Below are 54,802 nucleotides of genomic sequence, written 5' to 3'. Positions count from 1 at the left end.
ACGCACCGCTGGCAAGTGCCCTGCGTGCCTGTGTGTTGCATGTGTTCCCGGATGCGGCAGTGGGTGTGCTTGCGCTGGACGTGGCGCCCGAGTCTTCCACGCAGGCTACGCAGGCCCAGGCCCAGGCGTTGCTGGCACAACTGAACACGCCACAAACGCTGGTGCTGACAGACGTGTTTGGTGCAACGCCGTGCAACGTTGCGCAAAAGGTGGTGGACGGCATCAGCGCCCGGCTGGTCGCAGGCGTCAATCTGCCCATGCTGTTGCGCACCATCAATTACCGGCACGAAGCGCTGGATATCCTGGTCGCCCGCGCGCAAGCCGGTGGCACCCAGGGCATCATGCAAGTGGCCGTCACCGCACCCCAGAATCAGGCAAGAAATCCCCATGATCAATCGCAACACGACCATAGTCAATAAGCTGGGCCTGCACGCCCGCGCCTCCGCCAAACTCACCAAGATGGCGGGCAGCTTCCCGTGTGAAGTCTGGATGGCGCGTGGCGACCGCAAGGTCAACGCCAAGAGCATCATGGGCGTGATGATGCTGGCCGCAGGCATTGGCTCAGAAGTCAGCCTGGAGACGTCTGGTGATCGCGAAGAAGAGGCGATGGAGGCGCTCCTGGCTTTGATTGCGGACCGCTTCGGAGAGGGCGAGTGACCTTTGCGATCCAGGGTCTGACGGTATCGCGCGGCGTTGCCATCGGGCGCGCGGTGCTGGTGGCGTCCAGCCGTGTGGATGTGGCGCACTACTTCATTGCTGCAGACCAGGTCGACGCCGAGATTGACCGGGTACGCATCGGGCGCGATGCGGTGGTCGACGAGATCCACCGGCTGCAAGAAACCATCACGCACATGGGCCCCAAGGAAGCGCCGCACGAGTTGGGCGCGCTCCTGGATGTGCACCTGATGCTGCTGCAGGACGCAGAGCTGGTCGGTGGCGTCAAACGCTGGATCACCGAGCGCCTGTACAACGCCGAGTGGGCGCTGACCACCCAACTAGAAATCATCGCGCGCCAGTTCGACGAAATGGAAGACGAATACCTGCGCGAGCGCAAGGCCGATCTGGAACAGATTGCAGAGCGCATCCTGCGGGCGATGAAGGGCAGTGCCTCGCCCCTCACCGTGCACCCGCATGGCCCGCGCAAAGCGTCACAGCAGGACTTGCTGCTGGACGATACGGTGGACGTGCCACTGGTGCTGATCGCGCACGATCTGTCACCCGCCGACATGCTGCAGTTCAAGCAAAGCGTGTTCGCCGGTTTCATTACGGATGTCGGCGGCAAGACTTCGCACACCGCGATCGTTGCGCGCAGCATGGACATCCCGGCTGTGGTCGGCGCGCGCACATCGAGCCAGTTGGTGCGCCAGGACGACTGGATCATCATCGACGGCGATGCTGGTGTGGTCATCGTCGACCCTTCTCCCATCATCCTGGCCGAGTACGGTTTCAAACAGCGCCAGGGCGAGCTGGAGCGCGGCCGCTTGCAGCGTCTGTTGCACACCCCCGCGGTCACGATGGACGGCGAGAAGGTGCAGTTGCTGGCCAACATCGAAATGCCGGACGATGCGGCGTTGGCACTCAAGGCCGGCGCTTTGGGCGTGGGCCTGTTTCGCAGCGAGTTCCTGTTCATGGGTCGCCAGGGCCAGTTGCCTGATGAAGAAGAGCAGTACCAGGCCTACAAAAAAGCCGTCGAAGGCATGCGCGGCCTGCCGGTCACGATTCGCACGGTGGACGTGGGCGCCGACAAACCGCTGGACAGCTCGCTACGCGACGATGCACACCTGAACCCGGCACTGGGCCTGCGTGCGATCCGCTGGTGCCTGGCCGATCCGGCGATGTTTTTGACGCAGCTGCGCGCCATCCTGCGCGCTGCCGCCCACGGGCAAGTGCACCTGCTGGTGCCGATGCTGGCGCATGCGCGCGAGATCCGCCAGACGCTGGCGCACATCGACCATGCCCGTGCCACGCTCGACAACCGCGGCATTCCTTATGGCGCGGTCAAGCTGGGCGCCATGATTGAAATTCCGGCAGCGGCACTGAGCCTGCCGCTGTTTTTGAAGTACTTTGATTTCCTGTCGATTGGCACCAACGATCTGATCCAGTACACGCTGGCGATCGACCGTGCCGATGAATCGGTCGCGCATTTGTATGACCCGCTGCATCCGGCTGTGTTGCGGTTGGTGGCCGACACGATTGCGCAAGGGCGGGCGCAGGGCAAAGATGTTGCCGTGTGTGGCGAGATGGCGGGCGATGTGACGCTGACGCGTTTGCTGTTGGGTCTGGGTCTGCGCAGTTTTTCCATGCATCCGGCGCAAATTCTGGCCGTCAAGCAGGAGGTCTTGCGCGCCGATACGACCAAGCTGGCGGCCTGGGCACAGCGCGTACGCGATGCCGAAGACCCGGCATTGGCGATGACGTCGCCTTAGTTTTTCCGGGCGCTACTAAAAGAGTAGCTGCTCACGCACATCCCATGCGCCCTAGGGGCCTATTTGGCACCTATTTACCAGCGCGAGACCCAAGTACCGCTGCGCCCACAATCATCGCCGCGGCAATTGCTACCGACAGACTGGGCGACTCGGATCGCACCCACAGCAGCGCCAGCGTGGACAGCAGCGGCGTCAGAAATGACAGCACACCAATCTGCCGCGCGTCGCCGCGCTTGAGCGCTGCGTCCCACAGATAGAACGCCGTACCCAGCGGGCCCAGACCCATTGCCAGAATCAGCATCCAATCCGTTCCGATCAAATGCACGGGCGCTTCCAGCAGCGCATGGCACAGCAGCGACAGCATGCCCGACACCAAGCCAAACAAGCCAATGGCTGCGGTAGGAAAGGGCGTTACGCGCTGGGTCAACAGCGAGTAGCTGGCCCATACGAAAGCCGAAGCCAGCGCAGGCAAGTAGCCCCAGGCAAAGCCACTTTGCAGATCGCGTCCGCCGAGAATCGCCAGTGCGGCGCCAGCAAAGCCGAGCAGCGCCGCCGCAATGTGCAGGCCACGCAAGCGCATGCCGGGCAAGAACAGTGGAGCCATCAACACAATGCCCAAGGGCCACAGGTAGTTCACCAGATTGGCCTGTACGGGCGGCGCGTGGCGCAGTGCAATGAACAGCAGGAAGTGAAAGCCAAACAGGCCGTAGACGCCGAGGGCCAGGGTTGCGGGTGGTACCCGCCATGCGGAGAGTTTGAAGCCCGACAGCGGCAAGCCAATCAGGCTGCCCACCAGCAGACCCAGCCCGGTCAGCAAAAACGGTGGCACATGTTGCAGCGATACGCCTAGCGGCGCCAAAGTGGCCCATAGCGCAATCGCGCCCAGTGCGAGAATGGATGCAGACTTCATTCGCACGATAGTACGTGCCTTTTTAACGACGGATTCCCGTGACAGATACCCCAGAAAAAATTCAGGAACCCCGCAGATGGGTCAGCGACGGTTGGACCGCGCAGGTCATCAAAAACGACGATGACGACGGTTGGGCCGTCGCGATGACCAGAGACGGCCAGGCCGAACCCGCATTGGTTGGCCCCTGGACCATGGGCCGCGACAAGAAGAACCCCAAACCGCTGGATGGCAATGCGTTCAGCACGCTGGTCAAAACTGCGTCTGAGTTCGTGCGCCGTAGTGAGCAGCAACTGCATGCATCGCTGCACCAGAGCATTGCTGTGACGGCAGGCAACGTCCGCATCACGGTGTATCTGGACATCGAGCCCGATGAAGACAACCCTTCAGCGGTACTCAGCGCCCGGGACGAAGGTGATGACTTGTTGGCGGAAGTGCGCGTAACGCCATCGTTCAAGCTGAACCGCAACAGCGCTGTGGCCTGGGCGGAGGGCGGGTTTCGCAAACCCGTCTGAACGGCTGCGTCAGTGCGCGACCTTCTTGGTGTCAACCGGCGTTTCGGTGTGCATCACGCACTGCCAGTTAGCGCCCTTCTGAATCCAAGTCGATGTGTCGTTCATCTCCTGCGTGACGGCCTTGCCATTTCCGCGTGGCGAGATTTTCTGTTTGACGTGGTACGTCAGGATCGCCGTCGTATCGTCGGGGAACACGACCTCCATGTCGCTCAGCGAAAAGGCGGTCACGGTGCTCGAGCCTTGCTCAGCCATCTTGCGATAACCCGCGTGGTCAAACTTCATGGCGCCGTGGGCGCTGACCATCAATGCGGGTTCATGCAGTAATTCAAGGGCCGTATCAGTATCCTGATCAACCATGGATTGCCAGAACTTTGTCTCCAGATCGACAAGTGTTTTGCTGGAAGTTTGCATGCTGCGCTCCTTTCGAGGTAAGAAGGCTATCGTGCGTGCGGTAGGGCATGGTTGCCATAGGCGCAGGCTGGCTTTGTCCGTAGGACGGCGCCTACGGGCTCAGGCCTTGGCTTTTTTCACAGGCTTGGTCTTGCCAGCGCTGTTGAGCGCAACCGCTTCGCGAATCAGCGCCTTGAAGGCTGTCGCATCCACGTCATCGCCTTCAAAGATGTCCAGCGCCCGGCGTGCGTTCCCGTCCAGGCTGGAGTTGAAGAGACTGGTTGGGTCTTTCAGCGAAGCACCCTTGATGAAGGTGAGCTTGATCTTGTCTTTGTAAGATTCGCCGGTGCAAATGATGCCGTCGTGCTCCCAGACCGGTGTGCCCATCCATTTCCAGGTTTCGACGACGTCCGCGTCTGCCTGCTGGATCAGTTTGCGCATCCTTGCAAGGGTGTCGCCGCGCCAGCCTCCGAGCGTGGCAATTTTTTCCGAGATGAGTTCCGATGCGGGCAAGCTTTCGCCTGCGTCTGACTTCTTCATGCTCTCCTCCTGGGTGGCTCAGAGCCCCATTGCGTGCCCGGCTTGCTGATCAGCGTGGTACGAACTACGCACCATCGCACCGACCGCGGCGTGCTTGAATCCCATTTTGTACGCCTCAGCCTCAAACATCTTGAAGGTGTCGGGGTGCACATAGCGGCGCACCGGCAGGTGGGATGTCGACGGCGAAAGGTACTGGCCAATCGTCAGCATCTCGATGTTGTGGGCGCGCATGTCGCGCATCACTTCCAGAATTTCTTCGTCGGTTTCACCCAGACCCACCATCAGGCCGCTCTTGGTCGGCACATCGGGGAACAACGCCTTGAACTTCTTCAGCAGGTTCAACGAGAACTGGTAGTCCGATCCCGGGCGCGCTTCCTTGTAGAGGCGCGGGATGGTTTCCAGGTTGTGGTTCATCACGTCCGGCGGCGCGGCTTTCAGGATTTCGAGTGCGCGGTCGTCGCGACCGCGGAAGTCGGGCACCAGCACTTCAATCTGCGTGCGCGGCGAGAGTTCGCGCGTCTTGCGTATGCATTCGACAAAGTGGCCGGCGCCGCCGTCGCGCAGGTCGTCGCGGTCCACGCTGGTAATAACCACGTAGTTGAGCTTGAGCTGGGCGATGGTCTTGGCCAGGTTGTCGGGCTCGTTCACATCCAGCGGGTCGGGGCGGCCATGGCCGACATCGCAAAACGGGCAGCGGCGCGTGCACTTGTCGCCCATGATCATGAAGGTGGCAGTGCCCTTGCCAAAGCATTCACCGATGTTGGGGCAACTGGCTTCCTCGCACACCGTCACCAGTTTGTTGGCGCGCAATACGTCCTTGATTTCATAGAAGCGGGTAGTGGGGCTGCCGGCCTTGACGCGGATCCACTCAGGCTTTTTCAGAATCTCGCCCTGCACCACTTTGACCGGAATGCGCGACAGCTTGGCCGCGGCCTTTTGCTTGTCAGTGGCCTTGTAGTCGTCCAGCGACTGCACTTCACGCACGGTGGCGTTGGTGGCGGATTGAACGGTGGTGTCTTCGTGGCTCATGGGGCGTGCGCCGTCAGGGCGCGAGGTAGGTTGCGAGCTTGTGGCCCAACACGTCAGCCGCTTCTTGCCAGCCAACATTTACACCGATTGTAGAAAGGTCCACGGTTTGCAGCCCGGTATAGCCGCAAGGGTTGATACGCGAGAAGGGTTCCAGGTCCATCGCGACGTTGAGCGCGACGCCGTGGTAAGTGCAGTTGCGGCTGACCTTGATGCCCAACGCAGCAATCTTGCCCAGGCCCGTGAAGTCGGGGGTGTTGGCGCCAGTCGCACCTTTTTGGGGCCTCTGCGCGAGCGGCGTGTGGCCGGCCGGGTCGTCCAGTCTTATATAGATACCCGGCGCGCCTGCTACGCGGTGGCCTGTGATGCCAAAGTGAAAAAGCGTCTTGATGACGGCTTCTTCAATCCGGTAGACGTATTCCTTGACGAAATAGCCGGCGCGCTTCAGGTCGATCAGCGGGTAGGCCACCACCTGTCCGGGGCCGTGGTACGTCACCTGGCCACCGCGGTTGGTCTGCACCACGGGAATGTCGCCAGGCAGGAAGATGTGCTCGGGTTTGCCGGCCAGGCCTTGGGTATAGACCGGCGGATGCTCACAAATCCATAGCTGGTCACGCAAATCCTGTGCGCCTTGCGGACCTCTTTGGCTGGTAAATTCCTGCATCGCGGCGTAGGTGGGCAGGTAGTCCACGCAGCCGAGATGCCGAATTTCCGGGGTTTCCAAACTAGAGCACCACCTTGACCATCGGGTGGGTGCTGAGCGTGCGATACAGCTCGTCGAGCTGCTCGCGGCTGGTGGCGGTGATGGTGATGGTCACGCCCAGATAGTTGCCGCCCTTGCTTTCGCGCAGCTCGATGGTGGACGCATCGAAAGCTGGATCAAATGCCAGCGCTATCTGGGTGATCGCGTGCACCAGGCCGTCGACCTTTTGCCCCATCACTTTGATCGGGAATTGCGATGGATACTGGATCAGGGACTCTTGCGGTGGAATTTCCGGCATCGCGGGCGGTGTGGGTAAATCTGGCATGCCCAAATTATCGCAGTTGCGCCCGATTGGCACTGTCAAGGTGCAAATTTTGCCCGAAGGGGCTTGGGCCGGGGTGGGTTTCTACGTATAATCGTGGGCTGTGCTTTGTAACCGGCCTGTAAACTGGGTGTAATCAGATATGTCCATACTTGCGCCCATTGCAGAGCCGGAAGACGACGCATCGAAAGAATCTTCGGATTTTGTTCCTTTGACGGCCGAGCAGGCGCAAGCGCTGCGAGAGCAAAACCCCTCCGTATCCCCTTGGTGGGTGGTTGCGGGTCAGATTCTGGTCGGGGTTCTGGTAACTCTGGCAGCCTGGGGGATTACGGGCAAGTCGACAGTCGCCTGGTCTACAGGATTCGGCGCCTTGGCGGTGGTTATTCCGGGAGCATTGTTTGCCCGTGGAGTGACGGGGCGGTTTGCCTCGGCCAACGCAGGCAGCGCGGTAATGAGCTTCTTTGTATGGGAGCTGGTCAAGATTGTGGTGACGGTGGCCGTGATGTTCACGGCCTACCGCGTAGTAGAAAACCTGAGCTGGCCGGCAATGCTGGTGGGCCTGGTGGTAACGATGAAGGTGTATTGGGTGGCGTTGCGCTTTGGTCGCAAATCGCTCCCGGTGCAAAACGTAACGCTTAACGGCAAAAGTAACTGATACGAGTAACTGATGGCTGCTGAAGAACACGCTGTACAACAAGGCCCCAACGCCGGCGAATACATTGCGCACCATTTGACGCATTGGCAAAACCGCCCCGCCACGGGCGTGGTCGATTTTGGTGTGATCCATTACGACTCGCTGCTGTGGTCCATCCTGTTGGGTGTTCTGGGTTGCTTCGTTCTGTGGCGTGCTGCCAAAAATGCCACTTCTGGCGTTCCTGGCCGTTTCCAGGCAGCGGTTGAATTCCTGGTCGAGTTTGTTGACACCCAGGCCAAGGGCATCGTGCACAACGCCGAAAGCCGCAAGCTGGTCGCGCCTTTTGCGCTGACCGTGTTTGTCTGGATTTTCCTGCTGAACTCCATGGACTTCTTGCCGGTTGACCTGATCCCCGTGATCTGGCAATTCGTGTCCGGTGACCACCACGCTTATCAGCGTGTCGTGCCTACGGCTGATCTGTCCATCACGCTGGGTCTGTCGATCTCGGTGCTGCTGGTCTGTATTTTCTACAACATCAAGATCAAGGGCCTGGGCGGCTGGGCGCATGAGTTGGTGACTGCTCCCTTTGGCGCGCACCCCGTGCTGTGGCCCTTCAATTTCATTTTCCAGATGATTGAGTTCGTCGCCAAGACCGTGTCCCACGGCATGCGGTTGTTCGGCAATATGTACGCAGGCGAACTGCTGTTCATGCTGATTGCCCTGATGGGTAGCGCACTGGCTGCGTCGGCCAGCGGCATCATGCTGCCAATCGCCCATATTTTGGCCGGTACCGTCTGGTCCATTTTCCACATTCTGATCGTGGGTCTGCAAGCCTTCGTGTTCATGATGTTGACGCTGGTGTATGTGGGACAAGCCCACGAACACCACTAAAAGTTTGTCGGTAGTTTTTCTTTTTCTTGTTTGTTAACTTAAATCCATAGGAGCTCTAAATGGAACACGTGCTTGGTTTTGTCGCTTTGGCAGCTGGTTTGATCATTGGTCTGGGTGCTATCGGCGCCTGTATCGGTATCGGCATCATGGGTAGCAAGTACCTCGAAGCTGCTGCTCGCCAGCCTGAACTGATGAACGAATTGCAAGGCAAGATGTTCGTTTTGGCCGGTCTGATCGACGCGTCCTTCCTGATCGGCGTTGGTATCGCAATGATGTTTGCGTTCGCCAACCCCTTCGTGCTGAAGTAAGCACTCAAACCCTCAACTGACTGAAAGGGCGTTGCTGTGAGTATCACGTCAACCCTGTTCGTTCAAATCCTCGTATTTGCGATTCTGGTGTGGTTCACGATGAAATTCGTGTGGCCTCCCATTGCCGCTGCGCTGGACGAACGGGCATCCAAAATCGCCGACGGCCTCGCTGCCGCCGACAAGGCCAAAGCGGAACTCTCCAACGCCAACAAGCGTGTAGAAGACGAGCTGGCCAAGTCGCGCAACGAAACAGCCGCACGCCTGGCAGATGCCGAGCGCCGCGCCCAAGCCATCGTTGAAGAAGCCAAGGCCAAAGCCACCGAAGAGGGCAACAAGATCGTTGCTGCCGCCAAGGTGGAAGCCGAACAGCAAACCGTCAAGGCCCGCGAATCCCTGCGTGAGCAGGTCGCCGCACTGGCCGTCAAGGGCGCTGAGCAGATTCTCCGCAAGGAAGTCAACGCCAGCGTTCATGCCGACCTGTTGGGTCGCTTGAAGACCGAGCTGTAAGAGGACGTCATGGCTGAACTCGCTACGATTGCGCGCCCTTACGCCGAAGCCCTGTTCAAGGCATCTGCCAAGGACTTGGCTGCTACCGCGGTTTGGGTGGATGAGCTGGCAGCGATTGCCGGCAATGCCCAGCTGCAGCAGTTTGCGGGCAACCCCAACGTGTCTTCCGCACAGGTGTTTGACCTCTTCTCTGGTGTGGCCAAGTCCACGCTGTCGGAGCAGGCCAAGAACTTCCTGCGCACCGTGATCGACAACGGCCGTCTGAGCGCGTTGCCCGAAATCGCTGCGCAGTTCCGGGCATTGAAAAATTCCCAGAGCGGCTCCAGCGACGCAGTGATTTATAGCGCCTTCGCGATGGACGCAGCTGCGGTTGCCGATGTGGCAGCCACGCTGGAAAAACGCTTTGGTCGCAAGCTCAATGCAACGGTTGAAATTGACGAAACGCTGATTGGCGGCATTCGTGTGGTGGTAGGCGACGAAGTTCTTGACACCTCCGTCAAGGCCCGTCTGGAACAAATGAAAGTGGCTCTCTCCGCATGAGGCGTTTGCCTTGTGTCGTGAAGCCCAACTAAAGAAAGAAGGAAAGAGTCATGCAACTCAATCCCGCAGAAATTTCTGAACTGATCAAGAGCCGTATTGAAGGCCTGACCGCAAGCAGCGACGTCCGTAATCAGGGCACCGTTGTTTCGGTGACCGACGGTATTTGCCGCATCCACGGTTTGTCCGACGTGATGGCCGGCGAAATGCTGGAATTCCCCGCAGGTTCCGACGGTCTGCCCACCTACGGTCTGGCACTGAACCTCGAGCGTGACTCGGTTGGTTCCGTGATCTTGGGTGAGTACGAGCACATCTCCGAAGGCGACACGGTCAAGTGCACCGGCCGCATTCTGGAAGTGCCCGTAGGCCCCGAGCTCAAAGGCCGCGTGGTCAATGCACTGGGCCAGCCTATCGACGGCAAGGGTCCTATCAACGCCAAGATGACCGACGTGATCGAAAAGGTCGCTCCAGGCGTTATCGCCCGCGAATCCGTTAGCCAGCCTATGCAGACCGGCCTGAAGTCCATCGACTCCATGGTTCCCGTCGGCCGCGGCCAGCGCGAACTGATCATTGGTGACCGTCAGACCGGCAAGACTGCCGTGGCTATCGACGCGATCATCAACCAGAAGGGTCAGAACATGACCTGCGTGTACGTAGCGATCGGTCAGAAGGCTTCTTCTGTCAAGAACGTGGTGCGCGCGCTGGAACAAGCCGGCGCGATGGAGTACACCATCGTGGTGGCGGCTACCGCTTCTGAATCGGCTGCGATGCAGTACGTGTCTGCGTACTCCGGTTGCACCATGGGCGAATACTTCCGCGACCGCGGCGAAGACGCGCTGATCGTGTATGACGATCTGTCCAAGCAAGCCGTTGCCTACCGCCAAGTGTCGCTGCTGTTGCGCCGCCCACCAGGCCGTGAAGCCTACCCTGGCGACGTGTTCTATCTCCACAGCCGCTTGCTGGAACGCGCCGCGCGCGTGAACGCCAAGTACGTGGAAGACTTCACCAAGGGCGCCGTGAAGGGCAAGACCGGTTCTTTAACCGCTCTGCCAATCATCGAAACCCAAGCCGGTGACGTGTCCGCTTTCGTGCCAACCAACGTGATCTCGATCACCGACGGCCAGATCTTCCTGGAAACCTCGTTGTTCAACGCCGGTATCCGTCCTGCGATCAACGCCGGTATCTCGGTGTCCCGCGTCGGCGGTGCAGCGCAGACGAAGCTGGTGAAGAACCTGTCTGGCGGTATCCGTACCGACTTGGCGCAGTACCGTGAATTGGCTGCGTTCGCGCAGTTCGCATCCGATCTGGACGAAGCGACCCGCAAGCAGCTGGACCGCGGTGCCCGTGTGACCGAGTTGCTGAAGCAAGCCCAGTACAGCCCGCTGACCATCAGCCTGATGGGTGCCACCCTGTTCGCAGTGAACAAGGGCTTCATGGACGACATCGAAGTCAAGAAGGTTCTGGCCTTCGAGCACGGCCTGCACGCTTACCTCAAAGACAAGCACGCAGCCCTGCTGGCCAAGCTGGAAGCCGACAAGGCCATGGACAAGGATGCTGAAGCCGAATTGAATGCCGCTATCACGGCTTTCAAGAAGACTTTCGCTTAAATCCCTCTGACCAGACCAGGAGTCCTCGATGGCAGCAGGTAAGGAAATACGCGGCAAGATCAAATCGGTGGAAAACACCAAGAAGATCACCAAGGCCATGGAAATGGTGGCCGCCTCCAAAATGCGCAAGGCGCAGGAACGGATGCGCGCTGCCCGGCCATATAGCGAAAAAATTCGCAATATCGCCGCCAACCTTGGCAAAGCCAATCCCGAGTACACGCATGCTTTCATGCAGACCAACGACGCCAAGTCGGCTGGTTTCATCGTCGTCACCACAGACAAGGGTCTGTGCGGCGGCATGAATACCAACGTGCTGCGCGGTGTCACCGGCAAGTTGCGTGATCTGCAAACGGCAGGCGTTTCGGCGCAAGCTGTGGCGATTGGCAACAAGGGCCTGGGCTTCCTGAATCGCGTCGGCGCCAAGGTCGTATCGCATGCAACCCAGTTGGGCGATACGCCGCATCTGGACAAGCTGATTGGCCCCGTCAAGGTGCTGCTCGATGCCTACGTCAAGGGTGAAGTGAACGCGGTGTACCTGTGCTACACCAAGTTCATCAACACGATGAAGCAAGAGCCCGTGATTCAGCAACTGCTGCCCCTGTCGGCCGCAGTGATGGAAGCCGAAGCGCAAGCCAGTGGCACCAACCACGCGTGGGACTACATCTATGAGCCCGATGCACAGACGGTGATTGATGAGTTGCTGACCCGTTACGTGGAAGCGCTGGTGTACCAGGCGGTTGCAGAAAACATGGCGTCCGAGCAATCGGCCCGCATGGTGGCCATGAAGGCCGCAACCGACAACGCCGGTAGCGTGATTGGCGAACTGAAGCTGGTCTACAACAAGACCCGCCAGGCAGCGATCACCAAAGAGTTGTCCGAAATCGTGGCGGGTGCGGCGGCGGTTTAACCGCGCGGGCATTGGTCAAGTACATAGTTTTAGATTTTATTTTTGGAGCGAAAAATGGCTCAAGCTAACTCCCAAGTTCAGGGAAAAATTGTTCAGTGTATTGGCGCGGTGGTGGACGTCGAGTTCCCCCGTGACAAGATGCCCGGCATCTATGACGCGCTGAAGATGGAGGGTTCGACCCTGACATTGGAAGTTCAGCAGCAACTGGGTGACGGCATCGTCCGTACCATCGCTTTGGGTTCTTCCGACGGCCTGCGCCGCGGCATGATGGTGTTCAATACCGACAAGCCGATCATGGTGCCCGTGGGTCAAGCGACTCTGGGACGCATCATGGACGTGCTCGGCGCGCCCATCGACGAGCGTGGTCCTGTGGACGCAGCGATGCACATGTCTATTCACCGCAAGCCTCCTACATACGACGAATTGAGCCCATCGCAAGAACTGCTGGAAACCGGCATCAAGGTGATTGACCTGGTTTGCCCGTTCGCCAAGGGCGGTAAGGTCGGTCTGTTCGGTGGTGCCGGTGTGGGCAAGACCGTGAACATGATGGAACTGATCAACAACATCGCCAAGGCGCACAGCGGCGTGTCCGTGTTCGCTGGTGTGGGTGAGCGTACCCGTGAAGGTAACGACTTCTACCACGAGATGGCCGACTCCGGCGTTGTGAATCTGGAAGACCTGCCCAAGTCCAAAGTGGCGATGGTGTACGGCCAGATGAACGAACCCCCAGGAAACCGTCTGCGCGTTGCGTTGACCGGTCTGACCATTGCGGAATCTTTCCGTGACGAAGGCAAGGACGTTCTGTTCTTCGTGGACAACATCTACCGCTACACACTGGCCGGTACCGAAGTGTCCGCGCTGCTGGGCCGTATGCCTTCCGCCGTGGGCTACCAGCCTACGCTGGCCGAAGAAATGGGCCGTCTGCAAGAGCGTATTACCTCCACCAAGGTTGGCTCCATCACATCCATCCAGGCCGTTTACGTTCCTGCGGATGATTACACCGATCCATCGCCTGCAACTACTTTTGCCCACTTGGATTCCACTGTGGCTCTGTCGCGTGACATCGCTTCTCTGGGTATCTACCCCGCTGTGGATCCGCTGGACTCCACCAGCCGCCAGCTGGACCCCAAAGTGGTTGGCGAAGAGCACTACAACACGGCTCGCGCCGTGCAAGGTATGTTGCAGCGCTACAAGGAACTGCGCGACATTATTGCGATTCTGGGTATGGACGAGCTGGCACCTGATGACAAGCTGGTCGTGGCCCGCGCACGCAAGATTCAGCGCTTCTTCTCGCAACCGTTCCACGTTGCTGAAGTGTTTACCGGTTCGCCCGGCAAGTACGTCACACTGGCTGAAACCATCCGTGGTTTCAAGATGATTGTGGCTGGCGAGTGCGATCACTTGCCGGAACAAGCGTTCTACATGGTCGGCACCATCGACGAAGCCTTCGAAAAAGCCAAAAAGGTTGCCTAAATGAACACCATCCACGTTGATGTGGTCAGTGCAGAAGAGTCCATCTTCTCCGGTGAAGCGCGCTTTGTTGCACTTCCTGGTGAAGCGGGCGAGTTGGGAATCTATCCCCGCCACACTCCCCTGATCACGCGCATCAAGCCTGGCTCGGTGCGCATTGAAAAGGCTGATGGCAGCGAGGAATTCGTGTTCGTCGCCGGTGGCATTCTGGAAGTCCAACCCCACGGCGTGACCGTGCTGTCCGACACCGCGATCCGCGGCAAAGACCTGGACGAAGAGAAAGCCAACGAAGCCAAGCAGGCTGCGGAAGAAGCTTTGAAGAACGCCAAGAGCGAACTCGACATTGCGAAGATCCAATCCGAAATCGCCATCATGGCGGCCGAGATTGCTGCGGCACGCAAGTTCCTGCACAAGAAGTAAACACCTCGGTGTTTGCCCAGATAAAGCCGCCCTTGAGGCGGCTTTATTGTTTCTGCCGATACTTGTGGCGTAAAGCGAAAGGGATGAATGGATATCCTGCATGCGTTGCGCGGCCACCGACAAGCGCCCTCTGGCAAGGCAGCACAATCGGTGATGTTGATGGCCGGTGCCACCGGTAGCCTAGGCAATGCGGTATTGCAGCGCCTCGCCGGAAGCGCGCGCCATCCGCTGGTGCGGGTGTTGGCCAAAGAAACCATCAAGCCTGCGCTTGCCAGCGTGGAAATTTCCATGTGCACCAGCGAAACCATAACGAACTGGCCGCTGTGCCACGCTTACACTGGCGTCGTGATGTTCGACCCACCGCGTCTGCACTACCAGCGCGAGCGAGCGCTGTGGACGCCCACACCAGCGCATTTGCCGGAGCTGGCGGCATGGATGCGGCGCTGCGGTGTGCAGACACTGGCGGTGGTGCTGCCGCACGATCAGGGCCGCTTGCCGCTGGCCTTGCAGCAGGGTTTGGCAAATCTGGATGAACAGGCTGTTGCCGCATTGGGCTTTGAGCGCTTGCTGATCGTACGCTCGGCCGTCAAGCCGGCGCCGCAGAAGGCATCGAGTTTGCTGCAGCGGATTGCCAATGGGGTGTTGTCGTCGCTGACGTATTTAGTCCCCAATTCGCAGATGCCCGTGCGGGCCAGCAAGGTCGCCGAACTGGTCGATGTGGCACTGCGCCACTTGCCGCCGGGCATCCATATCGCTTCGCCAGAACTGGTCTGGCGTTGCAGTCAGACGCCAGTGCTGCCACTTGTGAAGGAGTGGCTAAGCGCGAAGTAGCCAAGTTAGCGCAAAATCACCCCATGCCACGCCACAAAGCCACGATGCAAGCCACCCTGGGCGGAACGCCCGACGAAATCGAGACTGCGTTTTACGAAGCCTTGCAAGCCGGAGACATTGAGAAGCTGATGGCATGCTGGGCGGATGAGGATGACATTGTGTGCATCCACCCCGGTGGACCGCGGCTGGTGGGAGCGGGGGCGATCCGCGCAGCGTTTGACGGGATGTTCTCGCACGGCGGCGCTATCAACGCGAAGCCAGAACACATCCGCCGTGTCGACTCACTGGCCAGCGCGGTGCATAGCGTTCTGGAACGCGTCGAGATTTTGTCACCCGAAGGCCCGGTCCAAGCCACTGTGCTCGCGACCAACGTGTACCACAAGACCGCGCAAGGTTGGCGCATGGTGGTGCACCACACCAGCCCGGGCACGCTGGGCGAGGTCGATGCCCAGCAACACGCACCGCAAACATTACATTGACAAATGACCCTGAAACGCGCACCGATTGTGCGTAAGCAGCTATGAATTATGTAGCGCCTCGCTGGCTGCCTGGCGGCAACCTTCAAACCATTTGGCCCGCGCTATATGCCAAGCGCGTGTTTGGTCCGCACCCGCAGTACCTGCGTGAACGCTGGGCTACGCCCGACAACGACTTCATCGATGTCGACTGGCTGCAAGACAAAGCCGACACCGAAACGCAGGGTCCTTTGCTGGTGTTATTTCACGGCCTGGAAGGCACCTCACGTAGCCATTACTCGGAAGCGTTTGCTGACTACGCGCAGACGCACGGCATGCGCTACGCAGTTCCGCACTTTCGTGGATGCAGCGGCGAGATCAACCTGGCACCGCGCGCCTACCACTCGGGTGACTTTGAAGAGATCGGTTGGGTCCTGCAGCGCTTCCGCGTCCAACATACTGGCCCCATCATTGCCGTCGGCGTATCGCTGGGCGGCAATGCTCTGCTGCGCTGGGCCGAAGAAATGGGTGATGAAGCGAGCAAGACAGTGCATAGCGTCGCGGCCGTGTGCTCGCCCATAGACCTCGCGGCAGGTGGTTATGCGATTGGCCGAGGTTTCAATCGGCTGGTATACACGCGCATGTTCCTCAACACCATGAAGCCCAAAGCGCTGCGCAAGCTGGAGCAACACCCTGGCCTGTTCGACCGTGAAGCACTGGTGGGCGCTCGCGACCTCTATGAATTTGACAATGTATTTACTGCGCCACTGCACGGCTTCAAGAGCACGGAAGACTATTGGGCGCGCGCTTCGGCCAAGCCGCATTTGCACCGCATCCGCGTGCCTGCGCTGGTGGTGAACGCGCGTAACGACCCATTCGTACCGGCATGGTGTCTGCCCTCGCAAACCGAGGTGGGCAAGCACGTCACGCTGTGGCAACCCGCCCATGGCGGGCATGTAGGCTTCCCCCAAGGCCCGATTCCTGGCCACGTGCGGACCATGCCGGACGTCGTCGGCGGCTGGTTGGCGCAGCATCTGCCCAAGGAAACAGCACATGGATGACATCGTCCGCCAGGCGATGGCCAAGTGGCCCAATGTGCCGCACTGCTACGGCTGGCTGGGCTTGGACGCGCGTGGCAATTGGTACATGCGCGATGACCCGTCGCAGGCCGCGGGCAGATTCTCCAGCGGCAACAAGGGCGCTAAAGGCAGTCTGCTGCAGCACGAAAAGCTGATCGACTTTATCCAGCGCAATTACGGCGTGGATGAGGGTGGGCAATGGTTCTTCCAGAACGGGCCGCAGCGGGTCTATGTGGAGCTGGAGGCCACGCCCTGGGTCTGGCGCGTCGATGCCAACTTCGCCATCCACAGCCACTCTGGGCTGCCTGCAGACTATCGTGCCGCCTATCTGGACGAGCACGGCTGGCTGTACCTGGAAACCAGCCTGGGCTTTGGGCTGGTGCATACGCAGGACATGGGTTACGCCGCCAATGCGATCGAGCAGTCGCTGTGGGTTCCAGACGCCGTTATGCGTGCCGACCTGACGGGGCGCTTTCATTACCTGACCAGTCCAGAGCAGCAACAAAAAAAGCCGACGGTGTAGTCGGCTTTTTTGTAGAGGGGCTGGCCGCCCCGCCTATGACTTACTTGGCTGCTTCGGCCTTCTTGGGCTCGTCGAACTTGCCGCCGCCTGCATTGGCCATGTAGACCACGGCGCGTGCAATTTCAAAGTCGTCAAAATCGCCGCCCGCTTGGGCGCCCATCGCACCCTTGCCATGCAAAGCGGAATTCAGCAGTGAACTAAAACCGGTCTTGATGCGCGAGCCCCAGGCGCCAGCGTCACCAAACTTGGGTGCGCCAGCCGCGCCAGAGGTATGGCAGGCGGTGCATTGGGCGTCAAACACTTGTTTGCCGGACTTCATTTCACGGTTGGCGTCGCGGATCTCGACCATGCCGACCTTTTGGATGCGTTCGGCCGTGGCCTGTTCCACATTCACTGCGCCAGCGGCAGGCTTGTTTTGCGTGGTGACGAAATACACCAGACCAATGATCGCGAAAATCGGAATCACAAAGGAGAAAAATACCGCCAGCAGCAGTTGCTTGGGGTTTTTGATGGGGCCGGTGTGGTCCTCATCGTGAACGTTGGCGGCAGAGTGATCGCTCATGGTGTCCTCAAATGGTTCGGGCGTGGAATCAGCGGGCAATTATAGCGGGCCCCCTTGGGAAACCACCTACAATGCAGCCTTCGGTTTGCGGCTGTAGCTCAGTGGATAGAGTATTGGCCTCCGAAGCCAAGGGTCGTGGGTTCGATCCCCGCCAGCCGCACCACCTCCCCCTCTACCGTGTCCGACGACTACCAAATGGAAATTCCGCCATCCTTCATGGCGCTGTTCACGGACCCCGGGCGGTCCAAACCCAATGCACCGCGTGAGCATGTGGCCGCCCGCTATGAGCTGTGTGAAGACCTGGCAAATATGTTGACGCAAACCGCGCAGGACATGCAGTTTTCACTGGGAATCGATGAATCCGACGTGCTGCAGCGCTGTCATCTGGGGCTGACCGGTGAAACCTCCGTGGTTGACGCCAAGGAAGCCCAGTGGGTGGTTTGCCGCTTGGCCGAACTGCTGAATTGGCGCTTACCCGCCTTCGCTTCCATTCCCTTTCAGGCTCAAGGCTAGTTCGTACAGCGCGTTGCGCGGCTCGCCGGTGATTTCTGCTGCCAGTTTGACGGCTGTTTTTAGCGGCAACTCTGCCATCAGCAGTTTGAGAATACGCGTATCGCCGCCCGCAGCTGCTGCAACGGGCATGGGATGCAACACCAACGCAAATTCGCCGCGCAGACGGTTCGCATCTGCGGCAAGCCACGCGGTCAAACCCTCGCAGCTCACTGTGACCACGTCTTCAAACTGCTTCGTCAATTCGCGCCCCACGGTCACCTTGCGCTCGCCCAGAACAGCCAGCGCTTGCGCCATAGCTTCAATGCGGTGGGGGGCCTCCAGCAGCACGATGGCGCGGGCCTCCTCGGCCAGAGCTTGTACAGCTACCGTGCGCTCGCCGCTCTTGTTGGGGAGAAAACCGGCGAACACGAAGCCGTGGCCTGCTTCACCGGTCACACCAGCCACTGAGATCGCGCTGGTCACGCTGCTGGAGCCGGGCAGGGGGATTGCGCGCAAGCCCTGTGCATGCACCGCGGCCACCAATCTTGCTCCGGGGTCGCTAACGCCAGGCGTGCCTGCGTCGCTGACATAGGCCACACGCAAGCCTTCGCGCAGCAGCGCGACGACGCCTTGCGCGGCTTCCTCTTCGTTGTGCTGGTGCAGGGCCAGCAACTGCGCACCGCTTTTGTCGATGCCATAAGCGCGCAGCAAGGACTGTGTGTGACGCGTGTCTTCGCAGGCGACGCGATCTGCGATCTGCAACACATGCAAGGCCCGTAAGCTGATATCGGCAAGGTTGCCAATCGGCGTGGCGACCACATACAGCGCGCCCTGCGGATAATGCTGGTCAGCAGCGGCCGCATGGGCGGCTGCCAAGGCAGAGGTAAAAGACGCGCTCACAATGGGTTTCCTTCCTTCCAGATCAGCTTTCAAGCCAATAGCTAAGCCCACGACCAAGGCGCTGGGAGACGCCGCCGAGGACCAGGCCTTGCACTTTTTGCAGGGCGAAGGCCTGAAGCTGGTGCAGCGCAATTATCGGACCCCCGGACGTGGCGGTGGCGAGATCGATTTGATCATGCAAACCCGTGACGGCACTTGCGTTTTTGTCGAAGTGCGGCGCCGGACTTCACAAAGCCATGGTGGCGCTGCCGCCAGCGTCGTCGGCGTGAAGCAGCGGCGTATCATTTTTGCGGCGCGCCATTACCTGCTGCGATTGCGGACGCAGCCTCCGTGCCGCTTCGACGTGGTGCTGGTGGAGCCGGAAGGGCTGCAATGGTTGCAGGCCGCGTTTGACGCGTCCTGATGGCTGCGCCGATACACCGCAAGCGGAGTGTGCCCTTTGTGGGCTGTGGCACGTAACGCGGCGGAGCGTGGGGGTATCATCCGGCCCATGCTGGAACAACGGATTCAACAACACTTCATCGACAGCGCCGATCTGAAGTACCAGTCTGCGCAGGTGCTGAGCAAGCCCATCGGGGACGCTGCGGAAGCACTGCTGGCCTGTGTCACCAGTGGTGGCAAGGTGCTGGCCTGTGGCAACGGCGGTTCGGCTGCCGACGCGCAGCACTTTGCGGCCGAGTTCATTGGTCGCTTTGAGCGGGAACGCCCCGAGCTGGCGGCGATTGCGCTGACCACTGACACCTCCATCATCACCGCCATCGCCAACGACTACGATTTCAACGTGATCTTCTCGCGCCAGGTGCGCGGTCTGGGTTCGCCCGGCGATGTGCTGTTGGCGATTTCGACCAGCGGCAATTCAGCGAATGTGATTGCAGCGATCGAAGCTGCGCACGAGCGCGAAATGGTCGTCATTGGCCTGACCGGCAAAGGCGGTGGCAAGATGGCGCAACTGTTGCGCGATACGGATGTGCATATTTGTGTGCCACATGACCGCACGGCCCGTATCCAGGAAGTTCATCTTTTAACCCTGCATTGCTTGTGCGATGCAGTCGATGCCCAGTTGTTGGGCGACCAGGAAACCAACCCATGAAAATCAAATTCTCTTACGGCGTCAACCTATTGCTGCTTGCAACCTCACTCGCTGGCCTTGGTGGCTGCGTTCCGCTGATGATGGGCGGCGTTGTGATGACGGGCATGGTGGCGTCGGATCGCCGCACTTCTGGCACTGTGGTGGAGGACGAGGGCATTGAAATCAAGGCGGCCATACGTATCCGCGAAAACCTGGGCGACCGCGTGCACGTTAACGTGACCAGCTACAACCGCCAGGTGCTGTTGACTGGTGAGGCGTCCAGCGCGGCGGATCGCCAGTTGGTCGAGCAGGTGGTGGCCAACGTGGACAACGTGCGTAATATCGTCAACGAGCTGGCCATTCTGGGCAACTCCACGCTGACGCAGCGCTCCTCCGACTCCATCGTGACGGGCCGCGTCAAGGCGGCGCTACTGGATGCCAAAGACTTGTTTGCCAACTCGTTCAAAATCGTCACGGAGCGTGGCACTACCTACGTCATGGGCCGCGTGACACAGCGCGAAGCCAACCGTGCGACCGAAGTGATCACCGCACAGTCTGGCGTGCAGCGCCTGGTGCGCGTGCTGGAAGTCATCAGTGAAGACGAGTTGGCGCGTTTGGTGCCTCCGACCAAAGCGAAATAACGCAACACCACCAAGAAAAAGGCCCTGCGGGGCCTTTTTTTCGACTTGCGTTCGTGGCCGTGTGTCTGTCATCACACTTTCACATCAAGTCACCAAGATCCGGCTTCTGCCTTTTCGCAGCGACACGTCTGCGGATCCATGAACCCTTTTCTTCGGAGCACTGTGCCCATGAACGCCCCCCGCGAATTTTCCCGCCGCAATCTTTTGAAACTGATGGGTGGCGCCCCCTTGCTGCCTTTGGCTGGCAGCAGCCTGTTTTTGGCGGCCTGCGGCGGCTCCGCAGCCGCTGCAACCTTCAGCAGCGTGACCTTCAAGTCCATGGCCGCACCCACGCTGGCCAATGCAGCCGCCATGGCCACCACGTCTGTCGCGTCGACGATGACAGTCAACTTCAGCGACCTCACCACGCAGGACTACAAGCTGGCGTACCAGCCGTTCTTCATTACCGGCGACCTGGTGCCGGACGGCAATGGCGGCAAGATTCTGGCGGGCGGCTATGTGGACATCAACCGCCAACCCATCATCGATGCCACGGTGCCCGGCAAAGAGCGCCAGTACTACTCGGACTCTCCAGACGGCACGTCCTTGCTGACAGTGCCGAATGCGAAAGTCACCGGCGTCAAGGGCAACACGGTGTTTGCCGTGGTGCAGTTCGAATACACCACTGCGTCGCAAAATGGTGTCAGCGCCTACGGAACCCTGCCGTCGCCCATTGCCGTGCTGAGCCTGGACCAGGACCCAGCCACGGGCAAGCTGTCGCTGGTGAAGTACCACAACGTGGACACTACCTCGGTCAACGGTCTGTGGATTACCTGCGGCGCAAGCCTTTCGCCCTGGGGCACGCACCTGTCCAGCGAAGAGTACGAGCCCAACGCATTCACTGCCGGGGGCGAAGCGCAGTTCAAGGCCTTCAGCAAAAACCTGTACGGCAACGAAGCCACGGCCAACCCCTACAACTACGGCCATTTGCCGGAAGTCACCGTAAACGCGGACGGCACGGCCTCCATCAAGAAGCACTACTGTCTGGGCCGCATTTCGCATGAGTTGGTGCAGGTCATGCCTGACAACCGCACCGTTTTCATGGGGGACGACGCAACCAACAGCGGTTACTTCGTTTTCGTGGCCGACAAGGAGAAAGACCTGTCCGCCGGCAGCCTGTATGTGGCCAAGGTCGGCACCGGTTTCAGCCTGGACCCCGCCGCTTCGGCCGCCGCTCTGACCTGGATCAAACTGGGTTCGGCAACCAGCGCAGAAATCGAGAACCTGGCCAAGACGCTGAAGGCCACCGACATCATGAACGTCAAGACCAGCGACCCGCTGGATGCGACCTACACCAAAGTCAACGCCAACGGCCGCACCGAGTGGATCAAGCTGGTGCCGGGCATGGAAAAGGCAGCGGCCTTCCTGGAAACGCACCGTTACGCCACGCTGGTGGGCGCATCGATGGGCTTTACCAAAATGGAGGGCACGACCGCCAACGCCAAGGACAAGATTGCCTACTCCGCCTTGCAGAATTGCCAGAGTTCCATGGTCGCAGGCAACGCGCTCAATACCATCGGCAACGGCGTCTCTATCCCCAAACAACTGCTGGCCGGTGCCGTGATGGCGCTGAACCTCACGGGCGGTGTCAAAGACGACAAAGGCGCGGCCATCAACAGTGAATGGATGCCGGTGGACACCAAGGCATTGCTGGTGGGCGAAGATATTGCCTCCGACACCTTGGGCAACACCGCCAACCCGGACAAGATTGCCAACCCCGACAACCTGAAGTTCTCGGAAAAAATGCGCACGCTGTTCATCGGCGAAGACAGTGGGCAGCACGTCAACAACTTCCTGTGGGCGTACAACATTGATACCAAGCAACTCTCGCGCATCATGTCCATTCCGTCAGGCGGTGAATCCACCGGGCTGCATGCAGTGGATGAGATCAATGGCTGGACCTACATCATGAGCAACTTCCAGCATGCAGGTGAATGGCTGGCGATCCACAGCAAGGTGCAGGCGACGCTGGACCCGCTGGTGAAGGCCAACTACAAGGACAAGTTTGGTGCCGCTGTGGGCTACCTCACGGGCGAGGCAACCCAACTGAAACTGGGCAAGGCGGCTTAAAGAGACAGCTCCTGGCAGGATGCCCGGGAGCGTCTAGTCAGTTGGGGACAGCGCTGAAGATCTGTCCCGCAAAGCTATTACCTTAGCCGTTTGATCAGGCTGGAGGTGTCCCAGCGCTGACCGCCCATTTGCTGCACGTCGGCGTAGAACTGATCGACCAGCGCGGTCACCGGCAAGCGCGCGCCATTGCGCTTGGCTTCGTCCAGCACTAGGCCCAGGTCCTTGCGCATCCAGTCGACGGCAAAGCCAAAGTCAAACTTGTCGGCCACCATGGTTTTGCCACGGTTATCAAGCTGCCAACTCTGCGCCGCGCCCTTGCCGATCACGTCCAGCACCTGGTTCATGTCCAAGCCCGCCTTCTGGCCAAAGGCGATGGCTTCCGAGAGGCCCTGTACCAGGCCAGCAATGCAGATCTGGTTGACCATCTTCGCAAGTTGGCCCGCGCCGCTGTCGCCCAACAACGTGAACGCACGGGAGAACGCCATCGCCACGGGTTTGGTCGTTTCAAACGCGGCGGCGTCACCACCACACATCACGGTCAGCATGCCGTTTTGCGCGCCGGCCTGGCCGCCGGAGACAGGGGCGTCAATGAAGTGCAAACCTTTGGCCTTGGCCGCCGCATGCAGTTCGCGCGCCACGCTGGCCGATGCGGTGGTGTGGTCTACGAATACGGCGCCGGGCTTCATGGCCTGAAAGGCGCCGTCGGGCCCGATGGTGACGGCGCGCAAATCATCGTCGTTGCCAACACAGCTAAAGACGATATCAGCAGATGCGACAGCGAGCGCGGGTGTGGCTGCATGGGCATGCGCACCTTTGGTGCTGGGGAACGCCTGAAACTCAGCAACCCATTGGGCCGCTTTGCTGGCGGTGCGGTTGTAGACCGTGACCTGGTGCCCGGCTTGCGCCAGGTGGCCAGCCATCGGGCCGCCCATCACGCCTAGCCCCAAGAATGCGACAGATACAGGAGAAGCGGGTTCGTAGGTTTTGGGGTTGGTGGTGGGCATGGGAACTCAATCAGTTGGGGGCAGAACACGCGCTCAAGCGAGTGGTCCGGTGCGTTTTGCCAGTTGGGGTCAGTGCACATCGCTTCGCGATAGTCTGACCCCAAGGTCTCAGACTATCGCGAAACTTTCGGTACCGGCGGAGAGGTCGGTGGACTTGCCGCGCGCGCTGTTGAGCTTGATCTGCAGGCGCAGGTCGTTCAGCGAGTCGGCGTTGCGCAGCGCGTCTTCGTAGGTGATCGCGTTGGCTTCATACAAATCAAACAACGCCTGGTCGAAGGTCTGCATGCCGGCCTGGCGGCTCTTCTTCATGATTTCCTTCACTTCGGAGACTTCTCCCTTGAAGATCAGGTCGGAAATCAGCGGTGAATTGATCATGATCTCGACTGCGGCGACGCGGCCTTTGCCGTCCTGCTTGGGGATCAGTCGCTGCGAGACCAGCGCCTTCAGGTTCAGCGACAAGTCCATTAGCAGTTGCTGGCGACGCTCTTCGGGGAAGAAGTTGATGATGCGGTCCAGCGCCTGGTTGGCGCTGTTGGCGTGCAAGGTGGCCAGGCACAAGTGGCCGGTTTCGGCAAAGGCTACCGCGTGTTCCATGGTTTCGCGGTCGCGGATTTCGCCCATCAAGATCACATCGGGCGCTTGGCGCAAGGTGTTCTTCAGCGCGGCTTCCCAGCTGTCAGTGTCCAGCCCGACTTCACGCTGCGTGACCACACAGTTCTTGTGCATGTGCACGAACTCCACCGGGTCTTCAATCGTGATGATGTGGCCCCAGGAGTTCTCGTTGCGGTGGTCCACCATCGCAGCCAGCGTGGTCGACTTACCGGAGCCGGTAGCGCCCACCATGATGGTCAACCCGCGCTTGGACAGCACGATTTCCTTCAGGATCTGCGGCACGCCCAAGCCGTCAATCGTCGGCAGGATTTGCGGAATCACCCGCAGCACCATGCCGACCTTGCCCTGCTGGATGAACGCGTTGACCCGAAAGCGCCCGACGCCCGTAGGCGCAATTGCAAAGTTGCTTTCCTTGGTGCGCTCAAATTCGGCGATCTGCTTGTCGTTCATGATGGAACGCGCCAGCGCCATCGTGTGCGCGGCGTTCAGCGGTTGCGGCGACACCTTGGTGACCTTGCCGTCGACCTTGATGGCCGGGGGGAAGTCGCCCGTGATGAACAAGTCGCTGCCATTGCGGCTGACCATCAGCTTCAACAGGTCGTTAATAAACTTGGTGGCTTGATCGCGCTCCATGAGAGCACCTACCTTTCTGAATACGAGTAGTCGGTAATGAGGGCAATTTGCCGCCGGGCCGCCCCAAGGCAAATTAGCCCCTTTGGGGGGCAGCGACCCGTGGAACGGCGGAGCGTGGGGGCCATATTAGCCAGGGAAGTTTTCGGGGATTTTTGCTTTGCCGCGCGCTTCTGCGGGGCTGATCAGGTTGCGCTTGACCAGGTCGGTCAAATTCTGGTCCAGCGTCTGCATACCCACGCTGTTGCCGGTCTGGATCGACGAATACATCTGCGCGACCTTGGCCTCGCGGATCAAATTGCGGATCGCCGGGGTGCCCAGCATGATCTCGTGCGCGGCGATACGGCCCTGGCCATCCTTGGTCTTGCACAGTGTTTGCGAAATCACGGCCTGCAGCGATTCGGACAACATCGCGCGCACCATTTCCTTTTCATCAGCCGGGAACACGTCAATGATCCGGTCAATCGTCTTGGCGGCGCTGGAGGTGTGCAGCGTTCCGAACACCAAGTGGCCGGTTTCTGCCGCGGTCATCGCCAGGCGGATGGTTTCCAGATCGCGCATTTCGCCCACCAGGATCGCGTCCGGATCTTCGCGCAACGCAGACTTCAGCGCGGCGGCAAACGACAGCGTGTGCGGGCCGACTTCACGCTGGTTGATCAGGCACTTCTTGGATTCGTGGACAAACTCGATCGGGTCTTCCACCGTCAGGATGTGGCCGAATTCGGTTTCGTTCAAAAAGTTGACCATCGCAGCCAGCGTGGTGGATTTTCCGGAGCCCGTGGGGCCAGTCACCAGCACCATGCCGCGGGGTTTGAGTGCTAGGTCGCCAAAAATCTTCGGTGCGTTGAGCTGCTCCAGAGACAAGATTTTGGAAGGAATGGTCCGGAACACGGCGCCGGCGCCGCGGTTGTGGTTGAAGGCGTTGACGCGGAAACGCGCCAGACCGTCAATCTCGAACGAGTAATCGATTTCCAGGAACTCTTCGTAGTGCTTGCGCTGCGTGTCGTTCATGATGTCGTACACCATGCCGTGGACCTGCTTGTGGTCCAGCGCCTCGACGTTGATGCGGCGCACATCGCCGTGGACCCGGATCATCGGCGGCAGGCCGGCGGAGAGATGCAAGTCGGACGCCTTGTTCTTGACGCTGAAAGCAAGCAATTGGGTGATATCCACGAATTCCCCTTCTTGATCAGTTGGGGACAGAGCTGAAGGTCTGTCCCGCAATGCATTGGTTTTGGTACGCTAGGCTGATTATGACCATGATTGCCGACAATCTCCAGCATGTCCGCACACGGATGTTGCAGGCGTGTCAGCAGGCCGGACGCAGCCCCGAAGCGGTGCATCTGCTGGCTGTCTCCAAGACCTTCGGTGCCGACTCCGTGCGCGAGGCCCATGCGGCGGGCCAAACGGACTTTGGCGAGAACTACATTCAGGAAGCGGTGGAGAAAATCACCGCGCTGCGGCCCTTGCCGCTGGTTTGGCACTGCATTGGCCCGATCCAGAGCAACAAGACCCGGCTCGTGGCCGAGCACTTTGACTGGGTGCACACGGTGGACCGCTTGAAAATTGCCCAGCGTCTGAGTGAGCAGCGGCCTTCAGGTTTGGCGCGGTTGCAGGTCTGCATACAGGTCAACATCGACGGTGGTGAAACCAAGTCGGGCGTGGTGCCTGATGACGCGTTGGCGTTGGCGAAAGAAGTCGCTGCATTGCCCCGGCTGCGCCTGCGTGGGCTGATGTGTATTCCCGAACCCGCTACGAATTTTGCAGCTGCTTGCGCAGTGTTGGCGGGCGCCAGAGCCCTGTTCGAGCAGTTAAACCAAGAGGGGCTGGGGCTGGATACGCTGTCTATGGGCATGAGCAGCGATCTGGAAGCCGCCATTCAAAGCGGCAGCACCATGGTGCGCGTGGGCAGCGCTATTTTTGGAAAAAGAACTTAGGCCCCACGCTCCGCCAATGCCCCCGAGGGGCTAACCCGCCTTTGGGGGCCGGCTGCGGGTTACTGCTTTGGCAGTGCAATCGGTTTGATATTGCCGCAGTCGTTGCCCAGCCACTTGCCGCGGCTGTGCATGTCCATCTTTTCGGGCTTGCCCTTGACGGTGGTGGTCACTGTCATCTTCTGCGTATAGGCCTCGCGTCCCTGGAAGCTGATCTCGCCCTCGCCGCTGCTGGCGGGTTTGGTGCAGATGAAGGAGTACTTGATCGTGTTGCCCATGCGGGGCGAGGTGGTGTGGCTGCATTCGCCGCGCTGGCCGCTGAAGTCGTTGCGCCCCACCATTTCCTGGGACATGCAAATCTTGGCCGTGACGCTGGTGCCACCGCCAGCGCCCATCTGCACACCCTGCTTGGCCATCATGTCCTGCATCATCTTGCGCTGCTCGGGCGACATTTTGGCCATTTCCTTTTCCATCTTCTGCATCGATGCCGCGATCTTGTCAGCCTGGCCGCCCTCCATCTGGCTGGTGATTTCCCACAGGCCTGCTTGCAGGTTTTGTGCATGGAGAGCAGCACTGCAGATAAGCAGACACAGACCTAGAAGATGACGCAGCGACGACAGTGGTTTTGGCATGGACGATTCCTAAAAACGCCATTGTGGCTAAAGCGGACAGTTTTGGGAATGGGGAAGAACCAGGGGGCCATGGCGCGCACCGAGGGGACGGCAGCACGAATTGGCAAATAGGAGTACATTTTTGCGACCCAACCCCTCGATCACCAGCTCAAGGACACGCCCATGCCAAGCTTGAACATCAACGGAAAAGACACTGCAGTCGACGCCGATCCCTCCACCCCCATCCTCTGGGCCTTGCGCGATACGCTGGGCATGACCGGCACCAAGTTCGGTTGCGGCGCCGCCTTGTGCGGCGCCTGCACTGTGCATCTGGATGGCGCGGCCATCCGCTCCTGCGTTACCCCGATTTCGGCCGCGGCCGGCAAAAAGATCACCACCATCGAAGCCGTTGGCAACGACAAGGTCGGCCTGGCGGTGCAGGCCGCCTGGGTTGCGCACGACGTGGCGCAATGCGGCTACTGCCAAAGCGGCCAGGTCATGAGCGCCACCGCGTTGCTCAAGACCAACAAGAAACCTACCGACGCCGATATTGACGCGGCGATGGCCGGCAACATCTGCCGCTGTGGCACCTACGCCCGCGTACGCAGCGCGATCCACGCCGCCGCCCAGACCCTAGCTTAAACAAAGAGGTACCCATCATGCATTTCAATCCAGCATTCGGTAGCCTCGCAGACCAACTGCCAAAAGGGCTCGTAGCCCGCATGGAGAATGCGCAAGCAGCTCCTGAATCAATAGCGGGCAGCGCGCTGCCGCGCCGCACCTTCCTGAAGCTCAGCGTCGCCTCCGGCTTTGCGCTCGGTGCCTACCCGCTGATCGCGGGCGCGCAAGGTGCGCCGGCCGCAGCCGATGGCCTCAAGCCCTTTCAGCAACCCGGCGCCTTCCTCGCCATCGACAAGGACGGCATCACCACCGTCACCATCAACCGGCTCGAATTCGGCCAAGGCGTGCTGACCGCGCTGCCGATGGCGCTGGCCGAAGAGCTGGACGCCGACTGGAGCAAGGTGCGCGGTGTACACGGCGATGCGGACCCCGCCTATATCGATCCCGCCTATGGCATCCACCTGACCGGCGGCTCCGGCTCCATCGCCCGCTCCTACATGCAATACCGCGAACTCGGCGCCCGCTCCCGCGCGATGCTGGTGTCTGCCGCCGCTGCGCAATGGGGTGTAGACGCATCGACCCTGCGCACAGAAAACGGCAAAGTCATCGGCCCCGGCGGCAAGACGCTGGGCTACGGTGAGCTGGCCGAAGCGGCGATGAAGATGCCCGTGCCACAAAAGGTCACGCTCAAGGAGCCGAAAGATTTCAAGATCATCGGCAAGGCCACCGGGCGTATAGATGCCAAGGCCAAATCCACCGGCATGCAAAGCTTTGGTATCGACATGAAGCTGCCGGGTATGCTGACCGCCGTGCTGGCGCATCCGCCAGTGTTTGGCGCGAAGTTGAAATCGGTGGACGACAGCGCCGCCAAAGCCATCCCCGGCGTCAAGGCCGTGCTGCGCATGCCGACCGACCGTGGTGGCGAAGGCGTCGCGGTGGTCGCCGTTGGCTACTGGGCCGCGAAACAAGGCCGCGATGCGCTCAAGCTGGAATGGGACACCTCGGGCGTTGAGAAAGTCGACAGTGTCAAACAACTTGCCACCTACAAGGCGCTGGCGAAGAAAACGGGCGCGGTGAAGTTCAACGCCGATATGACCCCGCTGGCCAAGGCGCCAAAGAAGATCACCGCCGAGTTCACCTTCCCCTACCTGGCCCACGCGCCAATGGAGCCGCTGAACTGCACCGTGCAAATCACCGGTCAGGGCGCGGACGCCAAAGCCAACCTGTGGCTAGGCACGCAAATGCCCGGCTTTGACGCGATGGCCGCCAGCAAGGTGCTGGGCGTCGCGCCGCAAAACGTTAAGATCAATGTGCAGATGGCAGGTGGTGGTTTTGGCCGTCGCGCCGTGCCCACGGCGGACTATGTGGTCGAGGCCTGCACGATTGCGAAACTGGCAAATGCCGCTGGCATCACCGCACCCGTGCGCGTGTTGTGGAGCCGCGAAGATGACATCAAGGGCGGCTACTACCGGCCCGCGCATGTGCACCGCGCCGAGATCGGTTTTGATGCAAAGGGCAAAGTGCTGGCGTGGGACCACGTGGTCGTCGGCCAGAGCATTGCCGCGGGCACACCGTTCGAAGGGATGATGCTCAAAGATGGCATCGACGGCACCATCACCGAGGGCATGCGCGATCCGTACGAAGTGCCCATGCGTTTGTCTGTGCATCACCCGAAGGACAACGTGCCAGTGCTGTGGTGGCGCAGCGTGGGCTCCACGCACACCGCCTATGTGATGGAAACGCTGGTCGATGAAATCGCCCGCGCGACCAAGCAAGACCCGGTCGCGTACCGCCTGGAACTGATGGGTGACAAGCACCCGCGCCACAAGGCCGCGCTGATGCTGGCGGTCGAGCAATCCGGCTATGGCAAGCGCAAGCTGCCCAAAGGCCAGGCCTGGGGCGTAGCGGTGCACGAGTCGTTCAACACCATCGTCGCCTATGTAGCCGAAGCCTCCGTCACCAAGGGCGTGCCCAAGTTGCATGCAGTGACTGCAGCCGTGCATTGCAACCTGGCGGTCAACCCCAAGACCATTGAGGCGCAAGTGCAAGGCGCGGCGCTGATGGGCCTGGGCACTTGCCTGCCCGGCGCGGCCATCACCTTCAAGGACGGCGTGGTCGAGCAAAGCAATTTTGGGGATTACGTCGTGGCCCGCATCACCGATATGCCCAAGATCACCGTGCATGTCGTGCCCAGTGCAGACCCACCCACCGGCATGGGCGAACCCGGCCTGCCACCGTTGGCGCCAGCGTTTGCGAATGCGGTCGCGAAGATCACCGGCAAGACGCCGCGAGGGTTGCCGTTGAAATTGGCCTGACCCCTGGAAGGCTGGACCTGCGCGCCTTTGTCGGCGCGCGGGTTACCTTGTTTGCTGCGGACGCCTTGCAGGTTTCGGGAGAAACCGCATGGTGCAACATCGCACAGACCTCTTTGGAATTTCCCTACCTAATAGACCAACGACGCAGACGCAAAGTTAAAAAACTAGCCGTATGCACCAGGGGGAAATGGTCCTCAGCTGTGCTGGGGACAATCGTTGGATTGGAGTGGCAGGATGATTGAAGACAACCCATACTTCAAAGTCGTGGATGCCGAATTCCCCAGAATCGGCCAGAAAATCAAGTTGTTCTGGGGGCACCCGGAATTTGTCACGCTGATGCAAGATCTTCAGCATGACTTGGGCGATCGGCCGCGTGCGGGCTTTCCACCGGAAATTCTGTTTGCGCTGCATGAGCTGGAAACAGACCATGACCTGATCTATCCGCATCTGGCGGGCAAGAACTCCGGCATCTGGGGCGTATAGCCCCGCCTTCAAATTTGTAAGAAATCGGGCCGCAGGGCGCGTGGTGAAGGCGTGAGAAGCTATTAAATTTGTAGCATCTCGGACTTGGCCAAGATGCCCACTCGCGCCCTCTGCGCCAACGTGCGCGAACGCACGGATGAATTCCTCGCGTCCAAATAACCTCACAGCCCTAGTTGCCACCACACGCGCGGCATCACCGTGACCGGGAAAAGCATGGACAGATTGCAAGCAACACAGACACATCGGCGCGGGCAGATTTTGGTGAGCCGGATCGGCAAGTGCCAATGCGGTTACCCGATCTTCTTTCGCAACCACCTGTGCCTGCATTGCGGCCGAGCACTGGGGTATGACCCGGAGAAGGCGGCGATTTTTTCTCTGGACGCGGCCGACAACGACGGCGAATGGCGCAAGGCCGGGGCGTCTGCCGGGGGCGCGGTGTACCGCCGCTGTGCCAACTTTTCTGAGGCGCCGCAATGCAACTGGTTGCTGTCGGAAGCGGATAGCGAGAGCAATGCGCTGTGCCGCTGCTGCCGACTCAACCGCATGATCCCGGACCTCAGTTATGTCTCGAACGTGGAGCGCTGGCACAAGGTGGAACAGGCCAAACGCAGGCTGGTCTCTTCGCTGATCGCGCTGGGGCTGCCGGTGGCTTCGCGCATCACCGAAGACACACAGTCTGGCTTGGCGTTCGATATGTTGGCGGATGTAGAGCCGGTGCCCGTGACCACCGGTCACCACAACGGCATCATCACGATCAACCTGAGCGAAGCGGATGACGTGGCACGCGAGGCAATGCGCTCCGAACTGCATGAGCCGTACCGCACGGTGCTCGGGCATGTGCGGCATGAGTCGGGCCACTATTACTGGAGCCGCCTGTTGGAGAACAGCGCCTGGCATGAGCCGTTTCGTGCGCTGTTTGGCGACGAGCGGCAGGACTATGTGTCTGCCCTGCAAAGCTATTACATCAATGGTCCCGACCCTGCATGGGCCGACAACTGCGTCAGCGCCTATGCCAGCGCGCATCCGTGGGAAGACTGGGCTGAAACCTGGGCGCATTACCTGCACATGCTGGACACGATGGATACGGCGATGGGCTCTGGCATCAGCAGCAAACGCAGCGGGCTGCTGAAGGACCCGTTCGACGCAGATGTGCTGTACGCCCTGGAAGGCGAAACAGAAGCAGACGAGGAATTTCTGGCATTCTTTAACGCGTGGGCGGGGCTGACCAGCGTGCTCAACGAGTTTTCTCTGGGCATGGGCCAGCCGGACTTTTATCCGTTCGTGCTGAGCAAGCGCTCCATCACGAAGCTGCACTTTGTGCACCGGTTTCTGAAGGCCACCGATCTGTCCGCAGCCGCCTACATAAATTTACAAACCTGTGTGTGAAGGCGCACGGACGCATCTAGCCCCACGCGGCATTCTGAAGGCTCAACTTTCACAGGAGCGCATTTATGTCAAACACCACTACCTCTCGCACTTCATTCCGCCACGGCGTCGCTTTGGCCGTAGCCGCTTTCATGGCCTTTGGTGCCGTCGCAAATGCGTCTGCCGAAGACACCAAGGATAAGTTGGAGAAAACCGAGAAGAAGGTCGAGAAGGCCGTTTCCGACAGCTGGATCACTACCAAGGTGAAATCCGAAATCCTGGCCAACAGCGTGTCCAAAGCCTTCAAGGTGCAAGTCACGACCAAGAGCGGCGTGGTTCACCTGAAGGGCGAACTGCCTACGCAAGACTCGATTGACCTGGTGAAAATGATTGCCGAAAAGGTCAAGGGCGTGAACAGCGTTGACGTCTCTGGCCTGACCAAGGTCAGCTAAATTCGCCAGCCCGAGAAACACGCTTTAGCCCAGCTTGAGCTGCTGCGTGTTCTTGACTTCTTCCATTACCGGGTAGGTGCGCGTTTCGCGCACGCCCGGTAATTGCCATAGCACGGTGCCCGCAAAGTCGCGGTACGCCGCCATATCGGCCATGCGGGTTTTAAGCAGGTAGTCAAAGCCACCGGCCACCATGTGGCACTCCATGATTTCGCCGCGCACCTGCACGGCCGCCTTGAACGCCTCAAACACATTGGGCGTCGTACGGTCCAGCAGCACTTCCACAAACACCATCATTCCTGCGCCCAGCTTCAATGGGTTCAACCGCGCCTCGTAACCGACGATGTAGCCGTCTTTGGTGAGTCTCTGCACCCTTGCCAAGACTGCCGTGGGTGACAGGGCTACGGCTTCGGCCAATTTGAGGTTGGAGATGCGGCCGTCTTGTTGCAGGCTTTCCAGGATCTTCAGGTCTATTCGGTCTAGGTCTTGCATTTGTTGTTCTCCTTTGTCGTGCCTGCTTGGTGGGGCGGTGCTTCGGGTTATGCCGATGGCCTCATGGCGTTACGCAAAATCGGCTATCGGCATAACCCGAAGCACCGCTGCGAATGGATGGGTAGGCCTGCAGTAGGTTCACAACAACGTTTCTGCTCGCCGGGGTGTGGGGTGTGCCCGCAAGCCGACATTGCGTAACGCACAAGGCCCGCGGGCATACCCCACATCCCGGCAGGTACAAACCTAAGCAAGCATCTGTTTGAATTGAATATATCACTATAGAAAAAGATATTTTTAGTGAAATATTAACCATAAGAACAGAGAGCATAGCGCATTCAACAAATCCAGCCGGAGTCCGCCATGCCAGTCCCCCAACGCCTGCCTTTCCCATACCGCCCAGAAGCCGACGTTGTTGCCCACCGCTTGCAGATGGTGAGCCAGGGGCTGGATTGGGCTGCGGCTGCCAAGGTCGCAACGCCCTGGGTGCAGGCCGTGCGCGACAACCCACCGCCTTTTTGGGCGATGGAAAGTTTGCTGAAGGAATACCCGATATCCAGCGCAGAAGGTCTGGCGTTGATGCGTCTGGCAGAAGCGCTGTTGCGCGTGCCCGATGCCGAGACTGCCATTGCGTTGACTGCCGACCAATTGGGCCGCGCCGACTTTGAGAGCAGCGGCGACAAGGTGCTGGCGCGCTTGTCCAGCACCGCGATTGCGATGAGCAAGCATTTCCTGCCAGGCAGCGAAGAAGGCAGCGGCATCATGGGCAAGCTCGGTGCCAAGACCGTGGTGGCTGCGACGTTGCGCGCCGTGCAATTGCTGGGCCGCCAGTTTGTGCTGGGTCAGAACATGAAAGAGGCGGTCGCTGAAGCGGACACAGCTCGCAAAGGTGCCAAGCTCACGTTCAGCTACGACATGCTGGGCGAGGGCGCGCGTACCGACCATGATGCTTTGCGTTACCTGAAGAGCTACAAGGACGCTATTGATTTCATCGCTACCCGCGCCAACTGGACGGGGCCTCTGGAGCAGAACGATGGCATTTCCATCAAGCTCTCGGCGCTGCACCCGCGTTATGAAGACGCGCACAGCCAGCGTGTGATGGACGAATTGGTTCCCCGCGTTTGGGGTCTGTGCGAAGCGGCGGCCAAGGCCAATATCAATTTGACGATTGACGCTGAAGAGGTTGACAGGCTGGAACTGTCGCTGGAAGTGTTCGAGGCGCTGCTGACCAAAGTCGCGCAACATCAGCCACAGTGGAAGGGCTTTGGCCTGGCGATGCAGGCCTACCAGACGCGTGCGCTGGAGCTGATCGAGCATGTTGCCGCGCTGGGTCGCAAATACAAAGTGCGCCTGATGTGCCGCCTGGTCAAGGGCGCGTACTGGGACGCCGAGATCAAGCGCGCGCAGGAAAACGGCTTGCCCGCTTATCCGGTGTTTACGCACAAGCACCACACCGATGTGTCTTACCTCGCCTGCGCGCGCGCTTTGCTGGAAGCGCCCGATGCGATCTACCCGCAGTTCGCCACGCACAACGCCGCGACGATTGCCGCGATCTTGCAAATGGCGGCCAAGACCGGCGTGCCGTTTGAGCTGCAGCGCCTGCATGGCATGGGCGAGGGTGTCTACCGCGAAGTGCTGAAGAACCCGCTGGTGAGCTGCCGCGTCTATGCGCCTGTGGGCGCGCACCGCGACCTGCTGGCCTACCTGGTGCGCCGCCTACTGGAAAACGGCGCCAACTCGTCGTTCGTGCACCAACTGGCGGATGAATCCGTCGGCATGGAAGACCTGCTGATCTCGCCGCTGCGTCTGGAGCCGCAAAGCAGCCTGCCTATGCCCATCGACCTGTTTGGCACACACGCTAGTGCGCGGCGCAACAGCACGGGGCTGGACCTGACAGTGACTGCGATGCGCGATCCGTTGTTTGCCGCGTTGGCAACCACGACAGTTCCTGTTGTGCCGGAGTTTGATGTAAAAAACATCGCTGGCGCTTACCAGTCGTGCGTAACCAGCTATCAAAAATGGAGCAAGACCGAAGTGGTGGAGCGCGCTGCTGTGCTGCGCAAAGCTGCCGACGCAATGCTCGCCGCGACTCCGCAGCTGTGTGCGTTGTTGGTCAAGGAAGCTTTCAAGACTTGGGGCGACGCGGTTGCGGAAGTGCGCGAGGCCGTGGACTTTCTGCGTTACTACGCCGATGAGGCCGAGCGCATCATGCAGCCCATCAACTGCCCCGTGGTGTACGGCGCACAAACCGGCGCGATGTACGGCGTGACCGGCGAGACCAACACCTTGCGCCTGACTGCGCGCGGCGTCTGGGTTTGCATTAGCCCCTGGAATTTCCCACTCGCGATTTTTGCAGGCCAGGTTGCCGCTGCACTCGCAACGGGCAACACCGTGCTGGCCAAGCCTGCGGAGCAAACGCCCGGCATCGCCAAGCTTGCCGTGGACATCCTGCACGCAGCCGGAGTGCCGACCGATGCGCTGCAACTGCTGCACGGCGCTGGTGAAACCGTGGGCGCGGCGCTGGTCGCGCAGCCCGGTGTTGCGGGTGTAGTGTTTACCGGTTCCACGCAAGTTGCCAAGATCATCCAGCGCGCATTGGCAATGAAAGACGGCCCCATCGTTCCGCTGATCGCCGAGACCGGCGGTATCAATGCGATGCTGGTCGACAGCAGCGCATTGCCCGAGCAGGTGGTGGACGCTGTGGTGATGAGCGCCTTCCGCTCAGCCGGTCAGCGCTGCTCCGCGCTGCGTCTGCTGGTGGTGCACTCTGCCATTGCCGACGGTGTGATCGAAATGATCCAGGGCGCGGCCAAAGAGTTGGTCGCTGGCAACCCGGCGCTGATTGCTACCGACGTGGGCCCGGTGATCGACCGTGAGGCGTTTGACAACATCCAGCGCCACATTGATCGCTTAAATTCAGAGGGAAAAGTGCTCGTAGCGCCCGCAGAACGTGCGCAAGCAGCTACTAATTCAATAGCAAACCTGATCGTGCCCCATGCCTTCGAAGTGAAGAGCATCGCCGACGTGAAGGCTGAAATCTTCGGCCCGGTCTTGCAAATCGTGCGTTGGGATGGTGACCCGGCCGATGTGATTGCACAGATCAATGCGTTGGGCTATGGCTTGACCTTGGGCATCCAGACCCGCATCGACAGTCGCGCGCAGGCACTGGCCAAGGCCGCCCATGTTGGCAACATCTACATCAACCGCAACATGATCGGTGCAGTGGTTGGCGTGCAGCCATTTGGAGGCGAAGGCCTGTCCGGCACCGGTCCCAAAGCCGGCGGTCCGCACTATCTGTACCGCTTTTGCGCGGAACAGACGGTAACGGTCAACACCACGGCAGCGGGCGGTAATGCGGCACTTTTGGCTAGCATGCACTAGGCGAGCTTCTCTAGCGCGGTTGGCCAAACCGGGCGCGATCGCCGCTTAGAATCCGCCTGCAATTTTGCAAAAATGGGAGTAGTAAATGGTTTCGAAGAAAAATGTGATCGCAACGGCTCTGGCATTGGTTGCCGGTTTTGCGGCGATGGGTTCTGTGCAAGCGCAAAACGTGTACGCAGGCGTGGCTTACACCCAGTACAACTTTGAAGGCTCCGGTTCCGTCAGCGCGATCAAGCCAACCGCAGCAACCTTCAAACTGGGTTATGTGGTGAACAGCAACTTCGCAGTGGAAGGTCGCGTCGCGACGTCCATCTCTACCGATGGGCAGACAGTGTCCGGCGTCAAGGTTGACGGCAAGGTTGACAGCCACTACGGCATTTTCGCCAAAGGCATCTTGCCTCTGAACGACACATTCAGCGCATACGGCTTGGTCGGTTTCAACGATCTGACATTGAAGGCTACGGGTAGTGCTGGCGGCCAGTCGGCTTCCGCATCCAAGACTAGCAATGGCTCCAGCTACGGCCTGGGTCTGGATGTCGCATTGACCAAGGAAGTTTCTCTGAGCGCCGAATGGGCACGTCATTTCTCCGACGTGACCAGCATGAGCGTCGGAGTCGCATACAAGTTCTGATGCCACAGCCGATGGGGGGCCATCGGCTTGCACGGTTTGTGTGAAAAAAAGCGCCCAAGGGCGCTTTTTTTATGGGTCAATGACGTTAAACGGCAGCAGCCTTAGCCGTATGGGTTTTGACCCATTCCACATACTGGTCCATCCAGGACTGCAGAAACTTTTTACTGCCTTCACCGATGCTTCCGTCCGGATCAAACAGAGCATCGGTCTTTTGTACAAACGCCTCGGGCTGGCCGAGGGTGGGCACATCCAGGTAGGCCAGCACGTTGCGCAGATGCTGCTGGGCCATCGCAGTGCCGATGGCACCGACTGACACGCCGATCACGCCCGCAGGCTTGCCTTTCCAGACACTCTGGCCATAGGGGCGCGATGCGTGGTCAATCGCGTTCTTCAACACGCCCGGAAATGAGCGGTTGTACTCCGGCGTGACAAACAGCAGGGCACTGGCGGCGCTGATGTCGGCTTTCAGGCGCTTGACCGACCCCGCCTGCGCGCTGTCATCGTCCTGGTTGTAGAGGGGTAAATCCCCAATCTCGATCTGGCTGAAGGAGAAGTCGGTCGGCGCGAGCAGCGCAAGCGCGCTGGCCAGCTTGCGGTTGAATGAGTCTTTGCGCAAGCTGCCGACGATAACGGCGATAGGGTAGTGATGCATAGGTTTCCTTCGGTCAGTGTTGTTCGGCCATGCGGCCTAGCGGCTTCTCCGTCAGGTTTTCAATCAAAATCAGTCCGTAGTGCTGGGCAGCTACGGGCTCGACGCGGCGCACCAGATCCGCCACTTGCCCGGCCAGCGCGTCCGTGGGCGCTTCCACTACCAGGAAGCTGCAGCCTTCTTCAGCCAGCTTGCCATGCGCCTTGATCAAATCGATCTCGTAGCCAAAGTTGGCGATGACGCTGGATCGCAATAGCTCTGAGTCGACCTGGGCCTTCATCTCGGCGGCGGTGTAGCGCACCAGACTTTCGGGTGCGAATCCCAGCATCTGCAATGCGGTTGCTGCTGCTTCGAGTTGCTCTGTCGTGCGAAATGCGATCACGGTATGTCCGACGGGTTTGAAGACACCGAAGGTGGTGGGTGGGTTGCTTTTGTCCATGGCGTACAAGCCTCCTAAAAAATGCATGCAGTGAATGCCAACAAATGGGCTGCCTGCATGTACAGCACGGTATGGGCTGCGAGGGAAGCGGTCTGTTCGGCGGCGCACGGTCTGTCCGGGTATGCGTCCGTGATGTGTCCGCGGACACCTGAAGATATTCGCAAAATTCTTTAAGTCATTGATTTAAAAGTGTTTTTTATCATGTGCGCGGTGGCATGCCCCTTGCAATTACAAGCGGACCGTCAAACCCAATGCACCGCAGGACACTTCATGATTCGCGACACTTCCGCACAAGACACGCTACTGGCGCCCAAGGCACAGCACACCAAAAAGTGGGCGTTGATAGCGGGTGGGGTGGCGCTCTGCGGTGTCGTGGTGTGGGCGTTCCCGACCTTGCAGCAATTGCTGGGCTCGGGCCAGTCGGTCAAGTTGGCCAGGCTCAATGTGGCGGAGGTGCAGTACGGTCCACTGACGCGTGACATCGCAGCCGAAGGCAAGGTGGTTGCGGCGGTCAGTCCCACGCTGTACGCGGGCAATGCAGGCACCGTAACGCTGGCCGTGCAGGCCGGTGATGCGGTCAAGAAAGGCCAGGTATTGGTTCGCTTGGCCAGCGCGGAGCTGGTGGCGCACCTGGGCCAGGAGCGATCCAATGCCGATGCGCTGAAGAGCGAAATGCTGCGCGCCGAAGCCGATGCGCGCCAGCAGCGCGCGCAGGCGCAAAGCGCGCTAGAGACAGCCGCGATTGCACAAAAGTCCGCACAAAACGAATTGGCGCGGCAAAAACAAGCCTTCGATGCGGGTGCCACGGCGCGCATGCAGGTGGACCAGGCACAAGACACGCTGGAGCGCGCGCAGGTTGCGTTCAAACAGGCGCAGCAGTTGTTGGGCTTGAAAGACGAAGCCACCAAGTTTGAATTGCAGGCCAAGCGCCAGGCGTTTGAACGCCAGCAGATGGCGGTGCGCGATGTAGAGCGCCAGCAGGACGAACTGTCGGTGCGCTCGCCGGTCGACGGTCAGGTTGGCCAGTTGTTTGTGTCGGACCGCATGAGCGTTGCCAAGGATGCCAAGTTGGTGTCGGTGGTGGACCTTTCTGCGTTGGAAGTGCAGATGCAGGTGGCCGAAAGTTTTGCGCGTGAGCTGCAAATCGGCATGCCCGGTGAGATTCGTGGCAACAACCAGACCTGGAAAGGTTTGGTGAGCTCGATATCGCCCGAAGTCGTCAACAACGAAGTCGCAGCGCGCTTGCGCTTTGACGGCAAGTTGCCAGAGCAATTGCGTCAGAACCAACGCCTGTCCGTGCGCGTGTTGCTGGACCACCGCGACAAAGTGCTGGCGGTGGCACGTGGCAGCTTTGTCGATGAAGGTGGCGGCCGCTTTGCCTATGTGTTGCAAGACGGCCAGGCCGTCAAGCGTCCGATTCGTCTGGGCGCGCAAAGCTTAAGCCTGGTCGAGGTGCTGGAAGGCCTGCAGCCCGGCGACAAAGTCGTGATCTCCGGCGCGGAGAACTTTCAGGGCGCCGACCGCGTGACGATCAGCCAATAAGCCTCACCAATAAACAAACATATCCAACACACAAGGAAAACACCATGTTGCAAATGAAAAACCTATCCAAGGTCTACCGCACCGAGATGGTCGAGACCTATGCACTGCGAAATTTCAACCTGCAAGTGAAGGCGGGCGAATTCGTTGCGGTCACCGGGCCATCGGGTTCCGGTAAGACTACGTTTTTGACGATTGCCGGTTTGCTGGAAGGTTTTAGTGGCGGCAGCTACATGCTGGGCGGCGTCGATGTCAGCGGCATGAACGACGACCAGCGCTCGCGGCTGCGCAACGAAAAAATCGGTTTCATTTTTCAAGCCTTCAATCTGATTCCCGATCTGAACGTGCTGGACAACATCGAAGTGCCACTGCGTTACCGCGGTATGGGCGGCGACGAGCGCAAGAAGCGCGCACGCGACGCGCTGGCCCGCGTCGGCCTGTCGGCGCGCGAGCGCCATTACCCGGCCGAGTTGTCGGGTGGTCAGCAGCAGCGTGTGGCGATTGCGCGCGCACTGGCGGGTTCCCCCGGCTTGTTGCTGGCCGATGAGCCCACCGGCAATTTGGACAGCCAGATGGCGCGCAGCGTGATGGATCTGTTGGAAGAACTGCACCGCGACGGCGCAACCATTGTGATGGTCACGCACGACATGCAGCTGGCGGCCCGCGCGCAGCGCAATGTGCACGTGATGGATGGCCAGGTGCTGGACATTGCGGCCGAGCTGCACCTGAACCAGACCTTTGCTGCTGAAAACGAGGCCGCGGTTTGAACATGCGCCGCGACCTGCTGCTGTACCCCTGCGCGCTGGCGATCTGCGTGCTGTCGCTTTGCACAGCACGGCCGGTGCGCGCCGAGAACCTGTTGGACATCTACGCCCAGGCGCGTGCTGCCGATCCGCAACTGGCCCTGGCCGATGCGCAGCGCGGCGTGCAGCAGGAAGTGGCCGCGCAAACCCGCGCCGGCTTGTTGCCGCAGTGGTCTGTCAGTGCGACCGAGAGCAGCGCCAGCAGCACCGGTCTGCGCAGCAACCAAGTGGTCAGCAATGCCACGCAGGTGCTGGTGGATCTGGGCCTGTTCCAGCGTCTGCAAGCCGCCAATACATTGACCAGCGCGCAAGAAGCGAATCTGCGTGCTGCCGAGCAGGACCTGTGCGCCCGCGTTGCCAGCGCCTACTTTGGTGTTCTGTCAGCGCAAGCCGCGCTTACCACGGCGCAGGCCAATGAAGATGCGTTTGCGCAGCAGGTCGATCAGGCAGAGAAGCGCTATGCATCCGGCCTGTCGGCGATGATCGATGTGGAACAGGCCCGCACCTACCACGCATTGTCGCGCGGCACCACGGTGCAGGCGATTGCCAGCTTGCGCGATGCGCGCGAGGCCTTGACGCAAATTACCGGTCGCCCGGTCGGCACCTTGCAGACGCTGGCGCAGCAACTGCAGGCTGCGCCACCGGCGCCACAAGATGCCAGCGCCTGGGTCGCGCAGGCGTTGCAAAGCAATCCGGCATTGCAAGCCCAGCAGCTGCAACTGGACGCCAGCGAACGCAGCGTTGGCGCGGCTCGCGCTGCCCACTTGCCCACGCTGGGCCTAGCGCTCGACAGCCAGCGTCTGGGCGGCGATGGTTATGCCGCTGCCGACACCGGTCGCTTTAACAACACACTGGCTGTGCGCCTGACGGTGCCGCTGTTTGCGGGTGGTGCGACCCGTGCGCAAACCCGCCAGGCTGTCTACCAACGCGATGCGGCCCAGCAAAACCTGGAGTTGGCCAAGCGTGCCGTGGTGCGCGAAACCCAGGCGCAATACCAGGCTGTGTTGTCCGGCATGGCGCTGATCGAAAGCACAAGCGCTGCGGTGGCTGCATCGGATCGGGCGCTGGCTGCCACCCGTGCCGGCCAGGCGTTGGGTACCCGCGGCATGACCGATTTACTGCTGGCGATCCAGTCGCAAGCGGCGGCGCAAAGCGCGCTGGCCCAGGCGCGCCATCGCTACGTACTGGCCACATTGTTGTTGCAGCAGGCCAGTGGCACGCTGAATGAATCTGCGCTGGCCAACGTCAACCAATTATTGCAAGGGACTTTCTGATGTTTTCCTATTACCTTGATCTTGCACTGCGCAGCTTCAAACGCAGCCGGGGATTGACCGCGCTGATGGTGATCACCATTGGTATCGGTGTGGGTGCCTGCATGACCACGCTGACGGTGTTTCACGTGCTGTCTGGCGACCCGATGCCGCACAAGAGCAATCGTCTGTTCAATATCCAGATGGACCCGGAGCCAATGCGCGGCTTCAAGCCGGACGATGAGCCGGTGCTGCAATTAACGCGCTTTGATGCCGAGAAGCTGTTGCGCGAAGCGCGTGGAGCGCGCCAAGTGATGATGAGTGGAGGCAACGTTGCCATCGAACCTGATGGGCAGAGCGCATTCTTTGCGACTATGCGCTACACCAGCGCCGACTTCTTTGCCATGTTTGATGTGCCGTTGCAATACGGAACCACATGGAGCGCGGCGGACGACGATGCACAGGCCCGAGTCGTAGTGCTGTCCAGCGAGTTGAATGACCGCCTTTTTGGAGGTGCCGACAGCCGTGGCAAGAGCGTGGTGGTGCGCGGCAAGGAGTTCCGCGTGGTCGCAGTGATGAAGCCCTGGCGCCCGGTGCCGCACTTTTACGACCTGACCCAGAGCAGCTTCGGCAAGGCTGAAGAAATCTACATGCCGTTTTCTACCGGCATAGAGTTGAAGTTTGGCACCTCCGGCAACACCAGTTGCTGGGGTGATGTGAAAGCTGGTGAGTCACGCTCGGTTGGCGCGCCCTGCGCTTGGGTGCAGTACTGGGTGGAGCTGGAGAGTGCGGCCAAGGCCGCTGACTACCTGCAGTATCTGAAAAATTACTACGACCAGCAGCGCACGGCGGGCCGTTTTGAACGACCTACCCGTGTCTGGATGTGGGATCTGATGGGCTGGCTGGCCAAGCGCGAGGTGGTACCCAGCGATATCGGCTTGCAACTGTGGCTGGCCTTCGGTTTTCTGGTTGTTTGCCTGGTCAACACAGTCGGTCTTTTGCTTGCCAAATGCCTGCGTCGCTCTGGCGAAATCGGTGTTCGGCGTGCGCTAGGCGCTTCGCGCAGCGCCATCTTTGCGCAATTCGTTGTAGAGGCCGGTAGCTTGGGCCTGGCTGGTGGTCTGTTGGGCCTGGTGTTGACCTGGCTGGGTCTGTGGGCCGTTCGCAATGGTTCCGGCGGGTATGCGGCGCTGATCAACCTGGACGGCATCATGCTGGCAACCACGTTGGTGTTGGCGCTCGGCGCTAGCTTGTTGGCCGGCTTGTTACCAGCCTGGCGCGCCTGCCAGGTGTCGCCCGCAATGCAACTCAAAACCCAATAAGAACGGAAGGCACGCCATGGACATTTTCCCTATCCTCGCGACGCTCAAGCGCCACAAGACCGCTGCTGGCTTAATCGTGTTGCAAGTCGCGCTGACTTGCGCAATTGTCTGCAATGCGTTGTTCCTGATCTTTCAACGGTTGGATCGCATTAACGAGCCCAGTGGACTGGCTGAATCCGAAATCGTGATGCTCGGTGTCTCCGGCCTGTCGCGCAGTCAGGATCCGGACGCCACGACCCGCGCTGACCTGCAGGCGCTGCGTGCGCTGCCCGGCGTCAAGAGTGTTGCGCTAATGAACCAGATTCCGTATGCCGACAATTTCTGGGCCAGCGGAATCCGTCTCACACCTGAACAATTGGGGCGCGGTGAAAAGTCGGTCGGTGTGGCCAACTACGTTGGCAGTGAGGGATGGCTGCAGACGCTGGGGGTCAAGTTGGTGGGCGGACGTGATTTCAATGGCAACGAGTACCAGGACCAGACCGAGGTCGACAAGGCATCGCCACCGGTCATCCCCGCCGTCATCATCAACGAGGCATTGGCCAAGCGGCTGTTCCCGAATGGTGATGCGGTTGGCCAGACGGTGTATGTGTTTGGCCCCGAGCCGATACGTGTGGTTGGCGTGATAGAGCGTCTGGTTTCGCCGCAACCGGGGGGCAAAAATGATAGCCAGCTTTACAGCATGGTGCTCCCGATACGACCGAATTTTCGCGGCGGCAACTACCTGCTGCGGGCCGATGCGGCAGCGCGGGATAACGTGTTGACGGCCGGGGTCGAGGCGCTCCTGAAGACTGACGGTCAGCGCATTGTGCGCCAGAAGAAGCTTCTGTCCGACATGCGCAAAAAGTATTACCAGCAGGACGTCAACATGGCCTGGCTGATGGGTGGAGTCTGCATTGCATTGTTGGCCGTGACCGCCTTCGGCATTGTTGGCTTGGCCAGCTTCTGGGTGCAGCAGCGCACGCGCATGATTGGCACGCGCCGCGCCATGGGCGCTACGCGTGGTCAGATCCTGCGCTACTTCCAGACGGAGAATTTTTTGTTGACCAGTGTGGGCATCGTTCTGGGTATGCTCGCCGCGTATGGCATCAGCCTGTTGTTGATGCGCAGCTACGAACTGCCGCGTTTGCCGTTTCTCTATCTGCCGGCAGGTGCATTGACGCTGTGGGCGCTGGGCCAGATTGCGGTGCTAGTGCCGGCGCGCCGAGCTGCTGCATTGCCGCCAGTCGCCGCATTGCGCTCTTGATGCTTGTTAGGTTGCCATCATGACCACATTGTCCACCCGTCAAAATCTACTGCTACTCGCCGCGGCTCTTGTTCCCATCGTCTACTTCGGAGCGCAAGCTGTCGCCGCGCCCTACTTCCCGAACTACAGCATCTACACAACCTCGGCGAGTGCGTTGGGTTCCGACCTATCTTCAAGACCTGGCATCCTCAATACTGGCGCATTCCTAACGGGCGCACTCGCAACTTTGGGCAGCATCGGCTTTGCGACATCGCTGCCCCGTCTCAGCGCCGGAAAGGTTGCTTCGTACTTGCTCGCCATTTGCCTGCTATCGGCGGGCCTGGCGTCGTTCTGGGCAAGCCTGCATCCACTTCCTGCCCCTAATCACAATCCAGGGGCACTCGGCTTCGGTTTGTTCTTGATGCCATTTGCTTCCGCATGGGCGGCATGGCGTTTGTCCATTCCCAAGGCGATTCTCGCGTTCTTCCTCCTGAATGCGCTTGCATTCGTCATCCTTGGCATTGTCATGTCAGGCGCCACTGGTATTGATTTGTCGGCCTTCGGTGGTCTTGTTCAAAAGCTAATTGCTGTAACGACAATGGCATCAAGTGCAGCAGTCGCCCTCATTGCAATGTTGCGCTCCGAGCGGTTGGCAACCTAGCAATTCATTCAAGCCGAACCCGCTTCGCGGGTCGGCTTAATTTAAGCGATATGCTCCGTGCTTGATGCGCAGCGTACTGATCATTGACGACAACCCCGGAGTAGGCGAAGCCCTATCGCTGCTGCTGTCGCTGCACGACATGCGCGCGCTGGTCGCCACCGATCCAGCGCAGGGCCTGGCGATGCTGGATAGTGAAGCCGTGGACCTGGTGATTCAGGACATGAACTTCAGCCAGGACACGACCTCTGGCGTGGAGGGCACCGAACTGTTTCACCGGATACGCGCACTGCAGGCTGATCTTCCTGTCATCTTGCTCACCGCGTGGACGCAACTGGAGCATGCGGTCGCGCTGGTCAAGGCCGGTGCCGCGGACTATTTAGCCAAGCCGTGGGATGACACCAAGCTGCTGGCGACGATTGAAAATCTGCTGGAGTTGTCAGAGTCCAATCGCGAGCTGGCGCAAACCCGCCAGGCGCGGCGCCAACGCATGGCCAACTTGCAACAGCGTTTTCATCTGGACGGCCTGGTGTTCGCGTCTGATGCGATGCTCGGTACGTTGGAGCTGGCTTGCCAAGTTGCGCGTGCGCCGTTACCTATTTTGGTCACGGGGCCGAATGGCAGCGGCAAGGAGCGCATCGCTGCCATCATTCACGCGAATTCTGCGGTGGCCCACGGTCCGTTTATTGCACTGAACTGCGGCGCGCTACCGGGCGAGTTGATCGAGGCCGAATTGTTTGGTGCCGAGAGTGGCGCCTACACCGGCGCCAACCGCGCGCGCGAAGGCCGTTTCGAAGCGGCAGACGGTGGCACGCTGTTCCTCGACGAAATCGGCAACCTGCCATTGGCAGGGCAAGTCAAATTGTTGCGTGTGCTGGAGACAGGGCGCTTTGAGCGACTCGGTTCCAACCGCACCCGAGAAACCAAAGTGCGTGTTCTCTCGGCGACTAATGCCGACATCAAAGGCATGGTGGCTGCCGGTACGTTTCGCGAAGACCTGTATTACCGGCTGAATGTGATCGAGTTGCGGCTGGCGCCATTGGCACAGCGGCGCGAAGACATTGCCCCCTTGGCAGAACATTTCCTGCAAGGTCGCGCCAGCTTGAGCGATGCTGCACGCGAAGCCTTGTTGGCCCATGGCTGGCCTGGCAATGTGCGCGAACTGAAGAACACCATGGAGCGCTGCGCAATCTTGTGTGCAGGCCGCAGCATTCAACCGGTCGATCTGGGTTTGGTGGCGGCGCCGCATGCGCTCTCTACACGTAATCTCGATGAACCCAGTCGTGATAGCGTATTGGCTGCGCTGGCGAATGCCGATGGCGTGGTCGCGCGTGCCGCGCAAAGCCTGGGTCTGTCGCGCCAGGCGCTGTACCGGCGCATGGAGCGTTACGGCTTGCCGCGCGACGCAGGCGAGTCCGACAAGATCTGACGCCCATGCGCTCTCCCGGCCTGCAACTGCGCATCTTCCTGCTGCTGCTTTGCGCTGCGACCGCCGCGCTATTGATTCACGCATCACTGGTCTACTGGCCACTGCCGCAGGTTTTGCATTGGCTGGCAGAAATGCCCTCGGCTTTGTCAGGGCAGGCACAGACACCCACTGGACGCAACGTCGTCACACCTGCGGTCGAAATCTGGAGCGCCCCCGCGCCCTGGAGCCTGGCCGCGCTGGGCCTGACGTTTGCGATCCTGTTGCCGCTGCTGTGGGCCATGGCCGTACAGGCGCTGGCGCCGCTGACGCGACTGTTGCGCGCGCTGGAGGGCGCGGTGCTGAGCTACCAGGACGGCGACTTCAGCATGGCGATTGCTGCGCCCCCCATTACCGGCAAAACCGATGACGCACTGACCGAGCTGATGCGCCTGCATAGCGCGTTGGGCCTGGCGTTGCGCGAACAACGCCAGCAACTGGCGCAACGGGAATTGATGTTGGACACGGTGGTGCAGAACACGCCGCTGGCGATGTTGCTGGTCGACGGGCAGGGCCGCGTCGCCTATGCCAATACAACTGCGCGGCAACTGTTGGCCCAGGGTCGGAGCCTCGCGGGCACCACGCTGGATGCATTGCTCGCCAAAGCACCTGCGGCATTGGCGCAAGCCTTGTACAGCCAGCAAGACCAGTTGTTCACCATCTCCGAAGCCAGTGGCGACGAGAACTTTCATTTGTCACAGCGCACGCTGCAACTGCAAGGTCGGCCGCATCGGTTGATCCTGTTGCGCCGCATGACACGGGAACTGGCGCGCCAGGAGGTGGCGAGCTGGAAGCGCGTGATTCGCGTGATCAGCCACGAGCTGAACAACTCGCTGGCACCCATTTCGTCATTGGCGCACAGCGGCGCGGAATTGGTGCGACGCGGTGACCTGCAGCGTCTGCCAGGTGTGCTGGCCAGCATTGGCGAGCGTGCATCCCACTTGCATGGGTTTCTGTCTGGTTACGCCAGCTTTGCCAAGCTGCCCACACCGCGCCGTGAGCCGGTGGCCTGGCCCGAACTGCTGGAACGACTGGCCGCGCACTGCCAGTTCACGGTGCTGCAGCCTCTGCCTGCTGAACCAGGATTGATGGATGCACCGCAGATGGAGCAGGCGCTGATCAATTTGGTCAAGAACGCACACGAAGGCGGATCACCGCCGGATGGGGTCACTCTGCACGTACATGCGCAGGCGGCAGATTGGAGTATTCAGGTGGCAGACCGTGGGCCTGGCATGAGTGACGCGGTGCTGTCGCAGGCGCTGCTGCCTTTTTATTCCACCAAACGCAGTGGTACGGGCTTGGGGCTGGCGCTTGCCCGTGAAATTGTGGAGGCCCACGGCGGCCGAATTACGTTGGCAAACCGGGAGGGAGGCGGGTTGTGCGTCACCCTTCTCCTCCCCAAATAGTCAGTAATTACTGACCGGCAGCCTTCAGTTCTTTCTTGACGGCGATCTCATCGGCGACATCGTAAGGCTTGCCGGAGCAACTGGCTTTCCATTCGTCTACGGTGTCGTTGTACTTCTCCGAGCGCTCTTGCAGGGCCTTGCCGCGTACGTTGTTGGCCTGGATGCGGGCATCCAGCGCCTCCTTGGCGGTATTGAAAGGATTTTTGTCGATGTTGTAGGTCTCGACCTTGCGCTGATGTGCGGTGACCCGGTCGTTGAACTCGACGCGACGGGCTTCCGCTGCCTTCGCTTCCGCTTTGGGCACCGGTTGGTCAAATTCCTTTTGGGCTTCCATCAGTTTGGCGCCTTCGGCTTCAATTTCCTTGGCCAGGCTGCTCAACGCCACCGACTGGGTGACCAGCGCATCTTTGCTGGTCACGATGCCATTGCGTTCCAGTTGGAACGCTTCCTTTTCTTTGTCGATGGCGGCGTTCTCGATGCTGTTGGCGGCTTGTTGTTTGAAGCATGCGCGCAATTCATCACGCGTCATCACCACGACCTTGATTTTGTTAGACGCTGCAGGCGCTTTTTTGCTGCTGGCAGGTTTGGCAGGTTGGCTTTGTGCGAGGACGGGGAGTGCCATGGCGACACACAGGGAGAGCAATAAGCGTTTCATAAAACATCCATGTTTGCGCCAAACCGCTGGCGCCAGACTGCATTATGGCCGTGATCAAACCCGCACATTCCCGGTCATGAACCCGCTAGACTGCGCTCTTTCCTGCATGGAGGTATGGATGCGCCGGGTTACTGTTCTGAAATTGTTGACAGGATTTGCGTTGATGCAAGGCTTGGCTTATGCCGGCGAATCCACTGCCTTGAAGGCCTGTCGGGTGGAGGGTATGCCCAATGAGCTGCTGTGTGGCTCGGTAAAGAGGCCGCTGGACCCAGCCCGGCCCGAGGATGTACAAATAGATGTGCATTTCCTGGTCGTGCCTGCCATGGCCCGCAACAAGCAACCCGATCCTGTGTTGATGTTGGCAGGTGGACCTGGACAGAGTGCAATTTCGGTAGCGCCAGCGGTTTTGAACCGGTTTGGCCGACTCAATAATCGCCGGGACCTGGTGTTCATTGACCAGCGTGGTACCGGACGCTCTGCACCCCTACAGTGTGACGACGACAAGCGGCTGACGTTGGCGCAAACCATGGATATGTCTGCCCAGTTGGTACGGCTGCAAGCCTGCCAGGAGAAGTTGTCCAAACTCGCTTACGGCGACATGCGGTTCTTCACCACGTCGATTGCGATGCAGGATTTCGACGCAGTGCGCCAGGCTTTGGGCGTGGCGCAATGGAATCTGGTTGGTGCCTCTTATGGCACGCGCGCAGCGCTCGAGTATCTGCGCCAGTTTCCGGACAAGGTACGGCGCACCGTGTTGGATGGCGTCGCACCTCCTGACCAGATTTTGCCCGCCAGCCTCTCGGTGGACACCCAGGCTGCACTGGACGCCGAGTTCAGCGCGTGTGAGAAAGAAGCGCAATGCAATCGCATGTATCCCGCGCTGCGGGCTGATTGGGTGTCTCTGCTCAAAGGCTTGCCACGCGCGGTGACAGTGCGCCATCCCGGGACGGGAGTTGCCGAGCAGCTGGTTATGACCCGTGAGGCCGCGCTGCGCGCAGTTCGCGGGCCTTTGTACGCACCGGTTAGCGCATCGGCACTGCCGGAAGCCATTCATGCGGCTGCCCAAGGGCGTTTTGACGCGTTGATGGGTCTCTCCGGTGCATTGGGTTCGTCCAAATCCGCGCGCCTCGCGATGGGAATGCACTTCTCCGTGGTCTGTGCGGAAGATGTGCCACGGCTGCCTGCGGCCAAAGACAAATTCGGCGCAGATTTTGGCGCGATGGATGTGGCGCTGTATACCCAGGTGTGCGCCAACTGGCTCAAGGGAAATGTGCCAGCCAGTTTTTATACCGTTCCGCCCGCAACCTCTCCGGTGTTGATGCTCAGTGGTGGCGCCGATCCGGTGACACCACCACGCCATGCGCAGAGGGTCTCGCAACAATTGGGTTCTCAGGTTCAGCACATTGTCGTACCGGAAATGGGCCATGGCGTGATGGCGCTGGGCTGTATGCGCGATGTGGTTTTCAAATTTATCGACACCAAGGAAGCGGCCGCCGCGCTGCCGCAAGATGCGAGCTGCGCGATCCGCGTGCCACGACCCGGCGTATTTGTCCCCGTACGAGCGGCTCCTGCAGCGAATGGAGGTCAGCCATGATCAAGATTGACCAAGTCAGCAAGCAGTTCAAATCACAGGGCAAAGGGGCGCTTTTCAAACGTGCGCCGAGTCAGGTGGTACAAGCCGTTAAGGATGTGACCGTGCATGCCAAGGATGGCTGCATCACGGGCTTGCTGGGCGCCAACGGAGCCGGGAAGACCACCACGTTGCGCATGTTGGGCGGTCTGTTCGAGCCTGACAGCGGAAGCATTTTGGTAGACGGCATTGCAGTGGCAGAGCAGCCGCGCAAAGCGCTTGCGCGCATGGGCATCCTGGGAGATGCCCATGGCCTCTATCCGCGCCTGACCGCGCGCGAAAACATTGTCTATTTTGGACGGTTGCAAGGCATGGAGCCGGATGCTGCCAATGCGCGTGCGCAAGAGTTGGCGCGCCTGCTGGACATGCAGAGCATTCTGGACCGCCGTGCGGAAGGATTCAGCCAGGGCGAGCGCATGAAGACCGCGCTGGCCCGTGCACTAGTGCACGATCCAGCCAATATCGTTTTGGATGAACCCACCAACGGGCTGGATGTATTGGCTACGCGCTCCCTGCGCGACGCATTGCGACATCTGCGCTCACCTGCAGGCGGGAATAAATGCATTGTTTTTTCGACGCACATCATGCCGGAGGTCGAGCAATTGTGTGAGCATGTGGTGGTGATTTCGCGTGGCGTCAGTGTGGCGCAGGGCTCGGTTGAGGAGTTGTTGGAGCAGGCTGGCGAAACCCGCTTTGAAGACGCCTTCGTCAAATTGGCATTCCCGCAAGCATTGGTAAAGGACGTCGCATGAGCTCCGCGCTGTTGAAGAATTTTTGGCTGGTGTTGCGCAAGGAAGTGTCGGATGCTGTGCGCGACCGGCGCACGCTGTTGCGGCTGATGATCCCGGCGGTACTGATGGGGCCTCTGCTGTTGCTGGCCGTGTCGGCCATGATTGCTTCGCTGGAGGAGCGCGCCGATAGACGTGAAGTCATGGTGGTTGGCATTGAAAACGCGCCGACCCTGCGCAACTTTCTGGAGCGCCAGACCTACACCATTAAACAGGCGCCCGAAGACTATGAAGTGCGCTTGCGTGCCACCACATTGCTGCAGCCGGTGCTGGTGATTGGAAAGAACTTTGAATCGGATTTGATTCATGGAGAAAAACCCACCGTGGAGGTTGTCAGTGACAGCGCCAACCAGCGCGCCAGTGCGGGTGTACGACCACTGATGCAATTGCTCAACGGATTCAACCGTGAACGTGCCTCCATCACGATGGCCTTGCGGGGCGTGTCGACCGATCTGCTGCAGCCGGTTGCTTTTGAAGAGCGCGATCTGGCCAGTATCCAGGCTCGCGCAGCGCGTATCACCGGCATCATTCCGATGTTCATCATCATGGCCGTGCTCTACGGCGCGCTGACGGCTGCGCTGGACAGTACGGCGGGAGAGCGCGAACGCGGTTCGCTGGAGCCATTGCTGATGAATCCGGTGCAGCACATCGCCCTGGTGCTGGGTAAATGGGGTGCGGTGGCGATTCTTGGCATGGTCGTCGCCTGCATTTCCAGCCTGAGTTTCATCCCGGCGCAATGGCTGATCAAGAGTGACAGTCTGCAAGCGATGTTCCAGTTCGGTGCCTATGAAGTGATGGCATTTCTGCTGTTGCAATTGCCCCTCGCAGCGGGCCTGGGTGCGGTGCTGATGGCACTGGCCATCCAGTCCAAAACCTTTAAGGAAGCGCAGGCGGGTAGTACGCTGGTGATGACGGTTGTCGGTTTGGCGCCCATGGTCAGCATGCTCAACCCGGGCGGCGATGCACCGTGGTACGTGTGGGTACCTGGTTTGGCCCAGAACACGCTGATGATGCTGGTGCTGAAGGGCGAGCCTTTAACGCTGGCCAAGGTATTGCCCGGCGTAGTCGTGGGCATTGTTTTGACCGCGGGTTGTCTGTTTTATGTGGCGCGCTCCATGCGCAGCGCAGTCGCGCGCTAAGAACCCAGGGCGGGTGTTGCCAGCAGTCAACAGCGACTGAAAAATGCGGTCAATATACGGGTTTTCCCGAGGATAGGTGCCAAAATTTGGGACCCTCACTCCTCAGGATAAACCCCAATGAAAAAATCAATTTCCCTGAATTTGCGCCCGCTACCGCTGCTGGCGGGCATCGCGCTGGCGTTTCCGATGACGCATGCCATGGCCCAGTCGACCGAAGTCGGCACGCTGCAAGCCGTGACGGTCACCGCCGAACGCCGTACGGAAAACATCAAGGATGTTCCCAGCTCCATTTCCACGATCTCGGGTGAAAAGCTCGACGTGCTGAACACCGGTGGCCAGGACATCCGCATGCTCTCCGGCCGGGTGCCCAGCCTGAACATCGAGTCTTCCTTTGGACGTGCCTTCCCCCGCTTTTACATCCGCGGCTATGGCAACACTGACTTCCGCTCGAACGCTTCCCAGCCCGTGTCGCTGATATATGACGATATCGTGCAAGAGACGCCCATCCTCAAGGGATTCCCCATTTTTGACGTGAACCGCATTGAAGTGCTGGCTGGCCCCCAAGGCACCCTGTTTGGCCGCAACACCCCGGCTGGTGTGGTCAAAGTTGACTCGGTCAAGCCCTCCAAGGCCACCGACGGATACTTCAACATTTCCACAGGCACCTACGGCACCACGAACATTGAAGGTGCATTCAACCTGCCTTTAAGCGGCGACTGGAATGCCCGTATCTCTGCCCAATCGCAGCACCGCGACAACTGGGTCAAGAACGACAAGAGCGCGACAAAGGATCTTGAAGGCTACGACGACCGCGCCATCCGCATCCAGGCTGCCTATGACGGCGGTGGCATGTTCAGCGCTCTGCTGAGTGCCCACAACCGTGACCTGAAGGGCAGCGCCCGCGTGTTCCGCGCCAACATCATCAAAAAGGGCACGAACGAGCTCGTGGATGATTTTGATCCCGCGCAAATCCATACCGATGGCCTGAACGAACAGAACCTGACCAGCACTGGCTACAGCGCCAAGCTGAAATGGTCGTTGCCCGACTTCAACGTCTACTCCATCACGGGCTATGAGACCGTCAGCGCTTACAGCCGTGGCGATATCGACGGTGGCTTCGGTGCTGCCTTCCTGCCCAGCAGCGGCCCTGGCCTGATCCCGTTCCCGTCCGAGAGCGCGGCCAGGGTGCGTGATCACCAGCAAGTCACCCAGGAATTCCGCGTCGAGTCCAAGGCCACCGGCCCGCTGACTTGGCAAGGTGGTGTATACCTGTTCCAGGAAAAGCTGGGCTTTGACAGCTTCTCCTACAGCTCCACGGCACCCAATCCGCAAACTGGCGTCATCATGTCGGACCAGACCAATGACTCCTACGCGGTGTTCGGGGGCCTGACTTACGCCATGAGCAGCGACCTGAAACTGCGTGGCGGCCTTCGCTACACGCAAGACAAAAAGACGCTGACCACCCAGCCCGGCAGCGCCGCACTGACCGCCAATGGATTGACCGCCAGCACCAATGACAGCCAGGTCACCTGGGACATGGGTGCCACCTACAAGCTGGACAAGGACACCAACCTGTTCGGCCGCGTTGCAACAGGCTACCGCGGCTCCAGCATCCAGAACCCCGATGCATTTGCACCGCTGACCCAAGCCAAACCTGAGACCAATACCTCCTTCGAGGCCGGTATCAAGGCGGACTTGTTCAATAAGCGCGCCCGTGGATCGTTCAGCGTGTTTCACTTTGACGTGAAAGATCAGCAACTGACCGCCGTGGGTGGTGCCAACAACAGCAACCAATTGGTGAGCGCTGCCAAGGCCTCTGGCGACGGCGTAGAACTGAACTTTGATGCCTACCTGACGCCGAACTTCCTGGTGACTTTGAGCGGAAGCTACAACGAGACCAAGATCAGCGACTCCAGCCTGGCAGTTGGCGTTTGCGCCCAGTGCACGGTCTTGAATCCGTTGAATGCTGCTGGCAAGGCCCTGATCGACGGCAACGCGTTGCCCAATGCCCCCAAGTGGATTGCCAACATAACAGCCCGCTACGGTATCCCTACCACCAACGGCGGCGAGTACTTTGTCTACACCGACTGGGCTTACCGCTCGGAGACCAACCTGTTTCTGTACAAGTCGGTTGAGTTCACTGCACCGGCCCTGGTTGAAGGTGGCTTGCGCGTTGGTTACAACTGGAACAACGGCAAATACGAAGCGGCTGTGTTTGCCCGCAACATCACCAACCAAGTGCGCGTGACCGGTGGCATTGACTTCAACAACCTGACTGGCTTCATCAACGATCCACGTACCTACGGCGTACAGTTCAAGGCGACGTTCTAAACGGATATTGCGGCATTTGCCGCATCAAGAAAAAAGGGGAGATGCCGCAAGGCATCTCCCCTTTTTCTATGGGATAGAGGTTTAGCGCAAGGCCAGCATGGAACGGCCCTGGGCGTGGTCACCCTGCTCATCTCCCTGGTCACCCAGCTTGAAGCTCGCCATGGTTTTGACCAGTTCTTCCGCCTGCTGCTCCAGACTGGAAGCCGCGGC

At 60.0% G+C, this 54,802-nt stretch carries 59 protein-coding genes and 1 tRNA gene (2 of these 60 cut by a window edge); 43 read left to right on the top strand and 17 right to left on the bottom strand.

Features of this window, described 5'->3' with window-relative positions; all coding sequences use genetic code 11:
- The 3 genes in view from AC1DV6_RS14850 to ptsP are tightly spaced (each overlapping or abutting the next) and all read left to right on the top strand, a layout consistent with a single transcriptional unit that may run on beyond the window.
- Positions 1-419, top strand: the 3' portion of a protein-coding gene (locus tag AC1DV6_RS14850) for a PTS sugar transporter subunit IIA (protein WP_477978696.1). The gene continues 28 nt to the left of window position 1, outside the view; 419 of the gene's 447 nt are visible here — the last part of the coding sequence; its start codon lies beyond the left edge, outside the window; its stop codon occupies positions 417-419.
- Positions 388-657: an HPr family phosphocarrier protein gene (locus AC1DV6_RS14845; protein ID WP_477978694.1), complete on the top strand. Its 270-nt coding sequence runs from the start codon at positions 388-390 to the stop codon at positions 655-657. Before AC1DV6_RS14850 ends, AC1DV6_RS14845 begins: the two co-directional genes overlap by 32 nt.
- Positions 654-2,426, top strand: coding sequence for a phosphoenolpyruvate--protein phosphotransferase (gene ptsP / locus AC1DV6_RS14840; protein WP_477978692.1), 1,773 nt, complete (start codon positions 654-656; stop codon positions 2,424-2,426). The genes AC1DV6_RS14845 and ptsP overlap by 4 nt, the downstream gene beginning before the upstream one ends.
- Before the next feature lie 70 nt (positions 2,427-2,496).
- Here the strand turns inward: ptsP and AC1DV6_RS14835 are convergent, their stop codons facing one another.
- Entirely contained in the window at positions 2,497-3,336 is an 840-nt protein-coding gene (locus AC1DV6_RS14835; protein WP_477978690.1) for a DMT family transporter, read from the bottom strand.
- 38 nt (positions 3,337-3,374) lie between these two features.
- Between AC1DV6_RS14835 and AC1DV6_RS14830 the strand changes: the two genes are divergently transcribed.
- Complete coding sequence (locus AC1DV6_RS14830) at positions 3,375-3,848, top strand: hypothetical protein (RefSeq protein ID WP_477978688.1); 474 nt, start codon at positions 3,375-3,377, stop codon at positions 3,846-3,848.
- 9 nt (positions 3,849-3,857) lie between these two features.
- On the opposite strand, the gene AC1DV6_RS14825 is transcribed toward AC1DV6_RS14830, so the two are convergent.
- The 5 genes from AC1DV6_RS14825 to AC1DV6_RS14805 all read right to left on the bottom strand — a co-directional run bounded on the left by AC1DV6_RS14825 (position 3,858) and on the right by AC1DV6_RS14805 (position 6,832).
- A complete protein-coding gene (locus AC1DV6_RS14825) occupies positions 3,858-4,259 on the bottom strand; it encodes a nuclear transport factor 2 family protein (RefSeq protein WP_477978686.1) in 402 nt (133 codons plus the stop codon).
- Positions 4,260-4,358: 99 nt separating this feature from the next.
- Positions 4,359-4,778 (bottom strand): DUF1801 domain-containing protein, encoded by a 420-nt coding sequence (locus AC1DV6_RS14820; protein WP_477978684.1) that lies wholly within the window; start codon positions 4,776-4,778, stop codon positions 4,359-4,361.
- A gap of 18 nt (positions 4,779-4,796) precedes the next feature.
- Positions 4,797-5,807 carry a lipoyl synthase gene (gene lipA / locus AC1DV6_RS14815; RefSeq protein WP_477978682.1) on the bottom strand — a complete coding sequence of 337 codons (1,011 nt, stop codon included), beginning with the start codon at positions 5,805-5,807 and terminating at the stop codon, positions 4,797-4,799.
- A 13-nt stretch (positions 5,808-5,820) separates the two neighbouring features.
- Entirely contained in the window at positions 5,821-6,528 is a 708-nt protein-coding gene (gene lipB, locus AC1DV6_RS14810; RefSeq protein WP_477978680.1) for a lipoyl(octanoyl) transferase LipB, read from the bottom strand.
- Position 6,529: 1 nt separating this feature from the next.
- Positions 6,530-6,832: a YbeD family protein gene (locus tag AC1DV6_RS14805; RefSeq protein WP_477978678.1), complete on the bottom strand. Its 303-nt coding sequence runs from the start codon at positions 6,830-6,832 to the stop codon at positions 6,530-6,532.
- Between the two features lie 139 nt (positions 6,833-6,971).
- Here AC1DV6_RS14805 and AC1DV6_RS14800 point away from each other — a divergent pair, with 139 nt between their 5' ends.
- The 13 genes from AC1DV6_RS14800 (at position 6,972) to AC1DV6_RS14740 (ending at position 16,998) form a co-directional block, all read left to right on the top strand.
- Positions 6,972-7,484 (top strand): ATP synthase subunit I, encoded by a 513-nt coding sequence (locus AC1DV6_RS14800; protein ID WP_477978676.1) that lies wholly within the window; start codon positions 6,972-6,974, stop codon positions 7,482-7,484.
- A 12-nt stretch (positions 7,485-7,496) separates the two neighbouring features.
- On the top strand, positions 7,497-8,354 hold the full coding sequence (gene atpB / locus AC1DV6_RS14795; RefSeq protein WP_477978674.1) for a F0F1 ATP synthase subunit A: 858 nt from the start codon (positions 7,497-7,499) through the stop codon (positions 8,352-8,354).
- 59 nt (positions 8,355-8,413) lie between these two features.
- Positions 8,414-8,662 carry a F0F1 ATP synthase subunit C gene (gene atpE / locus AC1DV6_RS14790; protein ID WP_477978672.1) on the top strand — a complete coding sequence of 83 codons (249 nt, stop codon included), beginning with the start codon at positions 8,414-8,416 and terminating at the stop codon, positions 8,660-8,662.
- Positions 8,663-8,698: 36 nt separating this feature from the next.
- Positions 8,699-9,169: a F0F1 ATP synthase subunit B gene (locus tag AC1DV6_RS14785; RefSeq protein WP_477978670.1), complete on the top strand. Its 471-nt coding sequence runs from the start codon at positions 8,699-8,701 to the stop codon at positions 9,167-9,169.
- A 9-nt stretch (positions 9,170-9,178) separates the two neighbouring features.
- Positions 9,179-9,709 carry a F0F1 ATP synthase subunit delta gene (locus AC1DV6_RS14780; RefSeq protein WP_477978668.1) on the top strand — a complete coding sequence of 177 codons (531 nt, stop codon included), beginning with the start codon at positions 9,179-9,181 and terminating at the stop codon, positions 9,707-9,709.
- A gap of 50 nt (positions 9,710-9,759) precedes the next feature.
- Positions 9,760-11,313: a F0F1 ATP synthase subunit alpha gene (atpA, locus tag AC1DV6_RS14775; protein WP_477978666.1), complete on the top strand. Its 1,554-nt coding sequence runs from the start codon at positions 9,760-9,762 to the stop codon at positions 11,311-11,313.
- A gap of 28 nt (positions 11,314-11,341) precedes the next feature.
- Positions 11,342-12,220, top strand: a complete 879-nt coding sequence (gene atpG / locus AC1DV6_RS14770; RefSeq protein ID WP_477978664.1) for a F0F1 ATP synthase subunit gamma — start codon at positions 11,342-11,344, stop codon at positions 12,218-12,220.
- 54 nt (positions 12,221-12,274) lie between these two features.
- Positions 12,275-13,693: a F0F1 ATP synthase subunit beta gene (gene atpD, locus AC1DV6_RS14765; protein WP_477978662.1), complete on the top strand. Its 1,419-nt coding sequence runs from the start codon at positions 12,275-12,277 to the stop codon at positions 13,691-13,693.
- The gene (locus AC1DV6_RS14760) at positions 13,694-14,110 is read left to right on the top strand and encodes a F0F1 ATP synthase subunit epsilon (protein ID WP_477978660.1); all 417 of its coding nucleotides are present in this window, start codon (positions 13,694-13,696) and stop codon (positions 14,108-14,110) included.
- Positions 14,111-14,197: 87 nt separating this feature from the next.
- Positions 14,198-14,941: a hypothetical protein gene (locus AC1DV6_RS14755; protein ID WP_477978658.1), complete on the top strand. Its 744-nt coding sequence runs from the start codon at positions 14,198-14,200 to the stop codon at positions 14,939-14,941.
- Between the two features lie 23 nt (positions 14,942-14,964).
- The gene (locus AC1DV6_RS14750; protein ID WP_477978656.1) at positions 14,965-15,420 is read left to right on the top strand and encodes a YybH family protein; all 456 of its coding nucleotides are present in this window, start codon (positions 14,965-14,967) and stop codon (positions 15,418-15,420) included.
- A gap of 41 nt (positions 15,421-15,461) precedes the next feature.
- On the top strand, positions 15,462-16,457 hold the full coding sequence (locus tag AC1DV6_RS14745) for a YheT family hydrolase (protein ID WP_477978654.1): 996 nt from the start codon (positions 15,462-15,464) through the stop codon (positions 16,455-16,457).
- Positions 16,450-16,998 (top strand): DUF2946 family protein, encoded by a 549-nt coding sequence (locus tag AC1DV6_RS14740; RefSeq protein ID WP_477978652.1) that lies wholly within the window; start codon positions 16,450-16,452, stop codon positions 16,996-16,998. The genes AC1DV6_RS14745 and AC1DV6_RS14740 overlap by 8 nt, the downstream gene beginning before the upstream one ends.
- 40 nt (positions 16,999-17,038) lie before the next feature.
- On the opposite strand, the gene AC1DV6_RS14735 is transcribed toward AC1DV6_RS14740, so the two are convergent.
- Positions 17,039-17,560, bottom strand: coding sequence for a c-type cytochrome (locus AC1DV6_RS14735; protein WP_477978650.1), 522 nt, complete (start codon positions 17,558-17,560; stop codon positions 17,039-17,041).
- A gap of 87 nt (positions 17,561-17,647) precedes the next feature.
- Between AC1DV6_RS14735 and AC1DV6_RS14730 the strand changes: the two genes are divergently transcribed.
- Both AC1DV6_RS14730 and AC1DV6_RS14725 read left to right on the top strand, forming a co-directional pair.
- Positions 17,648-17,723, top strand: a tRNA-Arg gene (locus AC1DV6_RS14730).
- Positions 17,696-18,073 carry an ATPase with chaperone activity gene (locus tag AC1DV6_RS14725; protein WP_477978648.1) on the top strand — a complete coding sequence of 126 codons (378 nt, stop codon included), beginning with the start codon at positions 17,696-17,698 and terminating at the stop codon, positions 18,071-18,073. Before AC1DV6_RS14730 ends, AC1DV6_RS14725 begins: the two co-directional genes overlap by 28 nt.
- Here the strand turns inward: AC1DV6_RS14725 and rsmI are convergent.
- The gene (rsmI, locus tag AC1DV6_RS14720) at positions 18,032-18,952 is read right to left on the bottom strand and encodes a 16S rRNA (cytidine(1402)-2'-O)-methyltransferase (protein WP_477978646.1); all 921 of its coding nucleotides are present in this window, start codon (positions 18,950-18,952) and stop codon (positions 18,032-18,034) included. The genes AC1DV6_RS14725 and rsmI overlap by 42 nt on opposite strands.
- A 1-nt stretch (position 18,953) precedes the next feature.
- On the opposite strand from rsmI, the gene AC1DV6_RS14715 reads away from it, so the two are divergent.
- The 4 genes from AC1DV6_RS14715 to AC1DV6_RS14700 all read left to right on the top strand — a co-directional run bounded on the left by AC1DV6_RS14715 (position 18,954) and on the right by AC1DV6_RS14700 (position 22,771).
- The gene (locus tag AC1DV6_RS14715) at positions 18,954-19,355 is read left to right on the top strand and encodes a YraN family protein (protein ID WP_477978644.1); all 402 of its coding nucleotides are present in this window, start codon (positions 18,954-18,956) and stop codon (positions 19,353-19,355) included.
- Positions 19,356-19,442: 87 nt separating this feature from the next.
- Entirely contained in the window at positions 19,443-20,042 is a 600-nt protein-coding gene (locus tag AC1DV6_RS14710) for a phosphoheptose isomerase (RefSeq protein ID WP_477978642.1), read from the top strand.
- Positions 20,039-20,662, top strand: coding sequence for a BON domain-containing protein (locus AC1DV6_RS14705; RefSeq protein WP_477978640.1), 624 nt, complete (start codon positions 20,039-20,041; stop codon positions 20,660-20,662). Before AC1DV6_RS14710 ends, AC1DV6_RS14705 begins: the two co-directional genes overlap by 4 nt.
- A 168-nt stretch (positions 20,663-20,830) precedes the next feature.
- Positions 20,831-22,771 carry a PhoX family protein gene (locus AC1DV6_RS14700; protein WP_477978638.1) on the top strand — a complete coding sequence of 647 codons (1,941 nt, stop codon included), beginning with the start codon at positions 20,831-20,833 and terminating at the stop codon, positions 22,769-22,771.
- Positions 22,772-22,848: 77 nt separating this feature from the next.
- On the opposite strand, the gene AC1DV6_RS14695 is transcribed toward AC1DV6_RS14700, so the two are convergent.
- The 3 genes from AC1DV6_RS14695 to AC1DV6_RS14685 all read right to left on the bottom strand — a co-directional run bounded on the left by AC1DV6_RS14695 (position 22,849) and on the right by AC1DV6_RS14685 (position 26,190).
- Positions 22,849-23,775, bottom strand: a complete 927-nt coding sequence (locus AC1DV6_RS14695) for an NAD(P)-dependent oxidoreductase (RefSeq protein ID WP_477978636.1) — start codon at positions 23,773-23,775, stop codon at positions 22,849-22,851.
- Between the two features lie 108 nt (positions 23,776-23,883).
- Positions 23,884-25,020 carry a PilT/PilU family type 4a pilus ATPase gene (locus AC1DV6_RS14690; protein ID WP_477978634.1) on the bottom strand — a complete coding sequence of 379 codons (1,137 nt, stop codon included), beginning with the start codon at positions 25,018-25,020 and terminating at the stop codon, positions 23,884-23,886.
- Positions 25,021-25,146: 126 nt separating this feature from the next.
- Complete coding sequence (locus AC1DV6_RS14685; protein WP_477978632.1) at positions 25,147-26,190, bottom strand: type IV pilus twitching motility protein PilT; 1,044 nt, start codon at positions 26,188-26,190, stop codon at positions 25,147-25,149.
- Between the two features lie 80 nt (positions 26,191-26,270).
- Here AC1DV6_RS14685 and AC1DV6_RS14680 point away from each other — a divergent pair, with 80 nt between their 5' ends.
- Positions 26,271-26,954: a YggS family pyridoxal phosphate-dependent enzyme gene (locus tag AC1DV6_RS14680; protein ID WP_477978630.1), complete on the top strand. Its 684-nt coding sequence runs from the start codon at positions 26,271-26,273 to the stop codon at positions 26,952-26,954.
- 59 nt (positions 26,955-27,013) lie between these two features.
- Here the strand turns inward: AC1DV6_RS14680 and AC1DV6_RS14675 are convergent, their stop codons facing one another.
- Positions 27,014-27,583, bottom strand: a complete 570-nt coding sequence (locus AC1DV6_RS14675; protein WP_477978628.1) for a DUF3617 domain-containing protein — start codon at positions 27,581-27,583, stop codon at positions 27,014-27,016.
- Between the two features lie 162 nt (positions 27,584-27,745).
- Here AC1DV6_RS14675 and AC1DV6_RS14670 point away from each other — a divergent pair, with 162 nt between their 5' ends.
- The 5 genes from AC1DV6_RS14670 (at position 27,746) to AC1DV6_RS14650 (ending at position 32,798) form a co-directional block, all read left to right on the top strand.
- The gene (locus AC1DV6_RS14670; RefSeq protein ID WP_477978626.1) at positions 27,746-28,204 is read left to right on the top strand and encodes a (2Fe-2S)-binding protein; all 459 of its coding nucleotides are present in this window, start codon (positions 27,746-27,748) and stop codon (positions 28,202-28,204) included.
- 17 nt (positions 28,205-28,221) lie between these two features.
- Complete coding sequence (locus AC1DV6_RS14665; RefSeq protein ID WP_477978624.1) at positions 28,222-30,498, top strand: xanthine dehydrogenase family protein molybdopterin-binding subunit; 2,277 nt, start codon at positions 28,222-28,224, stop codon at positions 30,496-30,498.
- A 234-nt stretch (positions 30,499-30,732) separates the two neighbouring features.
- Entirely contained in the window at positions 30,733-30,981 is a 249-nt protein-coding gene (locus tag AC1DV6_RS14660) for a hypothetical protein (RefSeq protein WP_477978622.1), read from the top strand.
- 213 nt (positions 30,982-31,194) lie between these two features.
- A complete protein-coding gene (locus AC1DV6_RS14655) occupies positions 31,195-32,367 on the top strand; it encodes a zinc-binding metallopeptidase family protein (RefSeq protein ID WP_477978620.1) in 1,173 nt (390 codons plus the stop codon).
- Between the two features lie 65 nt (positions 32,368-32,432).
- The gene (locus AC1DV6_RS14650) at positions 32,433-32,798 is read left to right on the top strand and encodes a BON domain-containing protein (protein ID WP_477978618.1); all 366 of its coding nucleotides are present in this window, start codon (positions 32,433-32,435) and stop codon (positions 32,796-32,798) included.
- A gap of 24 nt (positions 32,799-32,822) precedes the next feature.
- On the opposite strand, the gene AC1DV6_RS14645 is transcribed toward AC1DV6_RS14650, so the two are convergent.
- Positions 32,823-33,287 carry an Lrp/AsnC ligand binding domain-containing protein gene (locus tag AC1DV6_RS14645; protein WP_477978616.1) on the bottom strand — a complete coding sequence of 155 codons (465 nt, stop codon included), beginning with the start codon at positions 33,285-33,287 and terminating at the stop codon, positions 32,823-32,825.
- Positions 33,288-33,647: 360 nt separating this feature from the next.
- Between AC1DV6_RS14645 and putA the strand changes: the two genes are divergently transcribed.
- The gene (putA, locus tag AC1DV6_RS14640; RefSeq protein WP_477978614.1) at positions 33,648-36,665 is read left to right on the top strand and encodes a bifunctional proline dehydrogenase/L-glutamate gamma-semialdehyde dehydrogenase PutA; all 3,018 of its coding nucleotides are present in this window, start codon (positions 33,648-33,650) and stop codon (positions 36,663-36,665) included.
- 85 nt (positions 36,666-36,750) lie between these two features.
- Positions 36,751-37,296, top strand: a complete 546-nt coding sequence (locus AC1DV6_RS14635) for a porin family protein (RefSeq protein ID WP_477978612.1) — start codon at positions 36,751-36,753, stop codon at positions 37,294-37,296.
- An 85-nt stretch (positions 37,297-37,381) separates the two neighbouring features.
- Here the strand turns inward: AC1DV6_RS14635 and AC1DV6_RS14630 are convergent, their stop codons facing one another.
- On the bottom strand, positions 37,382-37,948 hold the full coding sequence (locus AC1DV6_RS14630; protein ID WP_477978610.1) for an NADPH-dependent FMN reductase: 567 nt from the start codon (positions 37,946-37,948) through the stop codon (positions 37,382-37,384).
- Positions 37,949-37,961: 13 nt separating this feature from the next.
- Positions 37,962-38,384 (bottom strand): hypothetical protein, encoded by a 423-nt coding sequence (locus tag AC1DV6_RS14625; RefSeq protein WP_477978608.1) that lies wholly within the window; start codon positions 38,382-38,384, stop codon positions 37,962-37,964.
- A gap of 270 nt (positions 38,385-38,654) precedes the next feature.
- On the opposite strand from AC1DV6_RS14625, the gene AC1DV6_RS14620 reads away from it, so the two are divergent.
- The 8 genes from AC1DV6_RS14620 (at position 38,655) to AC1DV6_RS14585 (ending at position 48,049) form a co-directional block, all read left to right on the top strand.
- Positions 38,655-39,926 carry an efflux RND transporter periplasmic adaptor subunit gene (locus AC1DV6_RS14620; protein ID WP_477978606.1) on the top strand — a complete coding sequence of 424 codons (1,272 nt, stop codon included), beginning with the start codon at positions 38,655-38,657 and terminating at the stop codon, positions 39,924-39,926.
- A 44-nt stretch (positions 39,927-39,970) separates the two neighbouring features.
- Complete coding sequence (locus AC1DV6_RS14615) at positions 39,971-40,690, top strand: ABC transporter ATP-binding protein (protein ID WP_477978604.1); 720 nt, start codon at positions 39,971-39,973, stop codon at positions 40,688-40,690.
- Between the two features lie 2 nt (positions 40,691-40,692).
- On the top strand, positions 40,693-42,000 hold the full coding sequence (locus AC1DV6_RS14610; protein WP_477978602.1) for a TolC family outer membrane protein: 1,308 nt from the start codon (positions 40,693-40,695) through the stop codon (positions 41,998-42,000).
- Complete coding sequence (locus tag AC1DV6_RS14605) at positions 42,000-43,298, top strand: ABC transporter permease (RefSeq protein ID WP_477978600.1); 1,299 nt, start codon at positions 42,000-42,002, stop codon at positions 43,296-43,298. The genes AC1DV6_RS14610 and AC1DV6_RS14605 overlap by 1 nt, the downstream gene beginning before the upstream one ends.
- A 16-nt stretch (positions 43,299-43,314) precedes the next feature.
- Positions 43,315-44,541: an ABC transporter permease gene (locus AC1DV6_RS14600; RefSeq protein ID WP_477978598.1), complete on the top strand. Its 1,227-nt coding sequence runs from the start codon at positions 43,315-43,317 to the stop codon at positions 44,539-44,541.
- Positions 44,542-44,560: 19 nt separating this feature from the next.
- Positions 44,561-45,181, top strand: a complete 621-nt coding sequence (locus AC1DV6_RS14595) for a hypothetical protein (RefSeq protein ID WP_477978596.1) — start codon at positions 44,561-44,563, stop codon at positions 45,179-45,181.
- 64 nt (positions 45,182-45,245) lie between these two features.
- Entirely contained in the window at positions 45,246-46,607 is a 1,362-nt protein-coding gene (locus tag AC1DV6_RS14590) for a sigma-54-dependent transcriptional regulator (RefSeq protein ID WP_477978594.1), read from the top strand.
- 5 nt (positions 46,608-46,612) lie between these two features.
- Positions 46,613-48,049, top strand: a complete 1,437-nt coding sequence (locus AC1DV6_RS14585; RefSeq protein ID WP_477978592.1) for a sensor histidine kinase — start codon at positions 46,613-46,615, stop codon at positions 48,047-48,049.
- 7 nt (positions 48,050-48,056) lie between these two features.
- On the opposite strand, the gene AC1DV6_RS14580 is transcribed toward AC1DV6_RS14585, so the two are convergent.
- Complete coding sequence (locus AC1DV6_RS14580; protein ID WP_477978590.1) at positions 48,057-48,704, bottom strand: hypothetical protein; 648 nt, start codon at positions 48,702-48,704, stop codon at positions 48,057-48,059.
- Positions 48,705-48,780: 76 nt separating this feature from the next.
- On the opposite strand from AC1DV6_RS14580, the gene AC1DV6_RS14575 reads away from it, so the two are divergent.
- The 4 genes from AC1DV6_RS14575 to AC1DV6_RS14560 all read left to right on the top strand — a co-directional run bounded on the left by AC1DV6_RS14575 (position 48,781) and on the right by AC1DV6_RS14560 (position 54,592).
- A complete protein-coding gene (locus AC1DV6_RS14575) occupies positions 48,781-50,298 on the top strand; it encodes an alpha/beta fold hydrolase (protein WP_477978588.1) in 1,518 nt (505 codons plus the stop codon).
- The gene (locus AC1DV6_RS14570) at positions 50,295-51,086 is read left to right on the top strand and encodes an ABC transporter ATP-binding protein (protein ID WP_477978586.1); all 792 of its coding nucleotides are present in this window, start codon (positions 50,295-50,297) and stop codon (positions 51,084-51,086) included. Before AC1DV6_RS14575 ends, AC1DV6_RS14570 begins: the two co-directional genes overlap by 4 nt.
- Positions 51,083-52,261 (top strand): ABC transporter permease, encoded by a 1,179-nt coding sequence (locus AC1DV6_RS14565; RefSeq protein WP_477978584.1) that lies wholly within the window; start codon positions 51,083-51,085, stop codon positions 52,259-52,261. The genes AC1DV6_RS14570 and AC1DV6_RS14565 overlap by 4 nt, the downstream gene beginning before the upstream one ends.
- A 117-nt stretch (positions 52,262-52,378) precedes the next feature.
- On the top strand, positions 52,379-54,592 hold the full coding sequence (locus AC1DV6_RS14560) for a TonB-dependent receptor (RefSeq protein WP_477978582.1): 2,214 nt from the start codon (positions 52,379-52,381) through the stop codon (positions 54,590-54,592).
- Between the two features lie 81 nt (positions 54,593-54,673).
- Here the strand turns inward: AC1DV6_RS14560 and AC1DV6_RS14555 are convergent, their stop codons facing one another.
- Positions 54,674-54,802: the 3' end of a methyl-accepting chemotaxis protein gene (locus tag AC1DV6_RS14555; protein WP_477978580.1), read on the bottom strand. It continues 1,431 nt past the right edge of the window; the window shows 129 of its 1,560 coding nt (coding positions 1,432-1,560); its start codon lies beyond the right edge, outside the window — the gene reads right to left on this strand; its stop codon occupies positions 54,674-54,676.

The organism is Rhodoferax sp. P2_H8_2 (assembly GCF_056403235.1).
Note: the sequence above shows the minus strand (reverse complement) of the source record. Positions and strands in the feature narration are given on the sequence as shown.

Coding starts and splice junctions, on each gene's coding strand:
- AC1DV6_RS14845 (WP_477978694.1), top strand. CDS start 388: ATGATCAATCGCAACACGACCATAGTCAATAAGCTGGGCCTGCACGCC.
- AC1DV6_RS14835 (WP_477978690.1), bottom strand. CDS start 3,336: ATGAAGTCTGCATCCATTCTCGCACTGGGCGCGATTGCGCTATGGGCC.
- AC1DV6_RS14825 (WP_477978686.1), bottom strand. CDS start 4,259: ATGCAAACTTCCAGCAAAACACTTGTCGATCTGGAGACAAAGTTCTGG.
- AC1DV6_RS14820 (WP_477978684.1), bottom strand. CDS start 4,778: ATGAAGAAGTCAGACGCAGGCGAAAGCTTGCCCGCATCGGAACTCATC.
- lipA (WP_477978682.1), bottom strand. CDS start 5,807: ATGAGCCACGAAGACACCACCGTTCAATCCGCCACCAACGCCACCGTG.
- AC1DV6_RS14805 (WP_477978678.1), bottom strand. CDS start 6,832: ATGCCAGATTTACCCACACCGCCCGCGATGCCGGAAATTCCACCGCAA.
- AC1DV6_RS14800 (WP_477978676.1), top strand. CDS start 6,972: ATGTCCATACTTGCGCCCATTGCAGAGCCGGAAGACGACGCATCGAAA.
- atpB (WP_477978674.1), top strand. CDS start 7,497: ATGGCTGCTGAAGAACACGCTGTACAACAAGGCCCCAACGCCGGCGAA.
- atpE (WP_477978672.1), top strand. CDS start 8,414: ATGGAACACGTGCTTGGTTTTGTCGCTTTGGCAGCTGGTTTGATCATT.
- AC1DV6_RS14780 (WP_477978668.1), top strand. CDS start 9,179: ATGGCTGAACTCGCTACGATTGCGCGCCCTTACGCCGAAGCCCTGTTC.
- atpA (WP_477978666.1), top strand. CDS start 9,760: ATGCAACTCAATCCCGCAGAAATTTCTGAACTGATCAAGAGCCGTATT.
- atpG (WP_477978664.1), top strand. CDS start 11,342: ATGGCAGCAGGTAAGGAAATACGCGGCAAGATCAAATCGGTGGAAAAC.
- atpD (WP_477978662.1), top strand. CDS start 12,275: ATGGCTCAAGCTAACTCCCAAGTTCAGGGAAAAATTGTTCAGTGTATT.
- AC1DV6_RS14760 (WP_477978660.1), top strand. CDS start 13,694: ATGAACACCATCCACGTTGATGTGGTCAGTGCAGAAGAGTCCATCTTC.
- AC1DV6_RS14755 (WP_477978658.1), top strand. CDS start 14,198: ATGGATATCCTGCATGCGTTGCGCGGCCACCGACAAGCGCCCTCTGGC.
- AC1DV6_RS14750 (WP_477978656.1), top strand. CDS start 14,965: ATGCCACGCCACAAAGCCACGATGCAAGCCACCCTGGGCGGAACGCCC.
- AC1DV6_RS14745 (WP_477978654.1), top strand. CDS start 15,462: ATGAATTATGTAGCGCCTCGCTGGCTGCCTGGCGGCAACCTTCAAACC.
- AC1DV6_RS14740 (WP_477978652.1), top strand. CDS start 16,450: ATGGATGACATCGTCCGCCAGGCGATGGCCAAGTGGCCCAATGTGCCG.
- AC1DV6_RS14735 (WP_477978650.1), bottom strand. CDS start 17,560: ATGAGCGATCACTCTGCCGCCAACGTTCACGATGAGGACCACACCGGC.
- AC1DV6_RS14715 (WP_477978644.1), top strand. CDS start 18,954: ATGGGTTTCCTTCCTTCCAGATCAGCTTTCAAGCCAATAGCTAAGCCC.
- AC1DV6_RS14710 (WP_477978642.1), top strand. CDS start 19,443: ATGCTGGAACAACGGATTCAACAACACTTCATCGACAGCGCCGATCTG.
- AC1DV6_RS14705 (WP_477978640.1), top strand. CDS start 20,039: ATGAAAATCAAATTCTCTTACGGCGTCAACCTATTGCTGCTTGCAACC.
- AC1DV6_RS14700 (WP_477978638.1), top strand. CDS start 20,831: ATGAACGCCCCCCGCGAATTTTCCCGCCGCAATCTTTTGAAACTGATG.
- AC1DV6_RS14695 (WP_477978636.1), bottom strand. CDS start 23,775: ATGCCCACCACCAACCCCAAAACCTACGAACCCGCTTCTCCTGTATCT.
- AC1DV6_RS14690 (WP_477978634.1), bottom strand. CDS start 25,020: ATGGAGCGCGATCAAGCCACCAAGTTTATTAACGACCTGTTGAAGCTG.
- AC1DV6_RS14680 (WP_477978630.1), top strand. CDS start 26,271: ATGACCATGATTGCCGACAATCTCCAGCATGTCCGCACACGGATGTTG.
- AC1DV6_RS14675 (WP_477978628.1), bottom strand. CDS start 27,583: ATGCCAAAACCACTGTCGTCGCTGCGTCATCTTCTAGGTCTGTGTCTG.
- AC1DV6_RS14670 (WP_477978626.1), top strand. CDS start 27,746: ATGCCAAGCTTGAACATCAACGGAAAAGACACTGCAGTCGACGCCGAT.
- AC1DV6_RS14665 (WP_477978624.1), top strand. CDS start 28,222: ATGCATTTCAATCCAGCATTCGGTAGCCTCGCAGACCAACTGCCAAAA.
- AC1DV6_RS14660 (WP_477978622.1), top strand. CDS start 30,733: ATGATTGAAGACAACCCATACTTCAAAGTCGTGGATGCCGAATTCCCC.
- AC1DV6_RS14655 (WP_477978620.1), top strand. CDS start 31,195: ATGGACAGATTGCAAGCAACACAGACACATCGGCGCGGGCAGATTTTG.
- AC1DV6_RS14650 (WP_477978618.1), top strand. CDS start 32,433: ATGTCAAACACCACTACCTCTCGCACTTCATTCCGCCACGGCGTCGCT.
- AC1DV6_RS14645 (WP_477978616.1), bottom strand. CDS start 33,287: ATGCAAGACCTAGACCGAATAGACCTGAAGATCCTGGAAAGCCTGCAA.
- putA (WP_477978614.1), top strand. CDS start 33,648: ATGCCAGTCCCCCAACGCCTGCCTTTCCCATACCGCCCAGAAGCCGAC.
- AC1DV6_RS14635 (WP_477978612.1), top strand. CDS start 36,751: ATGGTTTCGAAGAAAAATGTGATCGCAACGGCTCTGGCATTGGTTGCC.
- AC1DV6_RS14630 (WP_477978610.1), bottom strand. CDS start 37,948: ATGCATCACTACCCTATCGCCGTTATCGTCGGCAGCTTGCGCAAAGAC.
- AC1DV6_RS14625 (WP_477978608.1), bottom strand. CDS start 38,384: ATGGACAAAAGCAACCCACCCACCACCTTCGGTGTCTTCAAACCCGTC.
- AC1DV6_RS14620 (WP_477978606.1), top strand. CDS start 38,655: ATGATTCGCGACACTTCCGCACAAGACACGCTACTGGCGCCCAAGGCA.
- AC1DV6_RS14615 (WP_477978604.1), top strand. CDS start 39,971: ATGTTGCAAATGAAAAACCTATCCAAGGTCTACCGCACCGAGATGGTC.
- AC1DV6_RS14610 (WP_477978602.1), top strand. CDS start 40,693: ATGCGCCGCGACCTGCTGCTGTACCCCTGCGCGCTGGCGATCTGCGTG.
- AC1DV6_RS14605 (WP_477978600.1), top strand. CDS start 42,000: ATGTTTTCCTATTACCTTGATCTTGCACTGCGCAGCTTCAAACGCAGC.
- AC1DV6_RS14600 (WP_477978598.1), top strand. CDS start 43,315: ATGGACATTTTCCCTATCCTCGCGACGCTCAAGCGCCACAAGACCGCT.
- AC1DV6_RS14595 (WP_477978596.1), top strand. CDS start 44,561: ATGACCACATTGTCCACCCGTCAAAATCTACTGCTACTCGCCGCGGCT.
- AC1DV6_RS14590 (WP_477978594.1), top strand. CDS start 45,246: ATGCGCAGCGTACTGATCATTGACGACAACCCCGGAGTAGGCGAAGCC.
- AC1DV6_RS14585 (WP_477978592.1), top strand. CDS start 46,613: ATGCGCTCTCCCGGCCTGCAACTGCGCATCTTCCTGCTGCTGCTTTGC.
- AC1DV6_RS14580 (WP_477978590.1), bottom strand. CDS start 48,704: ATGAAACGCTTATTGCTCTCCCTGTGTGTCGCCATGGCACTCCCCGTC.
- AC1DV6_RS14575 (WP_477978588.1), top strand. CDS start 48,781: ATGAACCCGCTAGACTGCGCTCTTTCCTGCATGGAGGTATGGATGCGC.
- AC1DV6_RS14570 (WP_477978586.1), top strand. CDS start 50,295: ATGATCAAGATTGACCAAGTCAGCAAGCAGTTCAAATCACAGGGCAAA.
- AC1DV6_RS14565 (WP_477978584.1), top strand. CDS start 51,083: ATGAGCTCCGCGCTGTTGAAGAATTTTTGGCTGGTGTTGCGCAAGGAA.
- AC1DV6_RS14560 (WP_477978582.1), top strand. CDS start 52,379: ATGAAAAAATCAATTTCCCTGAATTTGCGCCCGCTACCGCTGCTGGCG.